The following is a 48,957-nucleotide window of genomic DNA, read 5'->3' as shown; positions in this document are numbered from 1 at the left end:
GTGACGAACACCATGTCCGCGCCCCGCAGCAGCTCTTCGATCTCGTCCTTGGCGTCTTCGGAGGCCTTGCGCCCGACCTCTGGGTCGGCGCCGGCGCCCAGTCCGCGGGTGGAGTCGCGGCCGACGTCGAGCTTGACGTCGGCATCGCTCATCAACAGCGCCTGGGCGTCGGTGTTGATCGCGATGAACTCCACGCCCTTGAGGCCCTGCTCGATCATCCGGTTGACGGCGTTGACGCCGCCGCCACCGATACCCACAACCTTGATTACGGCCAAGTAGTTGTGCGGGGGGGTCATCATTACGTCTTCCTCCCTGATGGGACTCGGTGTGTCCGCCTGGCAAACCCTCAACCTCAACCACAGGCTTAGAGTTATGTCAAGTAGTTCCGCGCAAACGCAACGGTATGGGTACGACGGGCGCTAACCCCGCAGGCGCGCCGAGGCGCGCTGCGCAAAATTTTTTCTGCGGTCGAGCCTGAGACTGGCGTCACGTTCGGCGTCGAGCGTGAAACTGGCTTCACACTCGCGCGGGTGCGACTACTTCACGGTCGGCAGGTCGGGGCTGGACACGTCGTAGGTTCTTCCGGGCTGCGTCAACAGCGCGGCCAGCTTTTCGGCCTTCTCCTCGGTGCGGTCGGTGGTCCCCCAAATCACCACTCGCCCATCGCCGAGCGTCAGCGTGATCGAGGCCACCGATGGCGCCGCGATCCGGCCCACCTGACCCAAGACCTCGGGGCGCAGCGCGGTCAGCACCTGTAGCGCCGCCTTGGTCGCCGGATCGGTTGGCCCGGGGTTGTCGACATCGATGTAGGGCAGCGCCGGTGGCGGCGGCGCCGTCGCGAAGTCGACCCCGTCGCGATCGAAGAGGTGCGGGCCGTCGGAAAAATCCTTGACCACCAAGGGAACCCGCTCGACGATGGTGATGCGCAGCGCCGATGGGTACTGACGCTGCACTCGCGCGCTGGCCACTCGCCGGATCGCCGCCACCCGGTCGGCCACCTGGTTGGTGTTGATCTGCAGCAGCGGCGTTCCGGGCCGAACCCGCGCCGCGTCGAGGACCTCCTCGCGGGTCACCGACCCGGTCCCGGTGATGACGATGTTGCGTGCCGACATCGCGGGCGTGAAGTAGAGGATCAGCGCGAGCCCGACCCCGACGATGGCCAACACCACCGTTGCGAGCAGCATTTTCAGGCCCCGAACAACGCCACGCGCAACCGGTTTGGGCTGCTTGACGACGCGTCCGCTGGCCCTTCGTTTGGCCTCGCGGCGAGCTTCCTCGATGGCTCTGGCGCGAGCCTGCGCGGCGCGGCGCTCGGCCCGTTCGCGACGGGCCCGCCGGCGTGGCCCCTCGAATTCGCCTTGATCCGGCTGTGTCTGGCCCACGGCCCCGGTGGGGAGCGGTTCGGTGATCACGCCGTCGGCGGCCAAATCGGCCTCAGCATCGGGCGAGGCGTCGGGCGAGTCTGCCACGACGTCGGTCGGTGTGGCGTCGATCGGCTCGGTCATCGCAGGATCCCCGGGCGGCCCGGCGCGCTGCGGTTGGCCCGCACCCGCAGCGCGGTCACGATCTCCGGCCCCAGCAAGGTCACGTCGCCCGCACCCATGGTGACGATGACATCGCCGGGGCCGGCGGCCGCCGCCACCTCCTCGGCGACCGCGGAGAAATCCGGCAGGTAGCGCACCGGCACGCTGACGTGCTCGGCGACGCTGGCTCCGCTGACACCGGCCAGCGGTTGTTCGCGTGCGCCGTAGACGTCGAGGACGAACACCTCGTCGGCGGCATCCAGCGCATGACCGAACTCGGCGGCGAAAGCCTTTGTCCGCGAATACAAGTGGGGCTGGAACACCACGATGCTGCGACCGCCGCCGCTCTGCTCGAGGACCGTGCGGACCGCCGCCAGCGTGGCGCTGATCTCGGTGGGATGGTGCGCGTAGTCGTCGAACACCCGCACCGACGCCCTGCCGACTCCAGAGGTTCCGACCAGCTCGAATCGGCGGCGCACGCCCTCGAAGCCGGCCAGCCCGTCGAGCACCTCATCGGGCGACGCGCCGATCTCGATCGCCGCGAGCAGCGCGCCCAGCGCATTGAGGGCCATATGCCGCCCGGGCACCGACAGCCGCATCACGCGTGGGTGGGGTTCTGGGGCCAGCTCGATCTGCGCGACCGCTCCGGTGCCCTGTTGCACCCACGACCACAGCCTGGCGGCCAAGGGTTCGCCTGGCTGGTCACCGGAGCCATAGCGAAGCACCCGGATTCCCAGCTCGGCGGTGCGTTGGGCCAGCGCGGCCGCACCGGGGTCATCCGTGCACACGACGAGCGCTCCCCCGGGAGCAAGCCGCTCCACAAAGGAGTCGAACACCTCGACGTAGGCGTCCGCACTGCCGTAGAAGTCCAGATGATCGGTCTCGATGTTGGTGACCACTGCGACGTTGGGCGTGTACTCCAGCAGCGAGCCGTCGCTTTCGTCGGCCTCGGCGACGAAGCAGTCCCCGCTGCCGTGGTGTGCGTTGGTGCCGGCCTCCCCCAGCTCCCCACCGACCGCGAAGGACGGGTCCCGTCCGCAGTGCTGCAGGGCCACGATCAGCATCGAGGTCGTCGTCGTCTTGCCGTGCGTACCGGTGACCATCAGCGTGGTGCGCCCGTCCATCAGGCTGGCCAGCACGGCGGGGCGCAATACCACCGGAATGCCGCGCCGCCGCGCTTCGACGAGCTCGGGGTTGGTCTTCGGGATGGCGGCGTGAGTGGTGATGACCGCCGTGGGCCCGCCGGGCAACAGATCCAGCGACGACGCCTCGTGTCCGATGCGGATCAGTGCGCCCCGGGCCCGCAGCGCGTGCACACCGCGCGACTCCTTGGCGTCGGATCCGGACACCAGTCCGCCCCGGTCCAGCAGGATGCGGGCGATGCCCGACATTCCGGCTCCCCCGATGCCCACCATGTGCACCCGCTGCAGCTCGGGCGGTAACTCTTCGCCGTTCACTTGCGTCTCCGCGACGCGCGCGCCCTTTTTGCGATGTCCAACGCCGCCTGAGCCACCTGGCGCGCTGCCTCGGGATGTCCCACCCGCGCGGCGGCCGCCGTCATCGCGGCCAACCGGTCCGGGTCGTTGAGTAGCCCGCCGGCCTGCCGGGCCACCAGGTCCGGGGTCAGGTCGGGATCGGCGACGATCATGCCGCCGCCGGCGTTGACCACCGGCAGCGCGTTGAGCCGCTGCTCGCCGTTGCCGATCGGCAGCGGTACGTAGATGGCCGGGAGCCCGACGGCTGAGACCTCGGCGACCGTCATCGCCCCGGACCGGCAGATCGCCAGATCGGCGGCGGCGTACGCCAGATCCATTCGCTCCAGATACGGCACCGCCACGTACGGCGGATCGCCAGGGTCGGGTGTGCGCAGTTCGAGGGTGTTCTTGGGCCCGTGGGCGTGTAGCACCGCCACGCCCGCGGCGGCCAGCCCGGCCGCGGCCGCCGACACGGCGCGGTTCAGCGAGACCGCGCCCTGTGAACCGCCGAACACCAGCAAGACCCGCGCGTCGTCGGCGAAGCCGAAGTGCTTGCGCGCTTCGGCGCGCAACGCCGCGCGGTCCAGCCCGGTGATGGCAGCCCGGACCGGCACCCCGACCACCTCGGCGCGGCGCAGCCCCGAATCCGGGACCGCGGACAGGATCCGGTCCGCGATGCGGGCGCCGACCCGGTTGGCGATCCCGGCCCTGGCGTTTGCCTCGTGGATGACGACCGGGACGCGGCGCTGCAGTCCGGGGATGCCGCGGGCGGCGAGGTAGGCAGGCAGCGCCACATACCCACCGAAACCGATCACCACGTCGGCGTCGACGGCGTCGAGCACGGCTCGGGTCTCCCGGACGGCACGCCACACCCGCGGTGGCAGCCGGGCCAGGTCGCCGTTGGGTTTACGCGGCAGCGGCACCGGCGTGATCAGCTCGAGGCGATAGCCGCGCTGGGGCACCAGCCTGGTCTCCAGCCCGCGTCGGGTGCCCAAGGCGGTAATCCGGACCTGCGGATCCAGCGCGGCGAGCGCGTCGGCGACGGCCATCGCAGGCTCCACATGGCCGGCGGTGCCGCCGCCGGCGAGCACTATCGACAGGGTGGAATTGACCGACGAAGTGGAATTGACCGACGAAGTGGAATTGACCGATGATGCGGCACCGGCGGGCGAGGGGCTTGCCCCCAGCCCGCCGGCCGGCTCCCTGACCGTGTCGTTCACCCGTAACGCTGACCTTCCAATGCACGTGCGCGCCGTGTCTGACGCTGGCCGGCTCCCTGACCGGCGTAGCCAGATACATGATGCCCTCCCCGCGGCACCGGCCGGGCAGCTGCTCGCCCGAACGCCGGCCGCAGCGGCGGATCGGGTTCCCGCGAAGGCTTCCGGGCGGGCGCCTGGGGCTTCCTGGGCGCGTTCCGGGGTGCCCCCGCTTTGGCCGGTGGCGGGCGGACACGTTTGCGATCGCGAAACGCCTCCAGCCGGGTCGGCACATACGGCTCGGGCAGCGGCAGCCGCAGCAGCCGGTTCACCTTGTCGACGCGCCCGGCTCGCAACGCGGCCACCGCCTCCGGTTCATGGCGAGCCGCGTTGACCATGATCCCTATCATGAAAAGTGTTGCGGCCGTTGATGTTCCGCCAGCAGAGATGAGCGGCAGCTGAAGGCCGGTGACCGGCAGGATCCCGATCACGTAGCCGATGTTGATGAACGCCTGGCCCAGCACCCACATCGTGGTGGTCGCGGTCAGCAGCCGCAGGAACGGGTCGGCGGACCGGCGCGCGATCCGCATCCCGGTGTAGGCGAACAACCCGAAGAGGACCAGCAGCCCGAAAGCGCCGACGAAACCGAGCTCCTCGCCGATGATCGCGAAGATGAAGTCGTTGTGAGCGTTGGGCAGATAGTTCCACTTGGCGACGCCCTGGCCCAGGCCGTCGCCGAAGATGCCGCCGTGAGCCAGCGCGAACTTGGCCTGGCGGGCCTGGTAGCCGGTGTCCTGCGGGTCGTTCTCGGGGTTCATCCAGGACCGCACCCGGTCCGATCGGTACCCCGCGGACATCGCCAGAACCGCGCCCGCGACGAAGACCGCCAGCAGCGAGGTGGCGAATACCCGCAGCGGCAGCCCGGCGTACCACAACAGGGCCAGCAGAATGATGCCCAGCGACACCGTCTGCCCGAGGTCGGGCTGGGCCACGATCAGCGCCAGCGCGATGACCGCGGCGGGTACCAGCGGAATCAGCATCTCGCGTAGCGATGCCCGCTCCATGCGGCGGGCCGCCAGCAGGTGCGCACCCCAGATGGCGAAGGCGATTTTCGCCAACTCGGACGGCTGCATCGAAAAGCCCGCGATCACGAACCATTTCCGGGAGCCGTTGGCCAGGTTGCCGATTCCCGGAACGAGCACCAGCACCAACAAGATGATCGTGACCACGTAGCCGGTGAAGGCGACCCGCCGGAGGAACCGCACCGACATCCGCATCGAGATGTAGGCCCCGATGAGGCCGACGACCGTCCACAAGACCTGCTTGCCGAAGATCACCCACGCCGACCCGTCGGCGTCGTAGGACCGTACGCCGGAGGCCGACAGCACCATGATCAGTCCGAGCGTCGTCAGCAACCCGGCGACGGCGATGATCAGGTGAAACGAGGTCATGGGTCGGCCCAGCCAGGTGCCGAACCGGCCGCGCAGACCGCTCGTTTTGGCCGCGAGGTCGGCCTTGGTGTCGGCCTTGGTGTCGACCTTGGTGTCGACCTTTGTGTCGACCTTGATCGGGGACGTGTCGGCGGTTTCGAGAGCCTCCGTGGACGCGTGCGTCGGGTCGGTGGCGTCCTCGACCCGCTCAGGCGTGGAGGTCTCTTTGCCGTCCTTGCCCCGGCCCTTATCCCGCCCCAGTAGCCGGGTCAGCGCGTTACCCATACCCGCCTACCGGATCGCCGCACGCACGGCGGCCGCGAACGCGTCGCCACGATCGGCGTAACCGGTGAACTGGTCGAACGACGCGCCGGCCGGTGCCAGCAGCACCGTGTCACCCGGCTTTGCCAGGTTTCGGGCCGCGGCAACGGCCGCGGTCATGACGCGAGCACCGAGATCTCCGTCCCAATTTTTCACTTCTGTCACATCTGCACCAGACACCACAGCAGTCGCATCCATACCAGCATCCTCGCCTGTCACAACCTGGACGACGGGGACATCCGGCGCGTGTCGCGATAACGCCTCTGCAACCTCTTCGCGATCTCGGCCGATGAGCACCGCTCCGACCAGCCGCGAGGCCATCCTGGCGACCGCGGCGTCAACGGATGCGCCCTTCAGCAAACCACCCGCCACCCACACCACCCGCGGATACGCGAGCACCGACGCCTCGGCGGCGTGCGGATTGGTGGCCTTGGAGTCGTCGACGTACCTGATCCCGTCGGCGACGGCCACTACCTCGGCCCGATGCCGGCCCACCCGGAATGATGTGATCGCGGCCCCGATTGCTTCAGGGGACACGCCGACGCAGCGCGCCAGCGCCGCCGCGGCCAGGGCGTCGAGCACCCCGACCGGGCCCGGCACCGGAATCGACTCGGCCGGCAGGAGGGCCAGGTCGTCGGCAAAGGCGCGGTCAACCAGTTGGCCGTCGCGCACACCGAGTTCGCCGGTGGCCGGTTCGCCGAGCCGGAAGCCTACCCGGACCGGTGCCGCCGCGGTGTCCAGCAACGCGGCGGCCCGGCCGTCGTCCAGGCCTACCACCGCCACCCGGCCATTGAGCACCCGGGCCTTGGCCGCGGTGTACTCGGCCATCGTGGAATGCCAGTCCAGATGGTCTTCGGCGATGTTGAGCACGACGCCCGCCTCGGGCCGCAGCGACGGCGCCCAATGCAGCTGGAAACTGGACAGCTCGACGGCGAGGAGGTCCGAGGGCTCAGCGGACTCGTTTAAGACTTCGAGCACCGGGCTGCCGATGTTGCCGCACAACAGGCTGCTTCGCCCGTCGGCGGTCAGCATGGCGTGCAGCATCGACGTCGTGGTCGTCTTGCCGTTTGTGCCGGTCACGGCCAGCCAGCGGCGCGGCGGCCCGTAGTGGCCCGCGGCGTCCAGCCGCCAGGCCAACTCCACGTCACCCCAGATGGGCACGCCCGCCGTGGCCGCGGCGGCCAGCAGCGGCGTGGCCGGCGAGAAACCGGGGCTGGTCACCACCAGCGCGTATTGGGAGACCTGTTGGGCGGCCGTCGACGCCGTCACGGTCGGCACTCCGCTCTCGGCGTACTGGCGCAGCGTGGCCGGGTCGTCGTCGCACAGGGTTGCCGACGCACCGAATCGGCTCAGGGCCGCGAGCACTGCCTTGCCGGTCACACCGCCGCCGGCCACCAACACCGGCGCGCCCGGCACCAAGGGGTCAAGACCGCTCATTACGCGCCGATCGCGGCTAGCCACTCACCGTAGAACAGGGCCACGCCCAGACCGCAGGTGATCGCGGTGAGCAGCCAGAAGCGGATGATCACCGTGGTTTCGGCCCAGCCGACCAATTCGAAATGGTGGTGGAACGGCGCCATCCGGAACACCCGGCGCCCGGTGGTGCGAAAGGCCAGGATCTGCAGCACGACGGAGGTGACTTCGGCGACGAACAGCGAACCCAGCACGACGGCGAGGATCTCGGTGCGGCTGGTCACCGACAACCCCGCGATGATGCCGCCCAGCGCCAGCGAGCCGGTGTCGCCCATGAATATTTTGGCGGGCGCGGCATTCCACCACAAAAAGCCGATGCAGGCGCCGGCGGTGGCGGCCGCGATGAGCGCCAGGTCCAGCGGATCGCGCACGTTGTAGCAGCCCAGGCCCGGCGCGGTGACGCATGCGTTGCGGTACTGCCAGAAGGTGATCAACACATAGGCACCCGTGACCATCGCCATGCAGCCCGCGGCCAGCCCGTCCAGGCCGTCGGTGAAGTTGACCGCGTTGGACCACGCGCTGACGATCACCACGCAGAACAGCACGAACAGTGCCGGAGCCAGTGTGACGGTGGCGATCTCACGCACGTAGGAAAGATCCGGGCTGCCCGGCGTCAGGCCGGCCTGATTGCGGAACTGCAACACGAGCACACCGAACAGCACCGCGGCGACGATCTGCCCGACCGTCTTGGCCGTCTTGTTCAACCCGAGGTTGCGCGACCTGCGGATCTTGATCAGGTCATCGAGGAAGCCGACACCGCCCAGCACGGTGGCCAGCCCCAGCACCAGCAGACCCGACGCGGATACGCCTTCCCCGTCGAACGCCAGCCCGGCGATGTGCGTGCCCAGGTAACCCGCCCAGATGCCGGCCAGAATCGCCACTCCGCCCATCGACGGCGTGCCGCGCTTCGTTTGGTGGCTGGGCGGGCCGTCCTCGCGGATCTGATGGCCGAATCCCTGCTTGGTGAACAATCGGATCAGCGCCGGGGTCAACAGGATTGACACGGTCAGCGCGATGGCGACTGCGATGAGGATCTGTCTCACGGGCTCGCCCCGTTAGCAGAGTCATCCGAGGCCAACGCGTCGGCCAACGCCCCCAGCCCGGCCGCGTTCGACGCCTTGACCAGGACCACGTCGCCGGGGTGCACCTCGGCCCGCAACAAGGCCAGGGCGGCGTCGGCGTCGGGCACGGTGACGGCCCCCCTATCGGCCCCTTGATCGGCCCCTGAGCCCCACGAGCCCTCCATGACCGCTCCGTGGTGCATGGCGCTCATCGACCTCCCGGTTCCCACGACAACGAGTCGAGACACATCTAAGCGCACCGCCAGCCGGCCGATGCGATCGTGCTCGGTTATCGCGTCCTCGCCGAGCTCGGCCATTTCGCCGAGCACCGCCCAGCTGCGCCGGGCGCTCGAGCCCCGCTTGTTCTTGTCATGGGCGCCGCCGTGGGCGATCCAGGCCAGCGCCTGCAGGCCGGCTCGCATCGAGTCGGGGTTGGCGTTGTAGGCGTCGTCGATCACCGTGACGCCGTCGGCGCGGGTGGTCACCTGCATGCGGTGCCGCGATACCGGCCCCGTTCCGGCCAGCGCGGCGGCCACCTGCTCGGCGGTGGCGCCGCATTGCAGGCCGACCGCGGCGGCGCACAACGCGTTGGTGACTTGGTGGTCGCCGTACACACCGAGCCGGACCTCAACGGTGTCGCCTCCGGCGTGCAAGGTGAAGCGCGGCCTGGCCAGTTCGTCCAGCGACACTCCGTCGGCCCAGACATCCGGGCTGTTTGGGGGCCCCGGATCGATACAGCTGACCCGGACCACCCGGGCCGCGGTGGCATCGGCCATCGCGGCCACCGCCGGGTCGTCGACGTTGAGGATTACCACTCCGGATAGTGGAACCGCTTGGGGCAGTTCGGCTTTGGTCCGAGCGATGGCGTCGCGGGAGCCGAACTCGCCCAGGTGCGCGGTGCCGACGTTGAGGACCACCCCGATGGCCGGCGGGGCGATCTCGGCCAGCGCGGCGATGTTGCCGGGATGGCGTGCCGACATCTCGAGGACCAGGTAGTCGCTGCGCCGCGTCGCGCGCAACACCGTCCAGGGGTGGCCCAGCTCGTTGTTGAACGACCCGGGCGGGGCCACGACCTCCCCCAGCGGCTCGAGGACGGCGGCCACCAAGTCCTTGGTCGAGGTTTTCCCCGACGAGCCGGTGATCCCGATGATGGTCAGCCCGCCCGCCACCAGTTCGGCGGCCACGGCCCTGGCCAGCCTGGCCAGCGCGGTCAGCACCGCGGCCCCGGAGCCGTCGGCGTCGTGCTCGAGCACGCCGGCCCGTCCCTCAGGCGCCGGACGCGGCGTCACCACGATCGCGGGGACCCCGACCGGCCGGGCCGCCAGCACGGCGACGGCGCCGGCCGCTACCGCCGAGCCCGCGTGGTCGTGGCCGTCGGAGCGCGCCCCCGGCAGCGCCAGGAACAGCCCGCCCGGGCCGACGGCCCGCGAGTCGAACTCAACCGTGCCGGTGACGTGGAGTTCCGCGGCCTCCGCCGGCGAGATGTCGGCCAGTGTGCCGCCGACGATCTCGGCGATTTGGGCGACGGTGAGGTCGATCATCCGCGTGCCCCCCGGGGCCCGAGCGCCTCCAGGGCCCCTGCGAGCTCCACCCGGTCGTCGAACGGCCGGGTCTGCCCGCCGCTGCGCTGCCCGGTTTCGTGGCCCTTGCCCGCGACAACGACGACGTCACCGGGCTCCGCCCAGTCGACCGCGTGCCTGATCGCCGCCCGCCGGTCGGCGATCTCGACCACCTCGGCCGCACCGCCGGCTTCGGCCGCCCCGGCCAGGATCTCGCGGCGGATTGCCGCCGGATCCTCACCGCGCGGGTTGTCGTCGGTGACGACGACCAAATCGGCCAGTTCGGCAGCGATTTCGCCCATCGGCGCCCGCTTGCCCGGGTCGCGGTCACCGCCGGCGCCGAACACCACCGCCAGCCGGCGGTCCGGCTGCATCAGGGTGGTCAGCACCGCCCGCAACGCGCCCGGCTTGTGGGCGTAGTCGACGAGGGCGAGAAAATCCTGGCCGCAGTCGATTTCCTCCAGTCGCCCGGGGACCCGGGTTTCCAGCAGTCCCGGCGACGCCTGTTCGGGAGAAACTCCGACCGCGTCGAGGATCGCCAGTGCAACAAGGCAATTGGCGACGTTGTAGTGGCCCGGGAGCCGGATGCCGATCCGGTGGCGCACGCCGGCGGGGTCTACAGCGGTGAACTCCTGTCCCGCGGCGCCCATCGGCGCCACGTCCACGGCGCGCCAGTGGGCGGGCTGGTCAGCGGCGCTGACCGTGATCGCGTCGCCGGCCCGGGCGGCCATCGCGCGCCCGGCGTCGTCATCGATGCACACCACGACGCTGCGGGCGCGCAGCGGCGAGTCCGGGTCGAACAGCAGTGCCTTGGCCTCGAAGTAGTCGGCCATGCTGGGGTGAAAGTCGAGGTGGTCGCGGGACAGGTTGGTGAATCCACCCACCGCGAATCCGGTGCCGTCCACCCGGCCCAGCGTCAGCGCGTGGCTGGACACCTCCATGACGACGGTGTCCACCCCGCGTTCGGCCATCGCCGCGAACATGGCCTGCAGCGCGGGAGCCTCCGGAGTGGTCAGCCCACTGGGGATGTCGGCGCCGTCGATCCGGATGCCGATGGTGCCGATCAGCCCCGCCACCCGCCCGGCGGCCCGCAGACCGGACTCGACCATGTAGGTCGTGGTCGTCTTGCCGGACGTTCCGGTGATCCCGACGACCGTGATCTTCTCGGACGGATTTCCGTACACCGTGGCGGCCAACGCGCCGAGCACGCTGCGGGGCGCCGGGTGCACCAATGTCGGCGCGGTCACGGCCTGAACGCCCATTTCGGCGACGCCGGCGCCGTCGGTGAGTACCGCGACGGCGCCGCGTTCGATCGCGTCGCCGGCATACCGGGCGCCGTGCGTCGACGAGCCGGGCAGGGCGGCGAACAAGTCACCGGGCAGCACGTCCTGGGCGCGCAGCGTCACACCGGTGACCAGCACGTCTGGGACTCCCGAGCGACCATCCGGGCTTTCCGCCAAAACCGCGCCGACCTGAGCCGCCAACGCGGGCAGCCGCACGCCCGCGCCGGCGCCCGGGCGCAGCCCAGCGGGCACCGACACCACCTGTTCACACCTCCTCCCGTGTGTGATCCTCATGATGGGCCATGACACCCTACCTACACGCACCCGGACATGCGGTGTTCCCGCGCGTGGAGGATCTGGCAGGGGCTTGCAGGGGCGCTGCGGTGGTGGGTTAGGTGGCCTGCAATGTCAGCGGCGGCCCGGGGTCGGGTGACAGCGGCACATTCTCGCGCTGCATCAGCCAGCCGGCGATGTTGTGGAACAGCGGGGCGGCCGAGTGTCCCGGCGTGCCGTCGGCGTTGCGCTCCGGGTTGTCCATCATGATGCCGATCACGTAGCGGGGATTGTCGACGGTGGCCATCCCGGCAAAGGTGATCCAGTAGACGTTGTCGAAGTAGCACCCGCAGGCGGGATTGATCTGCTGTGCGGTACCGGTCTTGCCGGCGATCTGATAGCCGGACACCGCCGCCGCCGGCCCGGTGCCCTGTTGGTAACCCATCGGGTCGTGTTGCACGACGGCACGCAGCATGTTCCGCACGGTCTGAGCGGTCTGCGGCGACACCACCCGGACGCCTTCCGGACGGGGTTCTTCGGTCCGGGTGCCGTCGGCGGCGATGGTGGCCTTGATGATCCGTGGCGGCATCCGCAGTCCGTCATTGGCGATCGCCTGGTACATGCCGGCCATCTGCAGCAGGGTCATCGAAAGGCCTTGGCCAATGGGCAGGTTCGAGAAGGTGCTACCCGACCATTGGTCGATGGGCGGCACCAGCCCGGCGCTTTCACCGGGCAGCCCGACGTTGGTGCGCTGGCCCAGGCCGAATTTGCGGACCATGTCGTAATAGCGTTCCGGGCCGACCCGCTGAGCCAGCATCAGCGTGCCGACGTTGGACGACTTTCCGAAAACGCCGGTGGTGGTGTAGGGCATCACGCCGTGGTCCCACGCGTCATGCACGGTCACACCGCCCATCTGGATCGAGCCGGGTACGTGCAACACCTCGTCGGGGTTCGAGAGGCCGTACTCGATCACCGAGGACGCGGTGATCACCTTGTTCACCGAGCCCGGCTCAAACGGCGAGGACACCACCAGGTTGCCCAGCTGCTTGTCGCCCTGACGCCCGATGTCCTGGGACGGGTCGAAGGTGTTGTCGTTGGCCATGGCCAGCACTTCGCCGGATTTGGCGTCGAGCACGACGGCCGAAACGTTGTGTGCCCCAGACAGGTTCTTTGCCTGTTGGACCTGCTGCTGCACGTAGAACTGGACGTCGTCGTCGATGGTCAGCTGGACGGTCGAGCCGTTGACCGCCCGATGCCGGTTGCGATAGCTACCCGGGATGACGACGCCGTCGGACCCGCGGTCGTAGGTGACCGAACCGTCGGTTCCGGACAGCACCGAGTCCAGCGAGTCCTCCAGCCCCAGCAGCCCGTGACCGTCCCAGTCGATGCCACCGACGACGTTGGCCGCCAGCGATCCGCCCGGATACTGGCGCAGATCCTGTCGTTCGGAACCGACCTCGGGATACTTGTCGGAAATCGCGCCGGCGACGGCGGGGTCGACCGCGCGCGCCAGATAGACGAAGTTCTCGTTACTTTGCAGCTTCTTCAGCACGGTCGGGACGTCCGGCTTGTTGTTCAGCCGAGCCGAGACCTCCTTGGCGATATCCCGCAGCCGCTCCTGCGGATCGGGGGCCGCCGAGTTCTTCTTCTTGGCATCCTCCAGTTGCTGGCGAATCCTCTTCGGCTGAAACGTCAACGCGCGCGACTCGGTGGTGAACGCCAGTTGGTCGTTGTTGCGGTCGACGATGCTGCCGCGAACGGCCTTTTCGACGTCGGTGACCTTGAGCTGTCCGGCCGCCTGGGCGCGCAGCGCCGGGGCATCTGTCACCTGCAGGATGAACAACTGCACCGCCGCCACCACCATCAGCACCAGGATGACCGCGTTGCCGGCTCGATGCCGGAGGACGAACGACGCGCCGCGTGTCCGCACTTCTGCGATTTGCCGGGTGCGCCGCTCTCGTGCGGAGTGGCCGGCGGGCACCGCGTCCGGCCGTTCGGCTCCGCGGATTTTCCCGGCCTCCTTGGCTTTCCGGAATCTTTTCGGTTCCCGGACCTCTGAACCGTTCGCGGCCCGCTGTGGCTTGCGGGGCCGCTTGGGTTTCCGGATCCCCTTGGCTTCCAGCGGCTTACGAGGACCGCGCGTCGGTCGGCCCGATTGGGTCCGCCTGCTCTCGCCGCGACTCACCTGGGGCCACCTGGCGTCGCGACGGCGGGGGGCCCGAACTGTCCGCCGTTAGCCGGCCCCGGTTGCGGCACCGGGGCACCGGGAATGACGGGGACCAGATTTTGCGGGGCCTGGGGGGAGGAGGCCGCCGTCGCCGGCTGCACCGGAACCGGCACCTCTGCGGGTAACGGCGCGGGCACTTGGCCGGGAAGTTGGGCGGGTAGTCCGCCCAACGGAATCGGGACTTCGGCGGGAACCGGAGGCTGCGCCGGCCCCGCCGGAGCCGGCTGCCCTGGCGTCGGGAGCCCTGGCGTCGGGAGCACACCCGGAAGCGGCCCGGTGACCGGTCCGCCGGGCATACCGGGCAGTGGGGCAATGGGCTGAGTAGGGGGCTGAGCCGGCAGGTGCTGGCCGCCCACCGTCGTCGAGCCGTCCGGAGCGCGCAGCAACGCCTCCGGTCCGGACCTGGCCGGCGCGGGAGGATCACCCGGGCCCGGTTGCACCCGAACCGGAACCTCCGGGGGAAGCGCCGACGGTTTCGGGGGCGGCGGGCCAGGTTCGGGAAGCTTGGTGTTCAGCGGCGGCGGCGGAACGCCGTCGGCCGGTTTGGCGGTGCCGACCACCACCCAGTTGCCGGACGGGTCCTGGACCAGGTGTGCGGTATCCCTCGTCGGGATCATGCCCTGCTTGCGGGCCGCCTCCGCGAGCGCCGGCGCGGACTCCGCCTCGCGCACATCGCGTTCCAGCGCCTCCTTCTGCTGTTGCAGCAGGCGGTTTTTCTCGCGGGCGTGGCTCAGCTGGTAGGACCGCTCGGCGGAGTCGGTGGACAACCACAGCGTGAGGCCCAGCCCGAGAGCGAGGGCGCCGATGACCAGCACGACGAATGGGACCTTGCTCGCCAGTGTCCGGGGCCGCAGGTCAATCGATGCCAGCCTGGTCGCCAAACGCTCAGTCAAACGAGGCCGGAAAGCCTTGGGCGCCTTAGCCTTCCGCGCCTTGGCGCGCGCCTTGGCCTGGCTGGCGCTCTTGGGCCGGGCCGACCGCTCGACCGGCCGGGCGATCGGGCTGGTTTGCGGCCCAGACTTCGGCGCCCGCGCCTCGCGGGTGGGTGCCGAGGCCGTTCCGGGCCGGGTGCGGCGCGACGACGTTGAGTCAGCGGCGGTACGCCCGCTCTTGCGGGCAGAACCGTCGCTGCCGCCGCGGCGTTTCGGCGTCTCGCGCTTTACCTTCATGAGTCGCCTTTCCGGGCAACCAGCTTTTCCGGCCCGCGTTCCAGCCGCTGCAGGGCCCGTAATCGGACCGCGGCGCTGCGCGGATTGCGTTCGACCTCGGCGGCATCCGCGCGTTCGGCGCCGCGCGTCAGAGACCGGAATCGCGGCTCATGGCCGGGACGCTCGAGCGGAAGGTCCACCGGCGTGCGCGAGGCGACCGCGTCGGCGAGCACCCGTTTGACGATCCGGTCCTCCAGCGATTGGTAGGCCAGCACCACGATGCGCCCGCCGCCGGTGAGGGCGTCCAGGGCAGCGGGAATGGCACTACGCAGCGAGTCGAGTTCGTCGTTGACCGCGATCCGCAGCGCCTGGAAGGTGCGCTTGGCCGGGTGCCCGCCGGTGCGCCGGGCCGGAGCCGGAATCGCTTGGTAGAGCAGTGCTACCAGCTGCGCGGTCGAGGTGAAGGGGGTGCGGGCGCGCTGGCGGACGATCTGCGCCGCGATGCGGCGCGCGAACCGCTCCTCGCCGTAGCGATGCAGGATATCCGCCAGCGCCGCCTCGTCGTAGGTGTTCAGGATGTCGGCCGCGGTCAGCGGCGAGGCTGGGTCCATCCGCATGTCCAACGGCGCGTCCCGGGCATACGCGAAGCCGCGTTCGGCGCGGTCGAGCTGCATGGAGGAAACACCGAGGTCGAACAGGACCCCGTCGACCGATTCGGCTGCGGCATAACCGGATTCGGACAGCGCCGCGACGAGGCCGTCATACCGTGTGTGCACCAGCGTGACCCGGTCCGCGAATCGCGCCAGCCGAGCCCGGGCGATATCCAGAGCGCTGGGGTCGCGGTCGAGTCCGATCAGGCGCAGACCCGGCAATTCGGTCAAGAACCGCTCCGCGTGCCCACCGGCGCCGACGGTTGCGTCGACGAGGACCGCCTCGGACCCGTCCGAGTGGTAGCGGGTCAGTGCCGGGGTGAGCAGCTCCACGCAGCGTTGCAGCAGGACGGGAATGTGCCCGAAGTCGTGTGAATTCTCAGCCACCGCAACACCTCCCCGGGTCTGGAGGAACCCGTTCGAACCCGGGACGGCCGCTATGGAGCAAGCCCCTGCACCGAGGTCCCTGTCCGAAGGCACGAACCTGGCGTTGGGGAAGTACGCCAGGGTCGGTTCGGGCAGAGGCCACGATGCACGGGCATGCGCCTCAGATAATGTCGCCGAGTGCTTCATCGCTGGCCGCGGAGAAGTTCTCTTCGTGGGTCTGTTGGTAATCCTGCCAAGCCTGGGCGTCCCAGATTTCGAGGTAGTCGACGGCTCCGATCACTACGCAGTCCTTGGAGAGATTCGCGTAACGGCGGTGGTCGGCCGACAGCGTGATGCGGCCCTGGGCGTCGGGGTGCTGCTCGTCCGTGCCGGCGGCGAGGTTGCGCAAAAACGCCCTGGCCTCCGGGTTGCTTCGCGACGTCTTGCTCGCCCGCCGGGCCAGCTGCTCGAATTCGGTCCGCGGGTAGACGGCCAGGCTGTGATCTTGGCTCTTGGTGACCATCAACCCCCCTGCCAGAGCGTCGCGGAACTTGGCGGGCAACGTGAGCCGCCCCTTGTCGTCGAGTTTGGGCATGTAGGTGCCGAGAAACACCAGCTCACCTCCGCTCTCAGCGCCACCCAAGCACTCCCAAACACTTCGGCCACCATACCCCACAATCCACCACTTCTCCCCATTAATGGAGTGTCGTCACCGAGTTTTCCCGGTTATCCACCACGGAAGGTCTTCCACGGCCCATCGGAGGCCCGCGAGTGTCGCTCCGTGACCCGATCGTGATGGGACAAAACCACACGTCAAAGCCCTGAAGTGGCCGCGTGGGGCTCGATGGGGATATAAGTGGGGCTCGGTGGGGCTCAGAGCCTGCGCCCGGGACTCGATTGGGGCTCAATTGGGATTCGGAAGGGACTCAGCCGGTGCGCGCCGGTCAAGCAAACAGTCCGAGCCTGCAACGATGGCGCCGAGTCTGCGCACACGGCGCGGGTACGCCGCGAATCCGCTCGCTCAGCGCAGACTCGGTACGAAAACAAAACGGGGTAGCCGATGGCTACCCCGTGTGGCTGACGGTGCCCCTACTCGTCGAAGCGCCGGCGGAAGCGGTCTTCCATCCGGCTGGTGAACGAGCCTCCGCCACCCTTGCTGCGACGCTGGCGCGGCGACCCGGGCGCGGGCCGGGAATGGTCGGACTTTTTGGACAACCGCGCGCCGGTGATGGCATACACCACACCGCCAAACATCACGATGAAGCCAAAGACGCTGAGAATCGGGAAGCTTCCAATCATCGTGGCTTTGAAAGCCACGCCGGAAACCAGCATCGCCAGACCGATGACGAACAACGCCGCGCCCTGCAGGCGCCGCCGCGCCGTCGGTGCGCGGAACCCTCCGCCACGGACGCTCGACGCGAATTTGGGGTCTTCGGCGTAGAGTGCGCTCTCGATCTGATCGAGCATCCGCTGTTCATGATCGGAGAGTGGCATTCGTCCCTCCTTGCCGACAGTTTGGCACGTAACTATCGATAGCACGCGGATGCCCGTTGTGGGGCAACTAACTCCGATGATACGAGGTCAATCTGCGCCGTACCACTGGTTCGACAGCGATTCTATCCCGGTTGTCTCCCGCCTCTCATGCGAATGGGTACGGCCGTGCGCCACGCAACGAAACGGAACCGGCCGAGTTCGTCAGCTTGCCGTCACCACCGCCGATGAAACGACGGCCATCCCGTCCGATAATGAGCCTCGATACTAGAGAAGAATCACCTGACCGGATCACCGCTTCAGGAGGACCCCGCGAGTTGGCGATATTCCTTATCGATCTGCCGCCGAACGATATGGAGCGCCGTCTCGGTGACGCCCTGGGGGTGTATGTCGACGCGATGCGATACCCGCGGGGCACCGAGAACCAGCGCGCCGCCATGTGGCTGGAACACATCCGGCGACGTGGCTGGCAGGGGGTGGGCGTCGTCGAGATCGAGACAACCGAGGTACCCGAGTACCACGGCGGCCCCGAAGCCGGCCAGGCGCCGTCGGCCGTCGAATTGAGCAACGCGCCGCTGCTCGGCGTGGCCTACGGCTACCCCGGGGCGCCCGGACAGTGGTGGCAGCAGCAGGTTGTCCTGGGCTTGCAACGCGGCGGCTCGCCACCTCAGGAGATCGCCAAACTGATGAACAGCTACTTCGAGTTGACCGAGTTGCACATTCATCCCCGCGCCCAGGGCCGCGGCCTTGGCGAGGCATTGGCGCGCCGGCTGCTCGCCGGTCGCGACGAGAAGAACGTTCTACTTTCCACTCCGGAAACCAACGGTGAGCCCAACCGCGCGTGGCGGCTCTACCGGCGACTGGGTTTCACGGACGTCATCCGCGGCTACTACTTCACCGGCGACCCACGAGCATTCGCGATCCTGGGCCGCGCACTCCCCTTGTAAGGGTTTGTAGCGGCCGGGGGCGATCCGGTACGACGCGCCAACCGCGCGACATCGGACGACCCGCCAAAGCAGCACACCGCATCTGGCACGATGACCTGGTGCGCGTCGGCTCTATTCCGTCCCAAACCCGAGGATTCACCGCTCGGCGGCGCCGCGTCCTGGGCATCGCGATGTTGCTGCTGCTCGTGCCCCTGGCCGCCGGATGCCTGCGGGTCAGGGCGTCGCTCACCGTCTCGCCCGATGACCAGGTGTCCGGGGAGATCATCGCGGCGGCCAAGCCGAGGACTCCCAAGGACAGCGGTCCGCAACTCGACAGCAACAATTTGCCATTCAGCCAGAAGGTGGCGGTGTCGAACTACGACAGCGACGGCTATGTGGGATCCCAGGCGGTGTTCTCCGATTTGACCTTCGCCGAGTTGCCGCAGCTTGCCAACATGAATTCCGACGCCCAGGGGGTGAATCTATCGCTACGCCGGAATGGCAATGTGGTGATCCTGGAAGGCCGGGCGGACCTGACATCGGTGACCGATAACGACCCCGACGTCGAGTTGACCGTCGCCTTCCCCGGCGCGGTGACGTCCACCAACGGCGACCGCGTCGAGCCCGACGTGGTGTCGTGGAAGCTCAAGCCGGGCGTGGTGAGCACCATGACCGCCCAAGCTCACTACACCGACCCGAATACCCGTAACTTCACCGGGGCGGGGGTGTGGCTGGGCATCGCATCCTTTGCGGTTGCCGGCGTGGTGGCGCTGCTGGCCTGGGTCAGTCGGGACCGCTCCCCACGGATTACCACGCCGCGCGACCACCCGCCGAGCGGCTAAACCCGCTGGGCCTCTGCGGGTGACCAGTAGGCAAGCATCTCCGCGAAGGTCTGGAAACCGGGCGCGGAAACCCCGTATGTCGCCTCGAGATGGATGCTGAGCGGAAAGCCGAGTTCGGCGACCCCGTCGATCACGCGCTTGTACAGGTCGACCATGAGCTGGCGCTTCTGGGCGGGTTCGCTGCCGGCCAATCTCTTGACGAACGCTTGCTCGTTGGCCACCGCGGCATTACCCGGGTCCTGAATCAGCCAGTTGATCAGGCCGACACGGCTCTCGACCTTCGGTACGAAGCCGAACGAGAGCAGGATCTCGGGCCGGTGATCGGTGTTCTTGGCGAAGTCGGTCAAAAAACCCACGATGGCGTCGGAATACAGCAGCTGCGTCATGCCGTAGGTCGCGCCCTGGTTGCATTTGAAGTTGAGCCGGCCTTGCTCGCCGTCACGGGTGGGGATCACAATCACGCCGCGGTTGGTCACCAGGTCGCGATAGATCGACAGGGCATCGGTCGGCGCGACGCCGGAGCCTTCGCCGTCGTTCATCGTGCGCGGTACGCCGACGAAAACCACGCCTTCCATTCCGGCATCGCTCAGCTCGGTGAGCCGTCGGCGCAGCGAACGCTCGTCCATGAACGCGGTCACCTGCGTGCAAAGGCCACTGAACCCGGGCAATTCCGGTTTGATGATCGACCAGAAGTCCAGCACGTCCAGTTTCGGCTTCATATCGATGGGACGATCGTCCTCTTCGGCGATCATTCCCGGAATCATCACGTGCCGGATCCGGCCCTCGAGGCCGGATTCGCTCGAGTACCGCACCACTTTCCGCGCGTCTTCCAGTGCCCGCTCTCGTCCGTCGTCCACGTTCGGTGGCACCAACTCGAGCGCGACGGTGTTGAGGGTCACGCGGCTCCTCTCCATCAGACGGCCATTGCCCTGGCCGCTGCCCGGCCGCGCAGCGCGCGGACACCTCGACAGCATAGGGGCGAGATAGTGAGGCAGTCGAAGCAACTCGGGCCGCCGGGGCGACATACACTGTCGGGCCTAGAGAACACCAGGCCACGCCGAGCGGAAAGGGGCGCCGCGCTGAGCATCGAAGCAGCGGCAACCGTCGAGTTGACCGGCGCCATCACCGAACAACTTCGGCGGTATCTGCACGACCGGCGCGTCCAGACCTCCTACATAGGTGGCTCTGAAGGCAGCGACTACGACGTCCTGATCGCCGCCCTGGAAGATTTCGTGCTCAACGGGGGCAAGCGGCTGCGGCCTGCCTTCGCCTATTGGGGCTGGCGCGCCGTGGCACCCGGGGAACCCGATTCCGAAGCGTTGCTGCTGTTTTCCGCGCTGGAGCTGCTGCACGCCTGCGCGCTGGTGCATGACGATGTGATCGATGACTCCTCCACCCGCCGCGGCAAGCCGACGACCCACGTGCGATTTGCGGCGCTGCACCGTGATCGGCGCTGGCGAGGATCGCCGGAGCGGTTCGGCACGTCGGCGGCCATTCTGCTCGGTGACCTGGCGCTTGCCTGGGCCGACGACATAATTTTTGGGCTTTCGCTGGCTCCCGAGGCCCAGCGGCGCGTCCGGCGCGTATGGGCCGAGATCCGCACCGAGGTGCTGGGTGGGCAATACCTCGACGTCGTCGCCGAGGCCAGCGGCGCCGAGTCGATCGCGTCCGCGATGAACGTCGACACCTTCAAGACCGCCTGCTACACGGTGACGCGACCGCTGCAGCTGGGGGCGGCCGCCGCCGCCGACAGACCCGACGTGCAAGCCGTCTTCGCCCAGTTCGGGACCGATCTCGGCGTGGCGTTCCAGCTGCGCGACGACGTGCTAGGGGTGTTCGGGGACCCGGCGGTGACCGGCAAGCCGTCCGGCGACGATTTGAGATCCGGCAAGCGCACCGTGCTGCTGGCCGAGGCGGTGGAGCTGGCGGACAGGCAAGATCCTTTGGCGGCCAACCTATTACGCACCTCGATCGGGGCGAAGTTGACCGACGCGCAGGTGGGCGAACTGCGCGAGGTCATCGAGTCGGTGGGCGCGCTGGCCGCGGCGGAGCAGCGTATTGCCGCGTTGACCGAACGGGCGCTGGCCACGCTGGCGGCTGCGCCCATCGACGCGGCGGCCAAGGCGGGGCTGGCCCAACTGGCCAGGATTGCCACGAATCGATCCGCCTAGGCCGATGACGACCCCAACCCTTCCCCCTGACGCCGACTCGCGGGCGACGAAACATTCTGTTGCCCAGTATTTTTCGCGACTGCTCGCGTTCGCCGCCGCGCCAGAGGCCGGACCGGCAAAGCTGGGCTTTTTCGGCTCGCTGCTGATCACCGCGGGCGGGCTGGGAGCGGGCAGCACCAAGCCGCACGACCCACTGCTGGAGTCGCTGCACCTGTCCTGGCTGCGCTTCGGCCACGGGTTGGTGCTGTCGTCGATCGTGTTGTGGACGGGTGTGGGTCTCATGGTGATCGCGTGGGTGGTGCTGGGCCGCCGCGCCCTGGCCGGGAAAACCACCGAGTTCACGATGCGGGCTACCACCGCCTTCTGGTTGGCGCCTTTGCTGCTGTCGGTGCCCGTATTCAGCCGCGACACCTACTCGTATCTGGCCCAGGGCGCGCTTTTGCGCGACGGCTTCGACCCCTATGCGGTCGGCCCGGTAGCCAACCCGAATCCCCTGCTGGACAACGTGAGTCCCATTTGGACGATTACCACAGCGCCCTACGGCCCGGCGTTCATCCTGGTTGCCAAGCTCGTGACGATGGTGGTCGGCAATCACGTGATCGCCGGAACCATGTTGCTGCGCCTGTGCATGCTGCCGGGACTGGCGGCGCTGATCTGGGCCACCCCACGGCTGGCCCATCACCTGGGCACCAACGCCCCGCTCGCTCTGTGGATCTGTGTTCTCAACCCCCTGGTGCTCATTCACCTGATGGGCGGGGTCCATAACGAGATGCTGATGGTGGGCCTGATGGCCGCCGGGATCGCGCTGACCTTCCGGGGGCGCCATGTCCTGGGCGTCGTCCTGATCACGGTCGCGATCGCGGTCAAAGCCACCGCCGGAATCTCGTTGCCATTTTTGGTGTGGGTGTGGATGAGGCATCTGCGCGACCAGCGGGGGTATCGGCCCGTCCGGGCGTTCCTGGTGGCCACCGCGATATCCGTGGTGGTCTTCGCCGCCGTGTTCGGGATTCTGTCCGCCGTGGCCGGTGTCGGTTTGGGGTGGCTGACCGCGCTGGCCGGATCGGTGAAGATCATCAACTGGCTGAGCGTGCCGACCGCGGCGGCGAACCTCATCCACGTCTTCAGCGGCGGGTTCACGGTCGACTTCTACGCCACGCTGCGAGTCACCCGGTTCATCGGGATCGCGATCATCGCGGTGTCGCTGCCGCTACTGTGGTGGCGTTTCCGGCGTGACGACCGCGCCGCACTGACCGGTATCGCGTGGTCGATGCTGATCGTGGTGCTGTTCGTCCCCGCCGCCCTGCCGTGGTACTACTCCTGGCCGCTGGCGGTGGCGGCCCCACTGGCCCAGTCACGACGGGCGGTCGCGGCCATCGGCGGGTTGTCGACCTGGGTCATGGTGATCTTCAAACCCGACGGATCGCACGGCATGTATTCGTGGCTGCACTTTTCGCTGGCCACCGCTTGTGCGCTGGCCGCCTGGTACGCGCTGTACCGGCCACTACAGCCGCAGGCCGACGACACAGCAGCGCCCGTCGCCGCTTAGCGGCTCAGTAGGCCATGGCTTGTGCCCTGCGCACAACCTCTCGAGCCTGGTGAGCATGCAGGGCGTCGACGGGACGGGCGTTGCTGATCGCATCCCGGGTGCCGTCGCGCGTGACCGTCAGCGACGGGTCGCGGGTGAAGAGCCAGCGCACGATCTCGGTTTCGTGATAACCGCCGTCGTGCAGAATCGTCAACAATCCCGGCAGGCTTTTGACCACCTCACCGGAGTTGGTGAAGAACACCTGAGGTATGACCACGCCGCCGTCGCGCCGCACCGCGACCAGGTGGCCTTCACGCAGCTGCTGGTGCACCTTGCTGACCGACACGCCGAGCAACTCAGCAACCCGGGGCATGTCATATGTCGGCTCGTTGGGGTCTAATACATCGTCGCCGGCCGGAATGCTGCCCACCCAGGCAAGTGTAGGCCCTGCTCGGCGCATTGGCGCCGAGTTCTGAGCCGGTTTCGAGCCCGATCCCACGACCACACCTACGATGGCCCCGTGGCCGAAGCTGGGACGAAGGACCCGTTGGATGGCACGTTGCTGGACGGCCGCTACCTCGTACAGTCCAAGATCGCCAGCGGCGGCACCTCGACGGTGTACCGCGGCCTCGACGTCCGGCTCGACCGCCCCGTCGCGCTGAAGGTCATGGACTCTCGCTACGCCGGTGACGACCAGTTCCTGACCCGTTTCCAGCTGGAGGCCCGCGCGGTGGCCCGGCTGAAGGACCCCGGGCTGGTCGCGGTCTATGACCAGGGCCTCGACGCCCGGCACCCGTTTTTGGTGATGGAGCTCATCGAGGGCGGCACGCTGCGCGAGTTGCTGGTCGAACGCGGTCCGATGCCTCCCCATGCCGTGGTGGCGGTGCTTCGTCCGGTGCTGGGCGGGCTGGCCGCCGCACACGGGGCTGGGCTGGTGCATCGCGACGTCAAGCCCGAAAACGTCCTCATCTCCGACGACGGCGAGGTCAAGATCGCCGATTTCGGGTTGGTCCGTGCCGTCGCGGCCGCCGGAATCACCTCCGCCAGTGTCATTTTGGGCACGGCAGCCTATCTGTCGCCCGAGCAGGTGCGCGACGGCAACGCCAGTCCTCGCAGCGACGTCTACTCCACCGGGATCCTCACCTACGAGTTGCTGACCGGGCACACACCGTTTACCGGCGACTCGGCGTTGTCGATCGCTTACCAACGGCTGGATACCGATGTGCCGCCGCCCAGCGCGGTGATCGACGGCGTGCCAGCGCAGTTCGACGCGTTTGTGGAGAGAGCGACCGCCCGCGACCCGGCCGACCGATACGCCGACGCGATCGAGATGGGCGCCGATCTGGACGCGATCGCCGAAGAACTCGCCCTGCCGGACTTCCGGGTGCCGGCGCCGCGGAACTCCGCCCAACACCGGTCGGCTGCGCTGCAGCGCAGCCGGATGAGCCAGCGCCCGGCGACCGCGCAGCAACCGCGGCCACCCGTCAAGGCACCGGTTCACCACCCCACCCGTCAGCTGACCCGCGGACCCGGGGACTGGTCTGAGCCCGAACGCCCGGCTGCCCCCAACTCCGACCCCCCCGGACAATATGACTACGAATACGAGCCGGTCTCAGGCGAATTCGCCGGCATCGCGATGAGCGAGTTCGTCTGGGCTCGTCAGCACGGCCGGCGCATGGTGTTGATCTGGGTGGCGGTGGTGCTGGCGATCACCGGACTGGTCGCGACCGCGGCATGGACGATCGGAAGCAACCTGAGCGGACTGCTGTAACTCTCTGCGCCGGCGAGCGCGCGCAGTTGTACAGCCGCGTCGGCGTGTCGTTGTACAAACACGCGCGCTCGCCGCGTCAAGGAGTTTCAGTCGCGCAGCATCTCGGCGACCAGGAACGCCAACTCCAGCGACTGCTGGGTGTTCAGCCGCGGGTCACAGGCGGTCTCATAGCGGCCGGCCAGGTCGGTGTCCGAAATATCTTGTGCGCCACCCAGACACTCGGTGACGTTCTCGCCCGTGATCTCGACGTGGATGCCACCCGGGTGAGTCCCCAGCGCGCGATGCACCTCGAAAAACCCCTGCACTTCGTCGACGATGCGGTCGAAGTGGCGGGTCTTGTACCCGTTGGACGACTCGTGAGTGTTGCCGTGCATCGGGTCGCACTGCCAGATCACCTGATGACCGGTGGCCTTCACCTTTTCGATGATCGGCGGCAGCACGTCACGCACCTTGCCGTTGCCCAGCCTGCTCACCAGCGTCAGCCGGCCGGGCTTGTTGTGCGGGTCGAGCCGCTCCACATATTCGACGGCCAGTTCCGGGGTCATCGTCGGGCCGATCTTGACGCCGATCGGGTTGGCAATCACCTCGGCGAACGCGACGTGCGCACCGTCGAGCTGGCGGGTTCGCTCGCCGATCCACACGGTGTGCGCCGAGAGGTCATACAGCTGCGGTTCCCCGCCTTCGACGTCGGACAACCGCAACATGGCCCGCTCGTAGTCGAGCACCAAAGCCTCGTGGCTGGCGTAGATCTCGGCGGTTTGCAGATTGCGGTCGGCCACGCCGCAAGCGCTCATGAACCTCAGGCCCCGATCGATCTCGGTGGCCAGCGCCTCATAACGCGCACCGGCCGGCGAGGTCCGGACGAATTCCCGGTTCCAGTCGTGGACCAGGTGCAACGACGCCAGCCCCGACGACGTCAGCGCGCGCACCAGGTTCATCGCCGCACTGGCGTTGGCGTAGGCACGCACCAGCCGCGACGGGTCGTGCTCTCGCGCCGCGGCGTCCGGGGCGAAGCCGTTGATCATGTCGCCGCGGTAGGACCTCAGGCCCAGCGCGTCGACGTCGGCCGACCGGGGCTTGGCGTACTGGCCGGCGATGCGGGCCACCTTGACCACCGGCAGGCTCGAGCCGTAGGTCAGCACCACGGCCATCTGCAGCAGGGTGCGGACGTTGCCGCGGATGTGCGGTTCGGTGTTGTCGACGAACGTCTCCGCGCAGTCGCCGCCCTGCAGCAGGAACGCCTCACCCTTTGCGACCAGGGCCAGCTGCTCTTGCAGCCGGACGATCTCGGACGGCACCGTCACCGGCGGCACGCTCTCGAGGACGGTGCGCATCGCCGTGGCCTGATCGGCGGGCCAGCTGGGTTGCTGAGCGGCCGGCTTGGCCAGTGCGGCGTCCAGTCGTGTGCGCAGGTCGGCCGACAGCGGCGGCAGCGGCGGTAGCTGGTCGATCGGTATGTCGACGGTCCAGTTCATCGGTCCATGGTAACTGGGCTCCGCCAATCGCTGATCAGGGCGAACATCGCTTCGCGCGGGCCCGCGCTCAGGCCCCCGCCCGGTTTTCCCCTGGATCGTCGGCGACGCGGTCTGATGGTCCGCCTCCTCAGCGGGCCGCTTCTCGGCCCGCATCGTCGGCGGACGTGATCAGCCGGAACCGGCGCAGCTGATCGCGCGCATCCACCAGCGCGTCGTGGGCATCGCGCGGCCGCGGCGGCATCCGAGGGGATCCCCGGTCCTCCCACAACTGCCGCACCTCCCGGGTGAATCGCGGTATCGCTTGCGGCAGGGCCGGCATCGGGCCCCACAACTGGCACAGGGCGACATGGTCGTAGGCCCCCACCCAGGCCCACAGCTCGATTGGCTCGGCGCCTCGGACGTCGAAGAACTCCTCCAGGTCCACCCGGATCTGCCTGCGCGAGCGCCACAATGGCGACGACGGGGGCGGCAGCTTGCGCAGCACGTTGGCGCGCACCCAGCTACCGGCGCGCTCGGGATCGAATTCGGTGGACACGGCGTAGTACTCGCGGCCGTCCTCGGCGACCACCCCGATCGAGATCAGCTCGATGGTGCGGCCGTCCTCAATGAATTCGGTGTCATAGAAGTACCGCACCCAGAAAGCGTAGGGGGCAGCCTATCTGCTGATCAGGATGGGCTCTGTGGGCGGCGGCGCCGCATGCACGTCGTGGTCGAGTTGGGCGTCGACTGTGCGTTTGTCGGGCAGACCCGGGGTGCCGGCGATCGCACACTGAACCCACAGCTTGGCCCGAACGATCGGGCGACGCAGTCTGCGTTCCCGCTGCAGCGCACGTCGCATCTTGTCGGGCTGGGTGGTATACCGCCAGCGGGCCCAGGGGGCATGCGGGCGCGACAACCGGATCGCGCCGATGACCAGCAGTATGACGATGAACATCCCGAGCAAACCGGTCCACACCTTGCCCTTGAGTACGACCACCACGGCCAACGGCAACGTCAAAACCAGCGCACCGGCCACCGCGGCACGCAGCGGCAATGAATCGGTGCCTTCCCAGATCGGCAGGAAAAACATCAGGGGGTGCAGACCCATCATCAAGAGTCCGGCCACCGCCACCGCCGCGAAGACCGCGTCTACCGAAGTGCGGCCGTCCTCTTCCCAGTAGACGTCGGACAGGTGCAGGATCAGCGCGTACTCGTCGAGCACCAGCGCGGCCCCGATCCCGAAAAATATCGCGGCCAGGGTGAATTCGGGTTCATGCCCGTCGACGGAGATGGTCACCAACGTCACCCCGGAGATCATCACCAGGACCACGCCGAACGTGACGTGGTGGATGTGCACTCCCCCGATCTGGACATTGCGGGGTTGCCACCACCTGGGGTGCCGGCCCATCTCGCTGCGGTGCCGGATGAAGCGCACGAAACTGCGGGTGACGAAAAACGTCAGGATGAAGGCGATCAGGCAGCACAGCAAGGGCAGCCGGCCACGGTCGACGACGTCGTGCACGAACCAGTGGACCGCCCTGGGCACGAACCAGTGGAGCACTCTTGAAACCTACGCCTGCACTTCCCCGCAACGCGGGAGCCGCGCTGTGCCGCATGGCCGACGCCCGCACCGATTAGGCTGTTCTGCGACATGAGTAGATGGCAGGCGCCCGGCGTGGGCAGTCGACCCGGGCGCGCTTTGCTGTGGTGCCTGCTTTGGGCGCTGGCCGCCGCGGCGCTGGGGTACGCGGCCTGGCGCTTGTTCGGGCATACCCCGTACCGCATCGATATCGACATCTATCAGATGGGCGGTCAGGCCTGGTTGGACGGGCGTCCGCTGTACCGCGATGCGATGTTCCACACACCCATCGGGCTGGATCTGCCGTTTACCTATCCCCCGCTGGCGGCGATCGTGTTCTGCCCGTTCTCCTGGTTGCACATGCCCGCCGCCAGCGTCGCGATCACCCTGCTGACGTTGGTGCTGCTGATCGTGTCGACGACAATCGTGCTGACCCGCCTCGACGTGTGGAGCACCTCGGCCGTGCTGCCCGGCCCGGCGTGGCTGCGCCGACTTTGGCTGGCCGTGGTCATCGTGGCGCCGGCGACGATCTGGCTGGAACCGATCACCTCCAACTTCGCCTTCGGGCAGATCAACGTCGTGCTGATGACCCTGGTGATCGCTGACTGCGTGCCGCGCCGCACGCCGTGGCCACGGGGACTGCTGCTGGGCCTGGGCATAGCGCTGAAGCTCACCCCGGCCGTGTTCTTGCTCTATTTCCTGCTACGTCGCGACAACCGCGCGGCGCTGACCGCGCTGGCGTCTTTCGCGGGCGCCACGCTGGTGGGCTTCGCACTGGCGTGGAGCGACTCGTGGGAGTACTGGACCCACACCGTGCACCACACCGACCGGATCGGAGAGGCGGGGCTGAACACCGACCAGAACATCGCCGGCGCCCTCGCTCGGCTGCCCCTGGGCGAGCAGCAGCGCTTTCTGCTGTGGGCGACCGGCTGCCTGGTCGTGCTGGCCCTGACGATATGGGCGATGCGGCGGGTGCTGCGGGCCGGCGAACCGACACTTGCGATCATCTGCGTCGCCCTGTTCGGGTTGGTGGTTTCGCCGGTGTCGTGGTCACACCACTGGGTGTGGATGCTGCCGGCGGTGCTGGTGACCGGCATATTGGCCTGGCGGCGCCGCAACGTCGCGCTGGCCGTCGTCAGCGCCGCAGGGGTGGCGCTGATGAGGTGGACACCGATCGACCTGCTTCCGAAGCACCATGAGGCGGCCGCGTCCTGGTGGCGCCAGCTTGCCGGGATGTCCTACGTGTGGTGGGCGCTGGCGGTCATCGTCGTTGCCGGGCTGACTGTGACCGCCCGCGGAACTTCAACGGGTTCGGCAGCGCAGCGGCGGACACCGGTGTCCGCCGCCAGCTGATCAGGCGCGGACTAACCGACGGCGGTCTCGGGGATCCGCGCGGCCTCGCTGGCGGGATTGGCTCCGTTGCCGCGTTCCTTGACGCTGGCCGCGTAGATGTCGACGTACTCCTGGCCGGAGAGCCCCATCAGCTCGTAGATCACTTCGTCGGTGACGGCCCGCTCGATGAAGCGGTTGCCGGCCAGGCCTTCGAATCGTGAGAAGTCCATCGGCTCGCCGAACCGGACGGTTACCCGCCCGAACCGCCACATCTTGCTGCCCGGCGGGTTGACCACATTGGTGCCGATCATCGCCACCGGGATGACCGGCACGCCGGTTTGCAGGGCCAGCCGGGCCAGGCCGGTCTTGCCTTTGTACAGCCGGCCGTCGGGCGAGCGCGTGCCCTCGGGGTACATACCCAACAACTTCCCCTGGCCCAGTAGCCGCTCGGCGGTGTCCAATGCGGCCTGGGCGGCGTCGGCGTTGGCGCGATCGATGGGCACCTGGCCGGAGACGCTGTAGAACCAGGCGGTGAGCCGGCCTTTCAGGCCGGTGCCGGTGAAGTACTCCGACTTCGCCAGGAATGTGATTCGGCGGCGCACCACCAACGGAAGGTAGAAACTGTCGGCCACCGCTAAGTGATTGCTGGCCAGGATCGCCGGGCCGGAACTCGGAACGTATTGGAGCCCTTCAACTTTCGGTCGACCGAGTAGGGAAAGCAACGGACCCATGAAGATGTACTTGAATAGCCAGTACCACATGGCCTCCCTCTCCCGCGCGCCCAAGGTGTTCTGGCCAACTGTACCCATCCGCGGCGGGGCCGACCACCTTCGGCGCGCGGGTCACTCCTCGACGGTGACCGGGATGGGCTGGTAACGGGTTCTCGCGGCACCGTCACCCGTGGCGGTGCCGGCGTCTGTCTCGGCGCCGAGGCCGCCGCCGGGCGGCCCGTCGGGCGGCGGTTTGGCCGACCGATCGATGTCATTGACGTCATTGACGATGCCGCGGATGACCTCCATCAGCGCGATGCTGTGGTCGGCGATAACGGTTAGCAGCGGGTGCTGATCGCCGGTCGCCAGCGCGGCGAGCGCGCACACCGGACACCACACCTGCTGGCACTTGCCGGTCCCGACTCCCCCGCCCGCCGTCAATGCGGCTGCGGTTCGCACCGCGGGGTCGATTCCGTCCAGGATCGCCTGGGCGAGTCTGCGTAACTCGGGACCGATATCGGGATGAGCCTTACTCACTTAGGCCACACCTCCGGATCTGGTCGAAATCGAACTGTCAGCTCACCACCCCGCAGGTGTGCATCCAGCACGGTGCATCGCCGCAGCACCGACGCCAACCGAACCCTGCGCCGCAACCCGCCGGCACTGATGATCAGGTCGTCGTCGACCCGGCCCAGCGTCAGCGCTGAAGGATCGAGCTGGGGCAACGTTAGCCGCATCCGGTAAATCGACCCAAGTCCCGCGCCGGATTCGAGGTCCACGATGGGACGCAACGGGCCCGGTGGCGCCGCTCCTCGCCGCCGACGGGCGCCGTCGAGCAGTGCGCCCAGCGCCTTGGGACCGATCGGCTCGCCGGACAGGTGCGGAGTCAACACCAGCGCCACGTCACCGATGGTGGCGTCGAGTTCGTCGAGCACGGCGCGCTGTTCGGAGATGCGTTCGGAGTACCAGTAGAACGCCGGGTGCTCGGGCAGGTTGCGGTACTCGTAGGACTCGTCTTCCTGCAGAACCTGGTTGACGATCAGCTCCTCGACGCGGACGCCCATCAGCGCCAACGAACCCAGCGTCCGGACGGCCTCGGCCGCGACCACCCGCTCGGGGGTCAGCACCAGATGCGCGCTCACCAGGTCGCCGTCGGTCAGCAACGCGCTGAGCCGCTCGACGCTGGCGCTGATGCGCTCCAGCAGCTCGACCACCGCGGCCGACCGGGCGTCGTCACCGGCCATGGACAGCCTGCGATGGCGCGGCCACGCGCGCTCGACATAGAGCCCGAAGGTGGCGGGCAAGGTCAACATTCGCAACGCATCCGCGGTCGAGGCGCAATCGACGACGATGCGATCCCATCGCCCGGAGGCGGCGAGCTCGCCGACGGCGTGCAAGCCGAGGACCTCCTGAACGCCCGGCAACGCCGAGAGTTCTTCGGGGGCAATGGTGCTCAACTCCGAATCGGGAAACCGCCGATCCAAGGTGTTGACCGCGTCATGCCACCGGGCCTCGAGCAGGGCCAGGGTGTCCAATGCCAGCGCATCGAGAAAGCCACCGCCCGCCTCCGCCCGCCCTGTTTCGAGGTCGGCGAGCACCCGGACCAATTCGCCCTGGCCGCTCGGCGGGATGGCGATACCCAGCACGTCGCCCAGCGAGTGCGCCTGGTCGGTGGACACCACCAGCACCCGCTGACCCTCGCCCGCATCACAGACGGCGGTAGCGGATGCCAGGGTCGATTTTCCTACCCCGCCCTTGCCCACGAAGAGACTGATCCGGGCCGGGGTGGGCACCCGGGATTCGCTGGACTCACTCAGCCTCGACTCGTTTCTTCAGATCCTTCAACGCACTGTCGGTCAGCCTGCGCTCGGCCTTGCGCTTGAGCAACCCGATCATCGGGAGGGCAAGATCCACCGAGAGTTCATAGGTGACATCGGTGCCAGATCCCTTGGGCGCCAAGCGGTATGTGCCTTCGAGCGAACGCAGCAGCGAGCTGGAGACCAGGGTCCAGCTCAGCGAGTGACGGTCTTCCGGCCACTGGTAGGACATGACCATGGTGTCTTTGATGACGCCGGCGTCCATCACGAATCGCACGGTCTTCGGGTAACCGTCGGCGCCCCGCTCTTGCACCTCGGCTTCCTTGTACTCCGAGATCCACTCCGGGTAGGAGTCGATATCGGCGATCACCTCCAGCACCGTGTCCGGATCGGCGTCGATGTGAATGGTCTGCGTCGTCTTTTCCGCCACCTGGCTGCTGCCCTCTCTCCCGCAAGCCGGTCGACCCCGGAAATCTACTGGAATACCATGGCCCCTGGGCCGAAACGGTACTCCTCGTGCCAAACCTTGACCGGAGTTAAACTACCGGAGAAACCCCGACCGGACGTGACCGTTCCAGTGTCCTCTTGACCTCAAAGGCCATTTTCTTGCCCGCCACCCGGCGGCGGTGTGTCAGTGTCGCCAGGTTCAGCTTGGCCATCTGCCAGGCGGCCAGGCCGGTCGGTTCGGCATGCAGGAGGTAGTGCAGCACCACCCCGTCCATTGACGGTTCCAACCAGACCTCCATGGTGCCGGTCAACGCGCCGGTGACCACCCACCGGATGCCCTTTTCGGCGCGATCCTCGACCACCTGCAGCCTCAGGTCCGGCCACCACCGGCGCCAGCACGACTGATCGGCGAGCGCGGCGCCGACCCGTGCGCCGGCGGCGGCGATATACGTCTGGTCGGCGATCTGGATGCTGTTCATTACCTCAAGCTTCACACAACCCGTGCCAGGCACCGATCGGAGGGCACGCCGGGTGTCGCCGCGATCGTGTCATGACCCAACCGACTGCCATCGTGCTGCGTGAGGCGCGGATTAGGCTGGGCGACAGCGGGCCGGCCCCGGAAAGGTCACCCGGAAACGTCACTACGGGCAGATGAGGTCATAAGAGTGCGTGAGTACAGCGTCCCCGCCCGCTTTTCCGTCGGCGAGCACGACAATATCGCGGCCATGGTCTTCGAGCATGAGCGTGACGACCCCGGCTTTGTCATCTACCAGCGTCAGATCGACGGCGTTTGGACCGACGTCACGTGCGCCGAGGCGGCCGGTCAGGTTCGCTCCGCGGCGCTGGGCTTGATCTCGCTGGGAGTGCAGGCCGGTGACCGGGTCTCCATCTTTTCGGCCACCTGCTACGAGTGGGCGATCCTCGACCTGGCAATCCTGTCGGTGGGTGCGGTCACCGTGCCGATTTATGAGACGTCCTCGGCCGAACAGGTGCGCTGGGTGGTGCAGAACTCGGAGGCGGTGTTGGCGTTCGCCGAAACCGACGCGCATGCGGCGATCGTGACCGAGCTGACCGGCGAATTGCCCGCGCTCCGCCGGGTGCTGCACATCAACGGCGCCGGTCCCAAGGCGCTCGACCAGCTCGTGGAGGCCGGCGCCTCGGTCGACCCGGCCGAGCTGACCGCCCGGCTTGAGGCACTGCGCGCGCACGACGCGGCGACGCTCATCTACACCTCGGGCACCACGGGGCGACCCAAGGGCTGCCAACTCAGCCATTCCAACCTGCTGCACGAGATGCGCGGCACGCAGGAGTGCCTGCCAACCCTGTTGCGCCCGGGTCAGCGGCTGTTGGTCTTCCTGCCGCTGGCCCACGTGCTGGCTCGCTCACTCGCCTTGTCCGCGTTCGCCAGCAAAATGACCGTCGGATTCACCAGCGATATCAAGAACCTGCTGCCCATGTTCGCGGTCTTCAAACCGACGGTGGTGGTGTCGGTGCCCCGGGTGTTCGAAAAGGTGTACAACACCGCCGAGAAAAACGCCGCCAACGACGGCAAGGGGCGGATCTTCACGATCGCCGTGCAGACCGCGGTCGACTGGAGCCAGGCCCACGACGGCGGCCGGCCCGGGCTGCTGCTGCGCGCCAAACATGCATTGTTCGACCGGCTGGTCTATCAGAAGCTGCGGACGGCGCTGGGGGGTGCCTGCCACGCGGCTGTCTCGGGCGGCGCGCCGCTGGGCTCGCGGCTGGGCCACTTCTACCGTGGGGTGGGCCTGACCATCTACGAGGGCTACGGCCTGACCGAGACCAGCGCGGCCATCACGGTCAACCAGATCGGCGCCCTGAAGATCGGGACCGTCGGAAAGCTGGTGCCGGGCAACGGTTTGCGCATCGCCGATGACAATGAGCTGTTGGTGCGCGGCGGCGTTGTATTCAGCGGCTACTGGCGCAACGAGCAGGCCACCGCGGAGGCATTCACCAAGGGCTGGTTCAGGACAGGCGACCTCGGCGCGATCGACGAGGACGGCTTCTTGACCATCACCGGCCGCAAGAAGGAGATCATCGTCACCGCCGGCGGCAAGAACGTCGCCCCGGCCGTGCTCGAGGACCAGTTGCGCGCCCACCCGCTGATCAGCCAGGCGATGGTCGTCGGGGACAACAAGCCGTTCATCGGCGCACTGATCACCGTCGACCCGGAGGCGTTCGACGCTTGGAAGCAACGCAACAGCAAACCGGCCGGCGCGTCAGTGGGTGATCTGGCCACCGACCCCGACCTGATCGCCGAGGTTGACGGGGCCGTCAAGCAGGCCAATCTGGCTGTCTCGCATGCCGAGTCGATCCGCAAATTCCGCATCCTGCCGGTCGACTTCACCGAGGACACCGGGGAACTGACGCCGACCATGAAGGTCAAACGCAACGTCGTAGCGGAGAAGTTCGCCTCCGAAATCGAGGCGATCTACCAAAAGGACTGACGGCCGAACGTCACCCCAGCGTCGCGCTCGGGCCGTTTCCGCGGAGAAGGTCCGCCAACCGGGCGGCCAGCGTGTCCCAGCGCCACTGCGACGTCACCCACGCGCGCCCGGCGGCGCCCATCGCGGCGGCCCGGTCACGATCGGTGAGCAACTCGGTGACCGCGTCGGCGACTTCGTGCACCGAGCGGCCGTCGACCAGTAGGCCAGTCTTGTTGTGCTGCACGGTTTCTGGAGCTCCACCCGATTTGCCGGCGATTACCGGCACGCCGGTCGCCGAGGCCTCCAGAAACACGATGCCCAGGCCCTCGACGTCCATGCCCGCGCCGCGGGTGCGGCATGGCATCGCGAAAACGTCAGCCAGTGCATGGTGCGCCGGCAGGTCGGCGGCCGGGACCCCGCCGGTGAATGTCACGTGGTCGGCCACTCCGCAATCCTGGGCCAGCGCGCGCAGCGCTCGCAGATACGGACCGCCGCCGACGATGACCAGGGCGGCTCCGTCGACGCGTTGCCGGATCGACGGCAGCGCCTTGATCAGGATGTCCTGGCCCTTGCGTGGCACCAGCCGCGACAGGCACACCACGGTGGGCCGCTCGCCCAGCCGGTAGCGGTCGCGCAGCTCGGCGCGGCCGGCGGGGTCGGGCCGGAACCGGTCGGTGTCGACCCCGGACGGCAGGTATTCCAACGCGGCCGCGGGTCCGAGGGCCGGCGCGATCCGGTATCGCGTGTACCGGCTGACGAACGTGACGACGTCGGTGTCCTCGCCGATGCGGCGCAGCACCGATCGCGCCACCGGAAGCATCGACCAGCCCACTTCGTGGCCGTGCGTGCTGGCCAGCACCCGCGTCGCCCCGGCCTGCCGGGCGCGCCGCGCCAGCAGCGCCAACGGTGCGGCCGCACCAAACCACACGGTGTCGATCCCGTGGTCGGCGATCAGCCGGCGCATCCGGGCATCCACCATCGGGCCGGGCAGCATCAGCGTCCCCGGATGGCGCACCACGCGGAATCCGGCCCCCTCGGCTGAGTCGGCCCCCTGGTCATAGGCGTCGGCACCCTTCCATTGCGGGGCGTACACCAGCACGGAATGCGATCCGGCGTCAACCAGCCGACCGACGAACTCGCGCAGGTAGGACTGGATGCCGCCCCGGCGGGGCGGAAAGTCGTTGGTTACCAGCAGGACCCGGCTCACCTGCGTCAGGCTAGCCGAGCATCCACTGCTGCCAGCGCACCAGCAAGCCGGCCGCGTCGGTGCCGAGTACGTCGCGGACGGCGGTGGGAAAGTCGGGGTGCCCGAAACCGCAGGCGGCCACGTACAGGGCGCGCAACTGGGGCCCGCCGTAGGTATCGGCGACGAACCGGGCGAACCACCATGCGCGGTCGTAGGCGAGCGAGCGCTGCGGTCCGGGCGTGTCTAGCTCGGCGTCCGACGGCAGCGCATCCGGCGCGGAGCCCTCATCGGCGGGCACCGGGGTGCTGGGCCGCCCGACGAAATCGGCTACCCCCTCAGTCAGCCATCGAGGTGCATCCGGGGCGGTGTCGACGCGCGCCGCATAATGAAAAAGCTCGTGTGCCAACACGATTCGCAGTGCCGATTCGCTCATGCCGGCAGCGCCCGGGGCGAACACGATCCGCTGGCCGAGCGCCACTCTGCGCGCCGGGTCGACGCGATCGGCGACGGTTACCGCCGCGATATCGGCCCACTGCGACGCCGGCCCCCCGCCGGCGGCAGCCCGAAACTCTTCGTCCGAGCCGGCGGCCACCACCGAGATTTCGTGCGACCAGTCGAGGCCCCAGAAGGCCTCCACGGCGCCGACCGCGGCGCCCATGTCGGACACGATTCGGGACAGCAGGCGGTCGGTAGCCGGACCACCGCGTCCGCGCAGCGAGACGGTCCGGTCGCCGACGACAACCGACGTCGCAGTGGCGCGAGGCGAACTCGGGGTGGGCGCGACCAGCTGTGCGGGCCGGGCATGACTGTCGAGAACCGAATCGACGGGCACGGCCGCAGCCGCGACCAACTCGACGACGAACACCCACGCCAGCAGCATCGGAAGCCACCGGCGGCGCCGGAGAAGCTCCGGGCCGAGGCGTTTAGTAGCGGCGGACGTCGTAGATCGGGCCGGACGAGTTCATCGGCACCACCCGCACCGGCACGCCGTAGGTGGAGGAATGGATCATCATGCCGTCACCGATGTAGAGGCCGGCGTGCGACGCGTCGGAATAGAACGTCAGTACATCGCCGGGCTGCAAGTCCGACAGCGCGACCGGCTGACCGCCCTGGGCCAGCGCCTGGCTCGAGTGCGGCAGTTGAATACCGGCTTGCTGGAATGCCCACATCACCAATCCGGAGCAGTCGAACCCGCCGGGTGCCGCACCGCCCCAGACGTAAGCCGAGCCGACCTGGGTCAGCGCCGCCTGCACGACGGTGGCGCGGTCACCGCCACCCCCGCCGAAGGGAGGCGGTGCAAACAGTCCGCCGGGAGGTGGAGCCCCGCCCGGTGGCTGCCCGCCGGGCGGCGGCGTGCCGGGCGGCAACGCGTCCGGCACCGGCGCACCGGGTGCCGGTGCCGCCGCCGGAACGGGGCCGGGCCCGGCAAGCACGATCCGCTCCTGGGGCGACAAGGACACGTACTGCGACTTGACTACCGCGATCTGCACCTGCAGCTGGCTCTGCTTGGACTGCAGGCTCGCCCGGACCGCGGCCGCCTGCTCGGCCGCGCTCTTCGCGTCGGCGGCGGACTTGGCGGATTCCTGCTCGGCTTTGGCGGCCTGCTCACCGGCAACCCGGAAACTCGCCATCTGCGTGCGCATTTCAGTCGCCATCAGCCGTTGCACAGCCAGCTTGTCGATCAGGCCTTGCGGTGATTCCGCGGTCAGCATGGCCTCCATGCTGTCGACGCGGCCACCCATGTATTGCGCGGCGGCAAGTTTGTTGACGGCGCCTTGGAAGGCCGCCAGGCGTGCCTTCGCCGAATCCACGGTGGCCTGGTCGTCGGCGTGCCTCTTGTCTGCCGCCTGCTGGGCTGCCAGCTTGTTGTTCAAGTCGAGCTGCGCGCTGTGCATCGCCTCGGTGGTCTGCTCGGCCTGGCGAGACAGCTCGTTGAGCTTTGCCAGCGCGTCATCGGCAGGATCGGCCACCGAGTTCGCGGCAATCACTCCTGAGAAGACGGTCAAGCCCGCTAACATACCCAGGCAAGAACGTGTGAGGACACGCGCACGCGGGTACATACAGTCGAGCCTCAAAATTTGCTTCCTTAAACGGCCGTTGACGGATCGCCGTCCGAGCTAGTTCAGGTCTCAAACAGGTTACGAAACGATATCGGCGTTTGTCCAAAGCGGGCCGTTAAGAAAATGGATAGATTTCTGTCATTTCTATGTGAGTGATGGTGCGGACACCACGGCGGTCCAGCGGTTTTGGCTCGCAAGGCATTTAAGCGACACCGAACCCGCGATCGCGACGAATTGGCACCAGACGCAATCTCGGCGCCAATCCGACATCGGCAAGCACCTCCAGAGCGGCACGTTCGTCCCGCAACAAAGTTTCCGGGACCCCGAGTAACACGCTGACCACACAGTCGCGGCATTCCGGGCCGCGCGCCGCGCAGTCGTCGCAATCGATCACCACTGGTGCTTCCGCGCCGGGCGCACCGCCGTCGTGGTGCGCGTTGCTGTTGCATTGGGCCATCAGGCGGTCCTCTCGGTCTGACTTCTCCGAACACGAAGTCGGCTATCCGAACGCTAACCGCGGCCACCGACATCTATCGGCCGGCCACATCTCGCCCGGCGTGGGAACCCGCAGCTGTCGGTAGTGATGCTTAACGTCGCGGCCATGGGTGCAAGCGGCGCGACTCAGCTGAGTTTCGCCGACCTGGAGAGAGGCCGGGCACGGCCCTGGGACCCGGCGGTGGTCTCCAGGTCCCCAACCGGCGAACTCTCGTTGCGCGAAACGACTTTCGTCGTGGTGGACCTGGAGACCACCGGCGGCCGAACCAGGAGCACCGACGGAACTCCCCCGGACGCCATCACCGAGATCGGGGCGGTCAAGGTCCGCGGTGGCGTCGTGCTCGGTGAGTTCGCGACCCTGGTTGATCCGCAGCGCAGCATCCCGCCCCAGATCGTGCAGCTCACCGGCATAACCTCGGCGATGGTGTGTGACGCCCCGACCATCGACGCCGTGCTGCCCATTTTTTTGGAGTTCGCCGGCGGTGCGGTGCTCGTCGCCCACAACGCCGGTTTCGACATCGGATTTCTGCGGGCCGCCGCGCAGCGATGCGAAACCCCCTGGCCGCGGCCGCAAGTGCTGTGCACAGTCCGGCTGGCTCGCCGGGTGCTCACCCGCGAGGAAGCCCCCAGCGTGCGGCTGGCCGCCCTGGCGCGGCTGTTCGCCGTCGCCGCCCAGCCCACCCACCGCGCCCTCGACGACGCCCGCGCCACCGTCGAGGTGTTGCACGCACTCATCGAGCGAGTGGGCAACCAGGGTGTGGTCACCTACGCCGACCTGTGCTCGTATCTGCCCGACGTGACGCCGACCCAGCGCCGCAAGCGGGTACTGGCGGAAGGCCTGCCGCACCGTCCGGGGGTCTACCTGTTCCGCGGGCCGGCGCGCGAGGTGCTCTACGTCGGCACCGCCGTCGACTTGCGGCGCCGGGTAAGTCAGTACTTCACCGGCGCCGATCCCCGCGGCCGGATGAAGGAGATGGTCACCCTGGCCAGCGCGGTCGACCACGTCGAATGCGCGCACTCGCTGGAGGCCGGTGTGCGCGAACTGCGGATGCTGGCCGCACACGCCCCGCCGTACAACCGCCGGTCCAGATTCCCGCAACGTTGGTGGTGGCTGACGCTGACCGATGAGGCGTTCCCGCGGCTATCGGTGGTGCGAGCACCGCGGCACGACCGCGCCGTCGGCCCGTTCCGGTCCCGCACCGACGCCGCCGACACGGGCGCCCTGCTGGCGCGATTCACCGGCATCCGGACCTGTACCGCGCGGCTGGGACGTTCGGCCCTGCACGGGCCCGCCTGTCCCCAGCTCGAGGTGTCGCCCTGCCCGGCCGCCCGCGACGTCACGGCCACTCAATACGCGGCGGCGGTGGCGCGCGTCGCGGCGCTGATCGACGGACTGGACAACGGCGCCCTGTCCGCCGCCGTGCACCAGGTCAGCGCGCTCGCCGAGCAACGCCTGTTCGAAAGCGCCGCGCGGCTGCGCGACCACACCGCCACCGCCATCGAGACGCTGTGGCGCGGGCAGCGGCTGCGCGCGCTGGCCGCGCTGCCCGAGCTGATCGCCGCCGCACCCGATGGTCAGGGTGGCCATCACCTCGCGGTCATCCGCTATGGCCAACTCGCCGCGGCCGGCACCGCCAAACGCGGGGTGCCGCCCATGCCAGTGGTCGACGCCATTCACGCTGGCGCACAAGCGATCCTGCCAGTGGCGGCCCCGCTGGGCGGCGCACTGGTCGAGGAGACCGCGCTCGTCGCGCGTTGGCTCGCCACCCCCGGGGTGCGCATCGTCCGGGTCTGCGACACCGACACCGACTCCAGTGGCTGGGCCTCGCCGCTGCGGTCGGCCGGCGCCTGGGCGGCTTGGGCGGCAACCGCGCGCTCGGCGCGGCTGGCCGCCGAACAAGTTGTCCCCGGCTCAGAGCTGCTGGCTGAAGCGCACCCAACGCGCCAGCAACTGTTCGGCCGCACCGGAGTCGAGGGCCTCGGTGGCACGCCGCAGCCCGTCTTCCCACGCCGGCAACCATTCAGCGCGGCTGGATAGGCCGGCATGCGCGACGATCGCCCCGGCGGCGTTGAGCACCACCGCGTCGCGGACCGGGCCCTTGGCACCGGCCAACACGGCACGCGCCTCGGCCGCGTTGGCTTGCGCGTCACCGCCCAATAAGTCCTCGAGTTCGGCGCGGGCGAACCCGAATCCCGCGGGATCGAAAGTCAGCCGGTCCACCGTCCCGGCCTGTACCCGCCAGATCGTGCTCGTGGTGGTGGTCGTCAACTCGTCGAGCCCGTCGTCGCCGTGCACCACCAGCACGCTGGAGCGGCGCGCCGCGAATACTCCGGCCATCACCTCGGCCAGGTCGGCGAATGCGCAGCCGATCAAACCCGCCCGTGGCCGGGCCGGATTGGTAAGCGGCCCAAGGAGATTGAACACAGTGGGCACCCCGATCTCACGGCGCGCCGCGGACGCGTGCCGGTACGACGGGTGGAAGACCGGCGCGAAGCAGAACCCGATGCCGATTTCGGCGAGACTGCGCGCGACCTGCTCCGGCCCGAGATCGATCCGCACCCCGAGCGCCTCCAGCGTGTCGGCGCCACCGGACAGCGACGACGCCGCCCGGTTGCCGTGCTTGACCACCGGCACGCCCGCGGCCGCAACCACGATCGACGCCATGGTGGACAGGTTGACGGTGTTGACGCCGTCACCGCCGGTGCCGACGATGTCGACGGTGTCCCCGCGCACCGCGTCGGCCGGCATCGGGCGCGCGTGGCTCAGCATGACGTCGGCCAGCTCACTGACTTCGGCCGCGGTGGGAACCTTCATTTTCATCGCCACCGCGAAGGCGGCGATCTGGGCCGGGCTCGCGTTGCCGGTCATGATCTGGTCCATGGCCCAGCCCGCCTGGCCCCGCGCCAGGTCCTGACCGTCCGTCAAACGAGCCAGGACCTGCGGCCACGTCGATGCCGAGCCTGCCCCGGCCCCGAGAGACCCCACACCAGAGGAAGTCTCAGATGACGCAGCCACGCGCCGATGGTCCCACGACGGCCAACCGCCCCCAAACCGTTGCCGAAAGCGCGCCGGCATCGGCGCGCGCGCCACTACGAAAAGATCGAGAAAACCTCAATTGGCGCCCCGGGTAGAGTTCGACAACTACAAAGCGTCATACTTGCGGATGTGACCAGCGCTGTGGGGACCTCGGGTACTGCGATCACGTCGCGAGTGCATTCGCTGAATCGGCCCAACATGGTCAGTGTCGGCACCATAGTTTGGCTTTCGAGCGAACTGATGTTCTTTGCTGGCCTATTCGCGATGTACTTCACAGCGCGTGCGCAGGCCGGCGGGAAGTGGCCGCCGCCGCCGACCGAGTTGAATCTTTACCAAGCCGTGCCGGTGACGCTGGTGCTGATCGCGTCGTCGTTCACCTGTCAGATGGGTGTGTTCGCGGCCGAGCGCGGCGATGTCTTCGGGTTGCGCCGCTGGTATGTGATCACCTTCTTCATGGGCCTGTTCTTCGTCCTCGGGCAGGCCTACGAGTACTTCCACCTGATGACGCACGGCACCACGATCCCAAGTAGCGCATACGGCAGTGTGTTCTATCTGGCCACCGGCTTCCACGGGCTCCACGTCACCGGCGGACTGATCGCATTCATTTTCCTGCTGGCCCGCACCACGATGAGCAAGTTCACTCCGGCGCAGGCGACCGCCACCATCGTCGTCTCCTACTACTGGCATTTTGTCGACATCGTGTGGATCGCGCTGTTCACCGTGATCTATTTCATCCGATGAAGGCCGGCGCTTTCAAAAAGGAATGAACAGGAGTGCTCGGTTGAAGAAACTGGGGTCGACCCGATCCGGTCGCAGCAAGCGAAATGATCGCTCCCGGCGGCGTCTTCGCCGCCGGCTGTCGGGCGGACTGCTGCTGCTGATCGCACTGACCGTCGCCGGCGGGCTGGCCGCCGTGCTGACCCCCACCCCGCAGGTGGCCGTCGCCGACGAGTCTTCCTCGGCGCTGCTGCGCACCGGCAAGCAGCTGTTCGACACCTCCTGCGTGTCCTGCCACGGCGCCAACCTGCAGGGTGTGCCCGACCACGGGCCCAGCCTGATCGGCGTCGGCGAGGCGGCCGTCTACTTCCAGGTATCCACCGGCCGGATGCCCGCCATGCGCGGTGAGGCCCAGGCGCCGCGCAAAGAGCCGATCTTCGACGAGTCTCAGATCGACGCGATCGGCGCCTTCGTGCAAGCCAACGGCGGTGGCCCCACCCTGGTGCGCAACCCCGACGGCAGTCTCGCGATGCAATCGCTGCGCGGCGACGACCTGGGCCGCGGCGGCGACCTGTTCCGGCTCAACTGCGCCTCGTGCCACAACTTCACCGGAAAGGGCGGGGCGCTGTCGTCCGGTAAGTACGCGCCCGAACTGGGGCCGGCCAATGAGCAGCAGATACTCGCCGCCATGCTGACCGGTCCGCAGAACATGCCGAAGTTCTCCGACCGCCAGCTTTCCTTCGAGGCCAAGAAGGACATCATCGGCTACGTCAAGACCGTCAGCGAAGAGCGCCAGCCGGGCGGCTACGGACTCGGTGGCTTCGGACCCGCACCCGAGGGCATGGCCTTCTGGATCATCGGGATGGTCGCCGCCATCGGGCTGGCACTGTGGATTGGGGCGCGAGCACAATGAGCGACTCGAAGGTCACTGAAGGCGCCGGGCCGGCCCACGAGCCCGACGAGGCGGCGCTGGCCGCGATGTCACAGCAGGAACTGCTGGCGCTGGGCGGCAGGCTCGACGGCGTCGAGATCGTCTTCAAGGAGCCGCGCTGGCCGGTCGAAGGCACCAAAGCCGAAAAGCGCGCCGAGCGGGGCGTGGCGGCCTGGCTTCTGCTGGGCGGCGGCGGCTTCGGGCTGGCGCTGCTGCTGGTCTTCCTGTTTTGGCCGTGGGAGTACAAACCCAAGGAGTCCGCGGGCAGCCTCTTTTACACGCTGGCCACCCCGCTGTACGGCCTGACCTTCGGACTGTCCGTCTTGTCGATCGCTATCGGCGCGATCCTTTACCAGAAAAGGTTTATCCCGGAAGAGATTTCGATCCAGGAGCGACACGACGGCGCGTCTCGCGAGATCGACCGCAAGACGGTCGTGGCGAACCTGGCCGACGCCTACCAGGGTTCGACTATCGGACGGCGCAAGGTGATCGGGCTGTCGCTGGGCATGGGCCTGGGCGCGTTCGGCGTGGGCACCCTGGTGGCGTTTGTCGGTGGCCTGATCAAGAACCCGTGGAAGCCGGTGGTCCCCACCGCCGACGGGATGAAGGCCGTGCTGTGGACGTCGGGCTGGACCCCGCGTTACCACGGCGAGACCATCTACCTGGCGCGGGCCACCGGGACGAGCGAAGGAGCGCCGTTCGTCAAAATGCGCCCGGAAGACATGGACGCCGGCGGGATGGAGACCGTCTTCCCGTGGCGGGAGTCCGACGGCGACGGCACCACCGTGGAATCACACGAAAAGCTCAATGCGATCGCGATGGGTATCCGCAACCCGGTGATGCTCATCCGTATCCGGCCCACCGACATGCCCCGGGTGGTCAAACGCCAGGGCCAGGAGAGCTTCAACTTCGGCGAGTTCTTCGCCTTCACCAAGGTCTGCTCGCATCTGGGTTGCCCGTCATCGTTGTATGAAGAGCAGTCCTACCGAATCCTGTGCCCTTGTCACCAGTCGCAGTTCGACGCATTGCATTTCGCCAAGCCGATCTTCGGTCCGGCGGCCCGCGCGCTGGCACAACTGCCCATCACCATCGACACCAACGGGTACCTGGTCGCCAACGGTGACTTCGTCGAGCCCGTCGGACCGGCATTCTGGGAGCGCACAACAACATGAGCCCGAAACTGAGTCCCCCGAAGATCGGCGATGTCCTGGCTCGCCAGGGCGAGGACATCGACACCCGGTATCACCCGTCGGCGGCGGTTCGCCGACAGCTCAACAAGGTCTTCCCCACACACTGGTCGTTCCTGCTCGGTGAAATCGCGTTGTACAGCTTCATCGTGCTGCTGCTCACCGGCGTGTACCTGACGCTGTTCTTCGATCCGTCCATGCTCGAGGTGACCTACCACGGCGTCTACCAACCACTGCGCGGCGTCGAGATGTCGCGCGCCTACGAGTCGGCGCTGGACATCTCCTTCGAAGTCCGGGGCGGCCTGTTCGTCCGCCAGATCCACCACTGGGCCGCGTTGATGTTCTCCGGCGCGATCATGGTCCACCTGGCGCGCATCTTCTTCACCGGAGCGTTCCGGCGGCCGCGCGAGGCCAACTGGGTCATCGGTTCGCTGCTGCTGATCCTCTCCATGTTCGAGGGGTACTTCGGTTACTCGCTGCCCGACGACCTGCTGTCGGGTATCGGCCTGCGCGCCGCGATCTCGTCGATCACGCTGGGCATGCCGGTGATCGGCACCTGGCTGCACTGGTTCTTGTTCGGCGGCGACTTCCCGGGCACCATCTTGATCCCCCGGCTCTACGCGCTGCACATCTTGCTGCTGCCGGGGATCATCCTGGCCCTGATCGGGCTGCATATGGCAATGGTGTGGTTCCAGAAGCACACCCAGTTCCCCGGCCCCGGGCGCACCGAGCACAACGTCATCGGCGTGCGGGTGATGCCCGCGTTCGCGGTGAAGTCCGGTGCGTTTTTCGCGGCTATCACCGGCGTGCTGGGTCTGATGGGCGGCCTGCTACAGATCAACCCGATCTGGAATCTGGGTCCCTACAAGCCATCTCAGATTTCGGCCGGCTCGCAGCCGGACTTCTACATGATGTGGACGGAGGGCCTGGCCCGTATCTGGCCGCCGTGGGAGTTCTACTTCTGGCATCACACCATCCCCGCGGTGGTCTGGGTCGCCCTGATCATGGGCGGAGTTTTCATCCTGCTGACCATCTACCCGTTCCTGGAGAAGCGGTTCTCCGGCGACTACGCCCACCACAACCTGCTGCAGCGGCCGCGGGACGTCCCGGTGCGCACGTCGATCGGCGCGATGGCGATCTCCTTCTACATGCTGCTCACCCTCGCGGCGATGAACGACATCATCGCGTTCAAGTTCCACATCTCGCTGAACGCGACGACGTGGATCGGCCGCATCGGAATGGTGATCCTTCCGCCGTTCGTCTACTTCATCACCTACCGGTGGTGCATCGGGCTACAGCGCAGCGACCGGTCGGTGCTCGAGCATGGCGTCGAGACCGGCATCATCAAACGGCTGCCGCACGGCGCCTACATCGAGCTGCATCAGCCGCTGGGGCCCGTCGACGACCACGGCCACCCGATACCGCTGGAATACCAGGGCGCGCCGGTGCCGAAGCGAATGAACAAGCTGGGCTCGGCCGGAACCCCGGGCAGCGGCAGCTTCTTGTTCGCCGATCCGGCGGCTGAGGACGCGGAGCTGCGCGAGGCGGCGCACACCTCCGAGCAACGTGCCCTGACCGCGCTGCGCGAACACCAGGACAGCAGCGTCGGCTCCCCGAACGGCGAACACTAGCTCGGCACAGCCGGGCAATCCAGCACAGCCCGGCGACGATGCGGGTCGGCACGACCTGCTGAGAAGCCGGGCAATCCAGCACAGCTGGGCGCCTGGCCGGGCTAGCTCGCGGCGACCACGCGGCGCAGCTGCCGGACATGCAGCCATTCGATGACCGGCATCGCCGCGGTGACGACCCCGGCCACCCCGTAGACGACCCAGGACGGGCCGTCGTGACCGACGGCCATCAGATACGTCGCCGCCGCGACCGCGATCAGAGCGGCACCCATCGTGCCGATCAGTACGACGGTGCCGCGCAACCAGACCCGATCGACAGCCGCGCCGGACCACTTGGGTTCCGGCTCCACCGCTTGAACGCTCTGCTGGCGCGCCCGCTGGGCCGCCGTGCGCGCGGCGGGAGCCATGAGGCGCACCTGGGGCCTGCCCGGCCCGGTCATCGACGAAGCGGCAGGATCGCCATTGGCCATGCGACGAGCGCGCAACAGCACCGGGATCGCCCCGGCGATGATCAGCGCGGAAACGATGATGACGACATACAGCACCCACGTGGTATGCGAGTTCCCGGCCATCTTGTGAAAGCCCCGGCCCAAATCCACCAGCGCGACGGACGCGGCCACGCTCACGCCCAAAAACACCAGCCAGATAGCGGCGCACGCCCCGACCAGTATGCGATCGATGACATCCGGCGGAACGGTGTCCGACCCACGCCGGTACGCGGAATATCTGCTGACCATCAGCAGCTCGTCTGCGGTGCGTCGCTGTTGTTCGACGACAGCACCGCCCCGTCGCTGGTGGTGATCGCGCAGTTGAGTCTGCTGACCCGGAAGAGGCTGGACGCCTGGACCGAGCCGACGTCGGACGTCGAGATCGGTGTCACCGTCATCGACCACGGGATGTACACGTTGTGCTGGGTGCGTGACCGACCGGAGGCATCGACGTAGGTCACCGAAATGATGTCGCCCGGCGCCTTGGTGCCGGTCACCGAGTACGTGACCTGCCGCGGACCGGCCGGGGTGGTGCTCGCGGTGGTCGGCGGCGGCGCCGACGTTGTGGTCGCCGGCGGGGGCGCCGCAGTGGTCGTCGGCGCCGGTGGTGGCGGAGGTGGCGTCACCGTCACAGTCTGGGTCTCCGTGGCTGTAGGGGTCGCGGTGGGCGGCGGTGGTGGCGGCGGCGGGGGCGGCGCCGTGGTGGTCGTTATTTCGTCCTGCATCGGCGGCGTCGACGGGGTGGTCGTGGGGCCGGGGTTGGCAAGTTTGTTGGTGTCGTTACGCGTGACGAGCAGCGACACCGAAACCACGAGCGCAATCGCGGCCACGATGGCCGCGATGCCGACCACCCATGGCCAGCGCGGAGCACCGTGCTCGTCATCGGAGTCGGAGGAATCGTCGTAGGCGTCGTAGTCGTAGAGCCTGGGGTCGGCCGGCACATACGGGCCGCTGATGAAATGCTCGGACTCGGGAGCCGAGTAGGCCCGCGAATACGCATCCGTCTGGCCCGTCTGGTCTGGCGCCGCTATTTTGCCGCTGTCGTCGAGTGGTTCCAGCCCGTCATGGGAATCGAGTTCGCCGGATTCCACTTCATCGCCGGAATCCGGTTCATGGCTGAGCTCGCTGGCGGAATCGGATTCATCAGGATCCCATCCCGGAGGATTTGGCCCGCTCATCTTTGCCTGCCCTGTCCAACTTCATCCCCGGCGCGCGGGGCTCCGCGGCTACTTCGTTGCGCGCGCGCTCGCGAGATTCTCATTGTGCCTGGGCAAACCCTACCGAACGGAATAGAGCAAATAAGTCTTGGCGAACGGGCCGCTGATCAACTGATGCCCTGATTGTGACCTTTGGGACGCCAATCAGTGCCTCTCGGGACCGATGTAGTACTCGAAGACCAATCCGGCCACCGAAGCAAGGATGAACACCACCCCGGCAACGATCAACCACGGCAGCCACAGCGCAATACCGGTCGCGGCGGTTGCGCCCGACAACGCGACCAGAATCGGCCACCAGCTGTGCGGGCTGAAGAACCCCAATTCCCCTGCCCCGTCACTGATCTCAGCGCCTTCGTAGTCCTCGGGCCGAGTATCCAGCCGACGCGCCACGAACCGGAAGAAGGTGGCCACGATCAACGCCATGCCACCGGTCAGCGCCAGTGCGGTGGTGCCCGCCCACTCCTCACCGCCGGTGGCGTACAGCGCCGTGAGCACCCCGTACAGCACCGCCGCGAAAACGAAAAACGCGGCCATGAATTCAAACAGCCTGGCTTCGATATGCATTGAGCGTCCTCACCTACTGGCTTGCGGTCAATTCACCGCGGCGGGTCTCGAACGGGTGGGTGGTCACCGCTACCGGCGACTGGGCGATCGCCCGCAATGCCTCTGCGTTGGTCTTTCCGGCGATCCGTTGCTGCAGGTAGGCCTTGAAGTCGTTGGGCGCCACCACCCGAACCTCGAAGTTCATCATGGAGTGATAGGTGCCGCAGAACTCGGCGCAGTGACCGACGAATGCCCCGGTCTTGGTGATCTCGTCGACCTGGAACACGTTGACGGAGTTGTTCGCCTCGGGGTTGGGCAGCACGTCGCGCTTGAACAGGAATTCCGGCACCCAGAACGTGTGCACGACGTCCGCGGACGCCAACCGGAATTCGATGCGCTTGCCGGCGGGCAACACCAGCACCGGAATTTCACTGCTGGTTCCCAGGGTCTCGACCTTGTCGAAATTCAGGTAGGTCCGGTCCTCGGTGTTGAGCCCGCGCACCGGCCCGACGCGCTCCTCCCCGTGCGAGTCCTTGCCTTCCGGCTTGGAGACCATCGCGGCCTTGCGGGCGGGGTCGGCGCCGTCGTAGGTCAGCGTGCGGTCTTTGAAATTGATGCGCTGATAACCGAACTTCCAGTTCCACTGGAAGGAAGTGACGTCGATCACGACCTCGGGGTCCTTGGCCAGATGCAGCATCTTCTCCTGCACCACCACGGTGAAGTAGAACAGCACCGAGATGATGAGAAACGGCGTCACGGTGAGCACCAGCTCCAGCGGCATGTTGTAGCCGAACTGTCGGGGCAGTTCGGTGTCGGTTGCCTTCTTGCGGTGAAAGGCGGACGACCAGAAGATGAGGCCCCACACGATGACACCGACGACCAGCGAAGCGACCACCGCTCCGATCCACAGCTCCCGATTGAGGTGGGCCTGCGGGGTGATGCCCTCCGGCCAGCCCATGCCCAGCGCCTCC

The 48,957-nt window shown here is 68.0% G+C and carries 43 protein-coding genes and 2 pseudogenes; 12 read left to right on the top strand and 33 right to left on the bottom strand.

Going from position 1 to position 48,957, the window contains the following annotated elements; translation table 11 throughout:
- The 14 genes and pseudogenes from ACLP4W_RS18705 to ACLP4W_RS18640 form a co-directional block, all read right to left on the bottom strand.
- Positions 1–296, bottom strand: a pseudogene (locus ACLP4W_RS18705) (cell division protein FtsZ); the annotation flags it as partial.
- Between the two features lie 240 nt (positions 297–536).
- A complete protein-coding gene (gene ftsQ, locus ACLP4W_RS18700) occupies positions 537–1,505 on the bottom strand; it encodes a cell division protein FtsQ (RefSeq protein WP_442388442.1) in 969 nt (322 codons plus the stop codon).
- Positions 1,502–2,980, bottom strand: a complete 1,479-nt coding sequence (gene murC / locus ACLP4W_RS18695) for a UDP-N-acetylmuramate--L-alanine ligase (RefSeq protein WP_442388440.1) — start codon at positions 2,978–2,980, stop codon at positions 1,502–1,504. Before murC ends, ftsQ begins: the two co-directional genes overlap by 4 nt.
- A complete protein-coding gene (gene murG, locus ACLP4W_RS18690) occupies positions 2,977–4,218 on the bottom strand; it encodes an undecaprenyldiphospho-muramoylpentapeptide beta-N-acetylglucosaminyltransferase (RefSeq protein ID WP_442388438.1) in 1,242 nt (413 codons plus the stop codon). Before murG ends, murC begins: the two co-directional genes overlap by 4 nt.
- Positions 4,215–5,909, bottom strand: coding sequence for a putative lipid II flippase FtsW (gene ftsW, locus ACLP4W_RS18685; protein ID WP_442388436.1), 1,695 nt, complete (start codon positions 5,907–5,909; stop codon positions 4,215–4,217). Before ftsW ends, murG begins: the two co-directional genes overlap by 4 nt.
- 6 nt (positions 5,910–5,915) lie before the next feature.
- Positions 5,916–7,382 (bottom strand): UDP-N-acetylmuramoyl-L-alanine--D-glutamate ligase, encoded by a 1,467-nt coding sequence (gene murD, locus ACLP4W_RS18680; RefSeq protein WP_442388434.1) that lies wholly within the window; start codon positions 7,380–7,382, stop codon positions 5,916–5,918.
- Positions 7,382–8,461, bottom strand: coding sequence for a phospho-N-acetylmuramoyl-pentapeptide-transferase (gene mraY / locus ACLP4W_RS18675; protein WP_442388432.1), 1,080 nt, complete (start codon positions 8,459–8,461; stop codon positions 7,382–7,384). The genes murD and mraY overlap by 1 nt, the downstream gene beginning before the upstream one ends.
- Positions 8,458–10,020, bottom strand: coding sequence for a UDP-N-acetylmuramoyl-tripeptide--D-alanyl-D-alanine ligase (locus ACLP4W_RS18670; RefSeq protein ID WP_442388430.1), 1,563 nt, complete (start codon positions 10,018–10,020; stop codon positions 8,458–8,460). The genes mraY and ACLP4W_RS18670 overlap by 4 nt, the downstream gene beginning before the upstream one ends.
- Entirely contained in the window at positions 10,017–11,615 is a 1,599-nt protein-coding gene (locus ACLP4W_RS18665) for a UDP-N-acetylmuramoyl-L-alanyl-D-glutamate--2,6-diaminopimelate ligase (protein ID WP_442388428.1), read from the bottom strand. Before ACLP4W_RS18665 ends, ACLP4W_RS18670 begins: the two co-directional genes overlap by 4 nt.
- A 97-nt stretch (positions 11,616–11,712) precedes the next feature.
- Positions 11,713–13,779 carry a peptidoglycan D,D-transpeptidase FtsI family protein gene (locus tag ACLP4W_RS18660; RefSeq protein ID WP_442388426.1) on the bottom strand — a complete coding sequence of 689 codons (2,067 nt, stop codon included), beginning with the start codon at positions 13,777–13,779 and terminating at the stop codon, positions 11,713–11,715.
- Positions 13,776–14,990, bottom strand: a complete 1,215-nt coding sequence (locus ACLP4W_RS18655; protein ID WP_442388424.1) for a hypothetical protein — start codon at positions 14,988–14,990, stop codon at positions 13,776–13,778. The genes ACLP4W_RS18660 and ACLP4W_RS18655 overlap by 4 nt, the downstream gene beginning before the upstream one ends.
- On the bottom strand, positions 14,987–16,192 hold the full coding sequence (rsmH, locus tag ACLP4W_RS18650; RefSeq protein WP_442388423.1) for a 16S rRNA (cytosine(1402)-N(4))-methyltransferase RsmH: 1,206 nt from the start codon (positions 16,190–16,192) through the stop codon (positions 14,987–14,989). Before rsmH ends, ACLP4W_RS18655 begins: the two co-directional genes overlap by 4 nt.
- The gene (gene mraZ, locus ACLP4W_RS18645) at positions 16,167–16,598 is read right to left on the bottom strand and encodes a division/cell wall cluster transcriptional repressor MraZ (protein ID WP_442388449.1); all 432 of its coding nucleotides are present in this window, start codon (positions 16,596–16,598) and stop codon (positions 16,167–16,169) included. The genes rsmH and mraZ overlap by 26 nt, the downstream gene beginning before the upstream one ends.
- 476 nt (positions 16,599–17,074) lie before the next feature.
- Positions 17,075–17,479 carry a DUF3040 domain-containing protein gene (locus ACLP4W_RS18640; protein WP_442388421.1) on the bottom strand — a complete coding sequence of 135 codons (405 nt, stop codon included), beginning with the start codon at positions 17,477–17,479 and terminating at the stop codon, positions 17,075–17,077.
- Between the two features lie 314 nt (positions 17,480–17,793).
- Between ACLP4W_RS18640 and ACLP4W_RS18635 the strand changes: the two genes are divergently transcribed.
- Positions 17,794–18,423: a GNAT family N-acetyltransferase gene (locus ACLP4W_RS18635; protein WP_442388419.1), complete on the top strand. Its 630-nt coding sequence runs from the start codon at positions 17,794–17,796 to the stop codon at positions 18,421–18,423.
- Between the two features lie 170 nt (positions 18,424–18,593).
- A complete protein-coding gene (locus ACLP4W_RS18630; RefSeq protein ID WP_442388448.1) occupies positions 18,594–19,244 on the top strand; it encodes an LppM family (lipo)protein in 651 nt (216 codons plus the stop codon).
- Here ACLP4W_RS18630 and ACLP4W_RS18625 read toward each other — a convergent pair.
- Positions 19,241–20,143 (bottom strand): mycobacterial-type methylenetetrahydrofolate reductase, encoded by a 903-nt coding sequence (locus tag ACLP4W_RS18625; RefSeq protein WP_442388417.1) that lies wholly within the window; start codon positions 20,141–20,143, stop codon positions 19,241–19,243. The two genes, ACLP4W_RS18630 and ACLP4W_RS18625, sit on opposite strands and share 4 nt — an antisense overlap.
- A 210-nt stretch (positions 20,144–20,353) precedes the next feature.
- Here ACLP4W_RS18625 and idsA2 point away from each other — a divergent pair, with 210 nt between their 5' ends.
- Both idsA2 and ACLP4W_RS18615 read left to right on the top strand, forming a co-directional pair.
- On the top strand, positions 20,354–21,415 hold the full coding sequence (idsA2, locus tag ACLP4W_RS18620; RefSeq protein WP_442388446.1) for a bifunctional (2E,6E)-farnesyl/geranyl diphosphate synthase: 1,062 nt from the start codon (positions 20,354–20,356) through the stop codon (positions 21,413–21,415).
- A 4-nt stretch (positions 21,416–21,419) separates the two neighbouring features.
- Entirely contained in the window at positions 21,420–22,961 is a 1,542-nt protein-coding gene (locus ACLP4W_RS18615) for an alpha-(1->6)-mannopyranosyltransferase A (RefSeq protein WP_442388415.1), read from the top strand.
- A 4-nt stretch (positions 22,962–22,965) separates the two neighbouring features.
- Here the strand turns inward: ACLP4W_RS18615 and ACLP4W_RS18610 are convergent, their stop codons facing one another.
- Complete coding sequence (locus ACLP4W_RS18610) at positions 22,966–23,370, bottom strand: Rv2175c family DNA-binding protein (RefSeq protein ID WP_442388413.1); 405 nt, start codon at positions 23,368–23,370, stop codon at positions 22,966–22,968.
- Positions 23,371–23,460: 90 nt separating this feature from the next.
- Between ACLP4W_RS18610 and ACLP4W_RS18605 the strand changes: the two genes are divergently transcribed.
- Positions 23,461–24,711, top strand: coding sequence for a protein kinase domain-containing protein (locus ACLP4W_RS18605; protein WP_442388411.1), 1,251 nt, complete (start codon positions 23,461–23,463; stop codon positions 24,709–24,711).
- An 86-nt stretch (positions 24,712–24,797) separates the two neighbouring features.
- Here ACLP4W_RS18605 and ACLP4W_RS18600 read toward each other — a convergent pair whose 3' ends face one another.
- The 3 genes from ACLP4W_RS18600 to ACLP4W_RS18590 all read right to left on the bottom strand — a co-directional run bounded on the left by ACLP4W_RS18600 (position 24,798) and on the right by ACLP4W_RS18590 (position 27,726).
- On the bottom strand, positions 24,798–26,186 hold the full coding sequence (locus tag ACLP4W_RS18600; protein WP_442388409.1) for a class II 3-deoxy-7-phosphoheptulonate synthase: 1,389 nt from the start codon (positions 26,184–26,186) through the stop codon (positions 24,798–24,800).
- A gap of 127 nt (positions 26,187–26,313) precedes the next feature.
- Complete coding sequence (locus ACLP4W_RS18595) at positions 26,314–26,820, bottom strand: polyadenylate-specific 3'-exoribonuclease AS (protein ID WP_442388407.1); 507 nt, start codon at positions 26,818–26,820, stop codon at positions 26,314–26,316.
- A gap of 21 nt (positions 26,821–26,841) precedes the next feature.
- Positions 26,842–27,726: a hypothetical protein gene (locus tag ACLP4W_RS18590; protein ID WP_442388405.1), complete on the bottom strand. Its 885-nt coding sequence runs from the start codon at positions 27,724–27,726 to the stop codon at positions 26,842–26,844.
- 90 nt (positions 27,727–27,816) lie between these two features.
- On the opposite strand from ACLP4W_RS18590, the gene ACLP4W_RS18585 reads away from it, so the two are divergent.
- On the top strand, positions 27,817–29,097 hold the full coding sequence (locus ACLP4W_RS18585; protein WP_442388403.1) for a glycosyltransferase 87 family protein: 1,281 nt from the start codon (positions 27,817–27,819) through the stop codon (positions 29,095–29,097).
- Between the two features lie 11 nt (positions 29,098–29,108).
- Here ACLP4W_RS18585 and ACLP4W_RS18580 read toward each other — a convergent pair whose 3' ends face one another.
- The 5 genes from ACLP4W_RS18580 to ACLP4W_RS18560 form a co-directional block, all read right to left on the bottom strand.
- Positions 29,109–29,837 carry a lysophospholipid acyltransferase family protein gene (locus tag ACLP4W_RS18580; RefSeq protein ID WP_442388401.1) on the bottom strand — a complete coding sequence of 243 codons (729 nt, stop codon included), beginning with the start codon at positions 29,835–29,837 and terminating at the stop codon, positions 29,109–29,111.
- A gap of 81 nt (positions 29,838–29,918) precedes the next feature.
- Positions 29,919–30,323, bottom strand: coding sequence for a hypothetical protein (locus tag ACLP4W_RS18575; protein WP_442388399.1), 405 nt, complete (start codon positions 30,321–30,323; stop codon positions 29,919–29,921).
- Positions 30,320–31,579 carry an ArsA family ATPase gene (locus tag ACLP4W_RS18570; protein WP_442388397.1) on the bottom strand — a complete coding sequence of 420 codons (1,260 nt, stop codon included), beginning with the start codon at positions 31,577–31,579 and terminating at the stop codon, positions 30,320–30,322. Before ACLP4W_RS18570 ends, ACLP4W_RS18575 begins: the two co-directional genes overlap by 4 nt.
- Before the next feature lie 16 nt (positions 31,580–31,595).
- On the bottom strand, positions 31,596–32,033 hold the full coding sequence (locus tag ACLP4W_RS18565; RefSeq protein ID WP_442388395.1) for an SRPBCC family protein: 438 nt from the start codon (positions 32,031–32,033) through the stop codon (positions 31,596–31,598).
- Between the two features lie 106 nt (positions 32,034–32,139).
- Positions 32,140–32,529, bottom strand: coding sequence for a polyketide cyclase / dehydrase and lipid transport (locus ACLP4W_RS18560; protein WP_442388393.1), 390 nt, complete (start codon positions 32,527–32,529; stop codon positions 32,140–32,142).
- Positions 32,530–32,715: 186 nt separating this feature from the next.
- On the opposite strand from ACLP4W_RS18560, the gene ACLP4W_RS18555 reads away from it, so the two are divergent.
- On the top strand, positions 32,716–34,518 hold the full coding sequence (locus ACLP4W_RS18555; RefSeq protein ID WP_442388391.1) for an AMP-dependent synthetase/ligase: 1,803 nt from the start codon (positions 32,716–32,718) through the stop codon (positions 34,516–34,518).
- A gap of 10 nt (positions 34,519–34,528) precedes the next feature.
- Here the strand turns inward: ACLP4W_RS18555 and pimB are convergent, their stop codons facing one another.
- The 4 genes from pimB to ACLP4W_RS18535 form a co-directional block, all read right to left on the bottom strand.
- On the bottom strand, positions 34,529–35,704 hold the full coding sequence (pimB, locus tag ACLP4W_RS18550; RefSeq protein WP_442388389.1) for a GDP-mannose-dependent alpha-(1-6)-phosphatidylinositol monomannoside mannosyltransferase: 1,176 nt from the start codon (positions 35,702–35,704) through the stop codon (positions 34,529–34,531).
- A gap of 10 nt (positions 35,705–35,714) precedes the next feature.
- Complete coding sequence (locus tag ACLP4W_RS18545) at positions 35,715–36,563, bottom strand: hypothetical protein (RefSeq protein WP_442388387.1); 849 nt, start codon at positions 36,561–36,563, stop codon at positions 35,715–35,717.
- Positions 36,564–36,606: 43 nt separating this feature from the next.
- Entirely contained in the window at positions 36,607–37,743 is a 1,137-nt protein-coding gene (ripC, locus tag ACLP4W_RS18540) for a peptidoglycan hydrolase RipC (protein WP_442388444.1), read from the bottom strand.
- Between the two features lie 202 nt (positions 37,744–37,945).
- A complete protein-coding gene (locus ACLP4W_RS18535; protein WP_442388386.1) occupies positions 37,946–38,200 on the bottom strand; it encodes a hypothetical protein in 255 nt (84 codons plus the stop codon).
- A gap of 126 nt (positions 38,201–38,326) precedes the next feature.
- Between ACLP4W_RS18535 and ACLP4W_RS18530 the strand changes: the two are divergent.
- Positions 38,327–40,213, top strand: a pseudogene (locus ACLP4W_RS18530) (DEDD exonuclease domain-containing protein); the annotation flags it as partial.
- On the opposite strand, the gene trpD reads toward ACLP4W_RS18530, so the two are convergent.
- Positions 40,151–41,254, bottom strand: a complete 1,104-nt coding sequence (gene trpD, locus ACLP4W_RS18525; RefSeq protein WP_442388384.1) for an anthranilate phosphoribosyltransferase — start codon at positions 41,252–41,254, stop codon at positions 40,151–40,153. The pseudogene ACLP4W_RS18530 and the gene trpD overlap by 63 nt on opposite strands.
- Positions 41,255–41,404: 150 nt before the next feature.
- Here trpD and ctaE point away from each other — a divergent pair, with 150 nt between their 5' ends.
- From ctaE to qcrB, 4 genes are read left to right on the top strand one after another with little or no spacing between them, the layout of a single operon-like run.
- Positions 41,405–42,016 (top strand): aa3-type cytochrome oxidase subunit III, encoded by a 612-nt coding sequence (ctaE, locus tag ACLP4W_RS18520; RefSeq protein ID WP_442388382.1) that lies wholly within the window; start codon positions 41,405–41,407, stop codon positions 42,014–42,016.
- Positions 42,017–42,056: 40 nt separating this feature from the next.
- Complete coding sequence (gene qcrC, locus ACLP4W_RS18515) at positions 42,057–42,905, top strand: cytochrome bc1 complex diheme cytochrome c subunit (protein ID WP_442388380.1); 849 nt, start codon at positions 42,057–42,059, stop codon at positions 42,903–42,905.
- Positions 42,902–44,095, top strand: coding sequence for a cytochrome bc1 complex Rieske iron-sulfur subunit (gene qcrA / locus ACLP4W_RS18510; protein WP_442388378.1), 1,194 nt, complete (start codon positions 42,902–42,904; stop codon positions 44,093–44,095). Before qcrC ends, qcrA begins: the two co-directional genes overlap by 4 nt.
- The gene (gene qcrB / locus ACLP4W_RS18505) at positions 44,092–45,741 is read left to right on the top strand and encodes a cytochrome bc1 complex cytochrome b subunit (RefSeq protein WP_442388376.1); all 1,650 of its coding nucleotides are present in this window, start codon (positions 44,092–44,094) and stop codon (positions 45,739–45,741) included. The genes qcrA and qcrB overlap by 4 nt, the downstream gene beginning before the upstream one ends.
- Before the next feature lie 101 nt (positions 45,742–45,842).
- Here the strand turns inward: qcrB and ACLP4W_RS18500 are convergent, their stop codons facing one another.
- The 4 genes from ACLP4W_RS18500 to ctaC form a co-directional block, all read right to left on the bottom strand.
- A complete protein-coding gene (locus ACLP4W_RS18500; RefSeq protein ID WP_442388375.1) occupies positions 45,843–46,475 on the bottom strand; it encodes a DUF2561 family protein in 633 nt (210 codons plus the stop codon).
- Complete coding sequence (locus ACLP4W_RS18495; RefSeq protein WP_442388373.1) at positions 46,475–47,404, bottom strand: MmpS family transport accessory protein; 930 nt, start codon at positions 47,402–47,404, stop codon at positions 46,475–46,477. The genes ACLP4W_RS18500 and ACLP4W_RS18495 overlap by 1 nt, the downstream gene beginning before the upstream one ends.
- A gap of 183 nt (positions 47,405–47,587) precedes the next feature.
- On the bottom strand, positions 47,588–48,007 hold the full coding sequence (locus ACLP4W_RS18490) for a cytochrome c oxidase subunit 4 (RefSeq protein WP_442388371.1): 420 nt from the start codon (positions 48,005–48,007) through the stop codon (positions 47,588–47,590).
- Positions 48,008–48,020: 13 nt separating this feature from the next.
- A partial coding sequence (gene ctaC, locus ACLP4W_RS18485; protein WP_442388369.1) for an aa3-type cytochrome oxidase subunit II occupies positions 48,021–48,957 on the bottom strand: 937 nt, incomplete at its 5' end.

The organism is Mycobacterium sp., assembly GCF_052145595.1.
Taxonomy (GTDB): domain Bacteria; phylum Actinomycetota; class Actinomycetes; order Mycobacteriales; family Mycobacteriaceae; genus Mycobacterium.
The sequence above is the reverse complement of the archived record's forward strand: the minus strand, read 5'-3'. Positions and strand labels throughout refer to the sequence as shown.

Excerpts from the sequence above, each read along its gene's own strand:
- murD (WP_442388434.1), bottom strand. The coding sequence starts at position 7,382 with ATGAGCGGTCTTGACCCCTTGGTGCCGGGCGCGCCGGTGTTGGTGGCC.
- ACLP4W_RS18665 (WP_442388428.1), bottom strand. The coding sequence starts at position 11,615 with ATGAGGATCACACACGGGAGGAGGTGTGAACAGGTGGTGTCGGTGCCC.
- ACLP4W_RS18630 (WP_442388448.1), top strand. The coding sequence starts at position 18,594 with ATGTTGCTGCTGCTCGTGCCCCTGGCCGCCGGATGCCTGCGGGTCAGG.
- ftsW (WP_442388436.1), bottom strand. The coding sequence starts at position 5,909 with ATGGGTAACGCGCTGACCCGGCTACTGGGGCGGGATAAGGGCCGGGGC.
- qcrB (WP_442388376.1), top strand. The coding sequence starts at position 44,092 with ATGAGCCCGAAACTGAGTCCCCCGAAGATCGGCGATGTCCTGGCTCGC.
- ACLP4W_RS18655 (WP_442388424.1), bottom strand. The coding sequence starts at position 14,990 with ATGAAGGTAAAGCGCGAGACGCCGAAACGCCGCGGCGGCAGCGACGGT.
- ACLP4W_RS18640 (WP_442388421.1), bottom strand. The coding sequence starts at position 17,479 with ATGCCACTCTCCGATCATGAACAGCGGATGCTCGATCAGATCGAGAGC.
- qcrA (WP_442388378.1), top strand. The coding sequence starts at position 42,902 with ATGAGCGACTCGAAGGTCACTGAAGGCGCCGGGCCGGCCCACGAGCCC.
- ACLP4W_RS18580 (WP_442388401.1), bottom strand. The coding sequence starts at position 29,837 with ATGTGGTACTGGCTATTCAAGTACATCTTCATGGGTCCGTTGCTTTCC.
- ACLP4W_RS18615 (WP_442388415.1), top strand. The coding sequence starts at position 21,420 with ATGACGACCCCAACCCTTCCCCCTGACGCCGACTCGCGGGCGACGAAA.
- ACLP4W_RS18560 (WP_442388393.1), bottom strand. The coding sequence starts at position 32,529 with ATGAACAGCATCCAGATCGCCGACCAGACGTATATCGCCGCCGCCGGC.
- ACLP4W_RS18670 (WP_442388430.1), bottom strand. The coding sequence starts at position 10,020 with ATGATCGACCTCACCGTCGCCCAAATCGCCGAGATCGTCGGCGGCACA.
- ACLP4W_RS18545 (WP_442388387.1), bottom strand. The coding sequence starts at position 36,563 with ATGCTGCTGGCGTGGGTGTTCGTCGTCGAGTTGGTCGCGGCTGCGGCC.
- ACLP4W_RS18600 (WP_442388409.1), bottom strand. The coding sequence starts at position 26,186 with ATGAACTGGACCGTCGACATACCGATCGACCAGCTACCGCCGCTGCCG.
- rsmH (WP_442388423.1), bottom strand. The coding sequence starts at position 16,192 with ATGAAGCACTCGGCGACATTATCTGAGGCGCATGCCCGTGCATCGTGG.
- ACLP4W_RS18495 (WP_442388373.1), bottom strand. The coding sequence starts at position 47,404 with ATGAGCGGGCCAAATCCTCCGGGATGGGATCCTGATGAATCCGATTCC.
- ACLP4W_RS18585 (WP_442388403.1), top strand. The coding sequence starts at position 27,817 with ATGAGTAGATGGCAGGCGCCCGGCGTGGGCAGTCGACCCGGGCGCGCT.
- ACLP4W_RS18490 (WP_442388371.1), bottom strand. The coding sequence starts at position 48,007 with ATGCATATCGAAGCCAGGCTGTTTGAATTCATGGCCGCGTTTTTCGTT.
- ftsQ (WP_442388442.1), bottom strand. The coding sequence starts at position 1,505 with ATGACCGAGCCGATCGACGCCACACCGACCGACGTCGTGGCAGACTCG.
- ripC (WP_442388444.1), bottom strand. The coding sequence starts at position 37,743 with ATGTACCCGCGTGCGCGTGTCCTCACACGTTCTTGCCTGGGTATGTTA.
- ACLP4W_RS18500 (WP_442388375.1), bottom strand. The coding sequence starts at position 46,475 with ATGGTCAGCAGATATTCCGCGTACCGGCGTGGGTCGGACACCGTTCCG.
- ACLP4W_RS18535 (WP_442388386.1), bottom strand. The coding sequence starts at position 38,200 with ATGGCCCAATGCAACAGCAACGCGCACCACGACGGCGGTGCGCCCGGC.